Source organism: Pseudomonas rhizozeae (assembly GCF_031583775.1).
Taxonomy (GTDB): domain Bacteria; phylum Pseudomonadota; class Gammaproteobacteria; order Pseudomonadales; family Pseudomonadaceae; genus Aquipseudomonas.
In genome coordinates this window covers 111,760-164,765 of record NZ_JAVLSB010000061.1, presented here as the reverse complement: position 1 = coordinate 164,765, position 53,006 = coordinate 111,760, and the positions used below count along the sequence as shown (strand labels likewise).

Annotated in this window: 49 protein-coding genes, 2 tRNA genes and 2 pseudogenes (1 of these 53 running past the window's edge); 25 read left to right on the top strand and 28 right to left on the bottom strand. The window is 61.0% G+C overall.

What is annotated here, in order from left to right; all coding sequences use genetic code 11:
* Positions 1 to 95 precede the first annotated feature (95 nt).
* The 3 genes from RG836_RS22365 to RG836_RS22355 are packed head-to-tail and all read left to right on the top strand — an operon-like array spanning position 96 to position 3,661.
* Positions 96 to 755, top strand: a complete 660-nt coding sequence (locus RG836_RS22365; protein WP_310849652.1) for a paraquat-inducible protein A — start codon at positions 96 to 98, stop codon at positions 753 to 755.
* The gene (locus RG836_RS22360) at positions 742 to 1,365 is read left to right on the top strand and encodes a paraquat-inducible protein A (RefSeq protein WP_310849631.1); all 624 of its coding nucleotides are present in this window, start codon (positions 742 to 744) and stop codon (positions 1,363 to 1,365) included. Before RG836_RS22365 ends, RG836_RS22360 begins: the two co-directional genes overlap by 14 nt.
* On the top strand, positions 1,358 to 3,661 hold the full coding sequence (locus tag RG836_RS22355) for a PqiB family protein (protein ID WP_310849629.1): 2,304 nt from the start codon (positions 1,358 to 1,360) through the stop codon (positions 3,659 to 3,661). Before RG836_RS22360 ends, RG836_RS22355 begins: the two co-directional genes overlap by 8 nt.
* A 40-nt stretch (positions 3,662 to 3,701) precedes the next feature.
* On the opposite strand, the gene RG836_RS22350 is transcribed toward RG836_RS22355, so the two are convergent.
* Positions 3,702 to 4,310: a LysE family translocator gene (locus RG836_RS22350; protein WP_310849628.1), complete on the bottom strand. Its 609-nt coding sequence runs from the start codon at positions 4,308 to 4,310 to the stop codon at positions 3,702 to 3,704.
* Positions 4,311 to 4,420: 110 nt separating this feature from the next.
* Between RG836_RS22350 and RG836_RS22345 the strand changes: the two genes are divergently transcribed.
* On the top strand, positions 4,421 to 5,284 hold the full coding sequence (locus tag RG836_RS22345; protein ID WP_310849627.1) for a LysR family transcriptional regulator: 864 nt from the start codon (positions 4,421 to 4,423) through the stop codon (positions 5,282 to 5,284).
* An 81-nt stretch (positions 5,285 to 5,365) separates the two neighbouring features.
* On the opposite strand, the gene mksF is transcribed toward RG836_RS22345, so the two are convergent.
* The 3 genes from mksF to mksB are packed head-to-tail and all read right to left on the bottom strand — an operon-like array spanning position 5,366 to position 10,177.
* Positions 5,366 to 8,206 (bottom strand): Mks condensin complex protein MksF, encoded by a 2,841-nt coding sequence (gene mksF, locus RG836_RS22340; RefSeq protein WP_310849625.1) that lies wholly within the window; start codon positions 8,204 to 8,206, stop codon positions 5,366 to 5,368.
* Entirely contained in the window at positions 8,203 to 8,907 is a 705-nt protein-coding gene (mksE, locus tag RG836_RS22335; RefSeq protein ID WP_310849624.1) for an Mks condensin complex protein MksE, read from the bottom strand. The genes mksF and mksE overlap by 4 nt, the downstream gene beginning before the upstream one ends.
* The gene (gene mksB, locus RG836_RS22330) at positions 8,897 to 10,177 is read right to left on the bottom strand and encodes an Mks condensin complex protein MksB (RefSeq protein WP_310849623.1); all 1,281 of its coding nucleotides are present in this window, start codon (positions 10,175 to 10,177) and stop codon (positions 8,897 to 8,899) included. Before mksB ends, mksE begins: the two co-directional genes overlap by 11 nt.
* 228 nt (positions 10,178 to 10,405) lie before the next feature.
* On the opposite strand from mksB, the gene RG836_RS22325 reads away from it, so the two are divergent.
* Positions 10,406 to 11,158 (top strand): energy transducer TonB, encoded by a 753-nt coding sequence (locus tag RG836_RS22325; RefSeq protein ID WP_310849651.1) that lies wholly within the window; start codon positions 10,406 to 10,408, stop codon positions 11,156 to 11,158.
* Positions 11,151 to 11,603 (top strand): ribosomal protein S18-alanine N-acetyltransferase, encoded by a 453-nt coding sequence (rimI, locus tag RG836_RS22320; RefSeq protein WP_310849621.1) that lies wholly within the window; start codon positions 11,151 to 11,153, stop codon positions 11,601 to 11,603. Before RG836_RS22325 ends, rimI begins: the two co-directional genes overlap by 8 nt.
* Positions 11,604 to 11,703: 100 nt before the next feature.
* Here the strand turns inward: rimI and RG836_RS22315 are convergent, their stop codons facing one another.
* Positions 11,704 to 12,108: a serine kinase/phosphatase gene (locus tag RG836_RS22315; RefSeq protein ID WP_310849619.1), complete on the bottom strand. Its 405-nt coding sequence runs from the start codon at positions 12,106 to 12,108 to the stop codon at positions 11,704 to 11,706.
* Between the two features lie 153 nt (positions 12,109 to 12,261).
* Between RG836_RS22315 and can the strand changes: the two genes are divergently transcribed.
* Complete coding sequence (gene can, locus RG836_RS22310; RefSeq protein ID WP_310849616.1) at positions 12,262 to 12,906, top strand: carbonate dehydratase; 645 nt, start codon at positions 12,262 to 12,264, stop codon at positions 12,904 to 12,906.
* Between the two features lie 62 nt (positions 12,907 to 12,968).
* Here can and RG836_RS22305 read toward each other — a convergent pair whose 3' ends face one another.
* The 3 genes from RG836_RS22305 to RG836_RS22295 form a co-directional block, all read right to left on the bottom strand.
* Positions 12,969 to 14,162, bottom strand: a complete 1,194-nt coding sequence (locus RG836_RS22305) for a hypothetical protein (RefSeq protein ID WP_310849615.1) — start codon at positions 14,160 to 14,162, stop codon at positions 12,969 to 12,971.
* Positions 14,163 to 14,224: 62 nt separating this feature from the next.
* Positions 14,225 to 15,874 (bottom strand): J domain-containing protein, encoded by a 1,650-nt coding sequence (locus RG836_RS22300; protein ID WP_310849614.1) that lies wholly within the window; start codon positions 15,872 to 15,874, stop codon positions 14,225 to 14,227.
* A 12-nt stretch (positions 15,875 to 15,886) separates the two neighbouring features.
* Complete coding sequence (locus RG836_RS22295; RefSeq protein WP_310849613.1) at positions 15,887 to 17,584, bottom strand: molecular chaperone HscC; 1,698 nt, start codon at positions 17,582 to 17,584, stop codon at positions 15,887 to 15,889.
* A 30-nt stretch (positions 17,585 to 17,614) separates the two neighbouring features.
* On the opposite strand from RG836_RS22295, the gene RG836_RS22290 reads away from it, so the two are divergent.
* Positions 17,615 to 17,878 carry a hypothetical protein gene (locus tag RG836_RS22290; RefSeq protein ID WP_310849612.1) on the top strand — a complete coding sequence of 88 codons (264 nt, stop codon included), beginning with the start codon at positions 17,615 to 17,617 and terminating at the stop codon, positions 17,876 to 17,878.
* Between the two features lie 34 nt (positions 17,879 to 17,912).
* Positions 17,913 to 18,203 (top strand): nucleotidyltransferase family protein, encoded by a 291-nt coding sequence (locus RG836_RS22285; RefSeq protein ID WP_310849611.1) that lies wholly within the window; start codon positions 17,913 to 17,915, stop codon positions 18,201 to 18,203.
* A 51-nt stretch (positions 18,204 to 18,254) separates the two neighbouring features.
* Here RG836_RS22285 and RG836_RS22280 read toward each other — a convergent pair whose 3' ends face one another.
* Entirely contained in the window at positions 18,255 to 19,673 is a 1,419-nt protein-coding gene (locus tag RG836_RS22280) for a short-chain fatty acid transporter (RefSeq protein WP_310849610.1), read from the bottom strand.
* A 205-nt stretch (positions 19,674 to 19,878) separates the two neighbouring features.
* Between RG836_RS22280 and RG836_RS22275 the strand changes: the two genes are divergently transcribed.
* Positions 19,879 to 21,192 carry an MFS transporter gene (locus RG836_RS22275; protein ID WP_310849609.1) on the top strand — a complete coding sequence of 438 codons (1,314 nt, stop codon included), beginning with the start codon at positions 19,879 to 19,881 and terminating at the stop codon, positions 21,190 to 21,192.
* Between the two features lie 21 nt (positions 21,193 to 21,213).
* On the opposite strand, the pseudogene RG836_RS22270 reads toward RG836_RS22275, so the two are convergent.
* Positions 21,214 to 21,693, bottom strand: a pseudogene (locus tag RG836_RS22270) (RidA family protein).
* A gap of 194 nt (positions 21,694 to 21,887) precedes the next feature.
* Here RG836_RS22270 and RG836_RS27370 point away from each other — a divergent pair.
* The 6 genes and pseudogenes from RG836_RS27370 to ddlA form a co-directional block, all read left to right on the top strand.
* Positions 21,888 to 22,664: pseudogene (locus tag RG836_RS27370) on the top strand (PAS domain-containing protein); the annotation flags it as partial.
* The gene (locus tag RG836_RS27365; protein WP_409078103.1) at positions 22,659 to 23,204 is read left to right on the top strand and encodes a methyl-accepting chemotaxis protein; all 546 of its coding nucleotides are present in this window, start codon (positions 22,659 to 22,661) and stop codon (positions 23,202 to 23,204) included. The pseudogene RG836_RS27370 and the gene RG836_RS27365, both read left to right, overlap by 6 nt.
* Positions 23,205 to 23,304: 100 nt before the next feature.
* Entirely contained in the window at positions 23,305 to 23,904 is a 600-nt protein-coding gene (locus RG836_RS22260; protein WP_310849606.1) for a flavin reductase family protein, read from the top strand.
* A 116-nt stretch (positions 23,905 to 24,020) separates the two neighbouring features.
* Positions 24,021 to 24,581: a DUF2975 domain-containing protein gene (locus RG836_RS22255; protein WP_310849605.1), complete on the top strand. Its 561-nt coding sequence runs from the start codon at positions 24,021 to 24,023 to the stop codon at positions 24,579 to 24,581.
* Positions 24,582 to 24,588: 7 nt separating this feature from the next.
* Positions 24,589 to 24,801 carry a helix-turn-helix domain-containing protein gene (locus RG836_RS22250; protein WP_310849604.1) on the top strand — a complete coding sequence of 71 codons (213 nt, stop codon included), beginning with the start codon at positions 24,589 to 24,591 and terminating at the stop codon, positions 24,799 to 24,801.
* Between the two features lie 139 nt (positions 24,802 to 24,940).
* On the top strand, positions 24,941 to 26,035 hold the full coding sequence (gene ddlA, locus RG836_RS22245; protein ID WP_310849603.1) for a D-alanine--D-alanine ligase: 1,095 nt from the start codon (positions 24,941 to 24,943) through the stop codon (positions 26,033 to 26,035).
* Positions 26,036 to 26,076: 41 nt separating this feature from the next.
* On the opposite strand, the gene ggt is transcribed toward ddlA, so the two are convergent.
* Both ggt and RG836_RS22235 read right to left on the bottom strand, forming a co-directional pair.
* Positions 26,077 to 27,882, bottom strand: coding sequence for a gamma-glutamyltransferase (gene ggt, locus RG836_RS22240; protein ID WP_310849649.1), 1,806 nt, complete (start codon positions 27,880 to 27,882; stop codon positions 26,077 to 26,079).
* Positions 27,883 to 28,126: 244 nt separating this feature from the next.
* Complete coding sequence (locus tag RG836_RS22235) at positions 28,127 to 28,975, bottom strand: LysR family transcriptional regulator (protein ID WP_310849601.1); 849 nt, start codon at positions 28,973 to 28,975, stop codon at positions 28,127 to 28,129.
* A 196-nt stretch (positions 28,976 to 29,171) separates the two neighbouring features.
* Between RG836_RS22235 and RG836_RS22230 the strand changes: the two genes are divergently transcribed.
* Positions 29,172 to 30,632 (top strand): MFS transporter, encoded by a 1,461-nt coding sequence (locus RG836_RS22230; protein WP_310849599.1) that lies wholly within the window; start codon positions 29,172 to 29,174, stop codon positions 30,630 to 30,632.
* The gene (locus RG836_RS22225) at positions 30,622 to 31,380 is read left to right on the top strand and encodes an SDR family NAD(P)-dependent oxidoreductase (protein WP_310849598.1); all 759 of its coding nucleotides are present in this window, start codon (positions 30,622 to 30,624) and stop codon (positions 31,378 to 31,380) included. Before RG836_RS22230 ends, RG836_RS22225 begins: the two co-directional genes overlap by 11 nt.
* Positions 31,381 to 31,553: 173 nt before the next feature.
* Here RG836_RS22225 and RG836_RS22220 read toward each other — a convergent pair.
* Both RG836_RS22220 and RG836_RS22215 read right to left on the bottom strand, forming a co-directional pair.
* Positions 31,554 to 31,630, bottom strand: a tRNA-Met gene (locus RG836_RS22220).
* A gap of 115 nt (positions 31,631 to 31,745) precedes the next feature.
* Positions 31,746 to 33,803: a methyl-accepting chemotaxis protein gene (locus RG836_RS22215; RefSeq protein ID WP_310849596.1), complete on the bottom strand. Its 2,058-nt coding sequence runs from the start codon at positions 33,801 to 33,803 to the stop codon at positions 31,746 to 31,748.
* A gap of 332 nt (positions 33,804 to 34,135) precedes the next feature.
* Here RG836_RS22215 and RG836_RS22210 point away from each other — a divergent pair, with 332 nt between their 5' ends.
* Positions 34,136 to 35,353, top strand: coding sequence for an MFS transporter (locus RG836_RS22210; RefSeq protein ID WP_310849594.1), 1,218 nt, complete (start codon positions 34,136 to 34,138; stop codon positions 35,351 to 35,353).
* Between the two features lie 163 nt (positions 35,354 to 35,516).
* On the opposite strand, the gene ychF is transcribed toward RG836_RS22210, so the two are convergent.
* The 8 genes from ychF to RG836_RS22170 all read right to left on the bottom strand — a co-directional run bounded on the left by ychF (position 35,517) and on the right by RG836_RS22170 (position 42,438).
* On the bottom strand, positions 35,517 to 36,617 hold the full coding sequence (gene ychF, locus RG836_RS22205) for a redox-regulated ATPase YchF (protein WP_310849592.1): 1,101 nt from the start codon (positions 36,615 to 36,617) through the stop codon (positions 35,517 to 35,519).
* Positions 36,618 to 36,639: 22 nt separating this feature from the next.
* Positions 36,640 to 37,224: an aminoacyl-tRNA hydrolase gene (gene pth / locus RG836_RS22200; protein WP_310849647.1), complete on the bottom strand. Its 585-nt coding sequence runs from the start codon at positions 37,222 to 37,224 to the stop codon at positions 36,640 to 36,642.
* A 166-nt stretch (positions 37,225 to 37,390) separates the two neighbouring features.
* Positions 37,391 to 37,996 (bottom strand): 50S ribosomal protein L25/general stress protein Ctc, encoded by a 606-nt coding sequence (locus RG836_RS22195; protein ID WP_310849589.1) that lies wholly within the window; start codon positions 37,994 to 37,996, stop codon positions 37,391 to 37,393.
* Positions 37,997 to 38,137: 141 nt separating this feature from the next.
* On the bottom strand, positions 38,138 to 39,079 hold the full coding sequence (locus tag RG836_RS22190; protein ID WP_003171603.1) for a ribose-phosphate pyrophosphokinase: 942 nt from the start codon (positions 39,077 to 39,079) through the stop codon (positions 38,138 to 38,140).
* A gap of 47 nt (positions 39,080 to 39,126) precedes the next feature.
* Positions 39,127 to 39,201 (bottom strand) — tRNA-Gln (locus RG836_RS22185).
* A gap of 36 nt (positions 39,202 to 39,237) precedes the next feature.
* Complete coding sequence (gene ispE / locus RG836_RS22180; RefSeq protein ID WP_310849644.1) at positions 39,238 to 40,089, bottom strand: 4-(cytidine 5'-diphospho)-2-C-methyl-D-erythritol kinase; 852 nt, start codon at positions 40,087 to 40,089, stop codon at positions 39,238 to 39,240.
* Between the two features lie 2 nt (positions 40,090 to 40,091).
* Positions 40,092 to 40,709: a lipoprotein insertase outer membrane protein LolB gene (lolB, locus tag RG836_RS22175; protein WP_310849587.1), complete on the bottom strand. Its 618-nt coding sequence runs from the start codon at positions 40,707 to 40,709 to the stop codon at positions 40,092 to 40,094.
* 4 nt (positions 40,710 to 40,713) lie between these two features.
* Positions 40,714 to 42,438, bottom strand: a complete 1,725-nt coding sequence (locus RG836_RS22170) for a tetratricopeptide repeat protein (RefSeq protein ID WP_310849586.1) — start codon at positions 42,436 to 42,438, stop codon at positions 40,714 to 40,716.
* 182 nt (positions 42,439 to 42,620) lie between these two features.
* Here RG836_RS22170 and hemA point away from each other — a divergent pair, with 182 nt between their 5' ends.
* The 6 genes from hemA to RG836_RS22140 all read left to right on the top strand — a co-directional run bounded on the left by hemA (position 42,621) and on the right by RG836_RS22140 (position 47,991).
* The gene (hemA, locus tag RG836_RS22165; RefSeq protein ID WP_310849584.1) at positions 42,621 to 43,907 is read left to right on the top strand and encodes a glutamyl-tRNA reductase; all 1,287 of its coding nucleotides are present in this window, start codon (positions 42,621 to 42,623) and stop codon (positions 43,905 to 43,907) included.
* Positions 43,907 to 44,989 (top strand): peptide chain release factor 1, encoded by a 1,083-nt coding sequence (prfA, locus tag RG836_RS22160; RefSeq protein WP_310849583.1) that lies wholly within the window; start codon positions 43,907 to 43,909, stop codon positions 44,987 to 44,989. The genes hemA and prfA overlap by 1 nt, the downstream gene beginning before the upstream one ends.
* A 3-nt stretch (positions 44,990 to 44,992) precedes the next feature.
* On the top strand, positions 44,993 to 45,823 hold the full coding sequence (gene prmC, locus RG836_RS22155; RefSeq protein ID WP_310849581.1) for a peptide chain release factor N(5)-glutamine methyltransferase: 831 nt from the start codon (positions 44,993 to 44,995) through the stop codon (positions 45,821 to 45,823).
* Positions 45,817 to 46,572: a molybdopterin-synthase adenylyltransferase MoeB gene (locus RG836_RS22150; protein ID WP_310849580.1), complete on the top strand. Its 756-nt coding sequence runs from the start codon at positions 45,817 to 45,819 to the stop codon at positions 46,570 to 46,572. The genes prmC and RG836_RS22150 overlap by 7 nt, the downstream gene beginning before the upstream one ends.
* Positions 46,565 to 47,356 (top strand): glutamate racemase, encoded by a 792-nt coding sequence (murI, locus tag RG836_RS22145; protein WP_310849578.1) that lies wholly within the window; start codon positions 46,565 to 46,567, stop codon positions 47,354 to 47,356. Before RG836_RS22150 ends, murI begins: the two co-directional genes overlap by 8 nt.
* 116 nt (positions 47,357 to 47,472) lie before the next feature.
* Positions 47,473 to 47,991, top strand: a complete 519-nt coding sequence (locus RG836_RS22140; RefSeq protein ID WP_310849576.1) for an acyloxyacyl hydrolase — start codon at positions 47,473 to 47,475, stop codon at positions 47,989 to 47,991.
* Between the two features lie 127 nt (positions 47,992 to 48,118).
* On the opposite strand, the gene RG836_RS22135 is transcribed toward RG836_RS22140, so the two are convergent.
* The 6 genes in view from RG836_RS22135 to RG836_RS22110 are tightly spaced (at most 53 nt apart) and all read right to left on the bottom strand, a layout consistent with a single transcriptional unit that may run on beyond the window.
* Positions 48,119 to 48,424 (bottom strand): YkgJ family cysteine cluster protein, encoded by a 306-nt coding sequence (locus RG836_RS22135; protein WP_310849574.1) that lies wholly within the window; start codon positions 48,422 to 48,424, stop codon positions 48,119 to 48,121.
* Positions 48,425 to 48,477: 53 nt separating this feature from the next.
* On the bottom strand, positions 48,478 to 48,981 hold the full coding sequence (locus RG836_RS22130; protein WP_310849572.1) for a DUF2878 domain-containing protein: 504 nt from the start codon (positions 48,979 to 48,981) through the stop codon (positions 48,478 to 48,480).
* Entirely contained in the window at positions 48,974 to 50,245 is a 1,272-nt protein-coding gene (locus RG836_RS22125) for a cyclopropane-fatty-acyl-phospholipid synthase family protein (RefSeq protein ID WP_310849570.1), read from the bottom strand. Before RG836_RS22125 ends, RG836_RS22130 begins: the two co-directional genes overlap by 8 nt.
* Positions 50,232 to 51,044, bottom strand: a complete 813-nt coding sequence (locus RG836_RS22120; protein ID WP_310849568.1) for a DUF1365 domain-containing protein — start codon at positions 51,042 to 51,044, stop codon at positions 50,232 to 50,234. The genes RG836_RS22125 and RG836_RS22120 overlap by 14 nt, the downstream gene beginning before the upstream one ends.
* Complete coding sequence (locus RG836_RS22115) at positions 51,041 to 52,288, bottom strand: NAD(P)/FAD-dependent oxidoreductase (protein ID WP_310849566.1); 1,248 nt, start codon at positions 52,286 to 52,288, stop codon at positions 51,041 to 51,043. Before RG836_RS22115 ends, RG836_RS22120 begins: the two co-directional genes overlap by 4 nt.
* Positions 52,285 to 53,006: the 3' portion of an SDR family NAD(P)-dependent oxidoreductase gene (locus RG836_RS22110; protein ID WP_310849564.1), read on the bottom strand. The gene runs 61 nt beyond the window's last position; the window shows 722 of its 783 coding nt (coding positions 62-783); its start codon lies off the right edge, out of view; it ends in the stop codon at positions 52,285 to 52,287. The genes RG836_RS22115 and RG836_RS22110 overlap by 4 nt, the downstream gene beginning before the upstream one ends.

Sequence of the window (53,006 nt, the reverse complement as noted above, 5' to 3'; positions counted from 1 at the left end):
ATAAAGTCGGCGCCGCGTTACGCACAAATTTGCGCAGTTATTTTCGAGCGACAACACTAGAATACCTCCAACCTTTTTCAGAGCCTGAGCCCTTTATGGCAGATCCGGTTGACGCCCCAGGGCTGTCAGATTTACCGCTGGAAGATGTGGTCGCGTGCCACGAGTGCGATTTGCTGATGCGCAAGCCGCCGCTCGCCCGCGGAGAGAAAGCAATCTGCCCGCGCTGCGGTTACGAGCTGTACGCCCATCGACATAATGTGGTGCGGCGCAGTCTCGCCTTGGTCATCACGGCACTGTTGTTGTACGTGCCGGCGAACTTTTTACCCATCATGCAGCTCAATCTACTCGGGCAGACGTCACACGATACTGTGTGGACGGGCGTGGTCGGTCTGTTCAATAGCGGCATGCAGGGCGTTGCCGTGGTGGTCTTCCTCTGCAGCATGGCCATTCCGCTGCTGAAGTTGCTGTGCCAACTGGCGGTGCTGCTGAGTATCCGTCTGGATATCGGGCGCAACTACGGCCTGTTGCTCTATCGCATTTATCACCATCTGCGGGACTGGGGCATGCTCGAGGTCTACCTCATGGGCGTGCTGGTGGCCATCGTTAAGCTCGTCGATATGGCGTCGGTGAGCTTGGGCCTGGGGTTGGCGTGTTTTATCAGTCTGTTATTGATCCAGGCCTGGCTCGAAGTGGTGATGTCGCCGCACCAGATCTGGCAAGCGCTGTCAGGAGAAGATGCCCATGCGGGCGATTGATGCGGGCATTCTGATTTGCACGGAGTGTCATGAGTTGAACAAGCAGGAGGCTGACACTGACGGGCAGGAATGTACCCGCTGCGGTGCACGGGTGCATGGCCGCCGCCCCAACAGCGTTGCGCGGACTTGGGCTTTGCTGGTGACGGCCGCGATTCTCTACATCCCGGCCAATGTGCTGCCGATCATGACGGTCGTCTCGTTGGGCCAGGGCGATCCCAGCACCATCATGTCGGGCGTAATTCAACTGGCGCAGCACGGCATGATCCCCATCGCCGCCGTGGTGTTCGTCGCCAGCATCCTGGTGCCGACGTTCAAACTCGTGGGCATCGCCTTGTTGCTGTTTTCCGTACAGCGCCGCCAACCGCTTTCAGCGCGTCAGCGGATCTGGATGTACCGCTTCATCAAGTTCATCGGCCGCTGGTCGATGCTGGATATTTTTGTGATTGCCATCCTGGTGGCGGTGGTGAACTTTGGACGGCTGGCCAATGTAGAGGCCAACCTCGGCGCTGTCGCTTTTGCCAGTGTGGTGATTCTGACGATGCTGGCCGCAGTAACTTTCGATCCCCGACTGATTTGGGATAACACGGAGTCGGACGACGACCATGACTGATTTGCCTAAAGCGAAAACCCGACCGGCTTCGAACTGGTCGGCCATTTGGGTGTTGCCCCTGATTGCCTTGATTATCGGCGGCTGGCTCGGCTGGAAAGCCTACAACGAGACCGGGCTCGAAATTCAGGTGCGCTTCGAAAGCGGTGAAGGCATCCAGGCCAACAAAACCGAAGTGGTCTACAAAGGCATGTCGGTCGGCAAGGTGAAGACCCTCAAACTGGATGACGAAGGCAACTCGAAAGGCGTGATCGCCACCGTCGAGATGAACAAGGACGTCGAGCAATACCTCAAGACCAGCACCCGCTTTTGGCTGGTCAAGCCGAGCGTCACCTTGGCCGGGATCACTGGCCTGGAGACCCTGGTGTCGGGCAACTACGTTGCGATCAGCCCCGGCGAAGGCGAGCCGACCCGCAAATTCAAGGCCCTGGCCGAAGAGCCACCGCTGTCCGATTCCAAGCCCGGCCTGCACCTGACGATCAAGGCTGATCGACTCGGTTCGCTCAATCGCGGCAGCCCGGTGTTTTACAAGCAGATCAAAGTCGGCCAGGTCAAAAGCTACTTGCTGTCGGAAGACCAAAGCACCGTCGAGCTCAAAGTTTTCATCGAGCCGACCTACGCCAACCTAGTGCGCAAACACACGCGTTTCTGGAACGCCAGCGGCATCAGCATCGACGCCAACCTCTCCGGCGTGAAAGTACGCAGCGAATCTCTGGCCAGCATCGTCGCCGGCGGTATCGCCTTCGCCACCCCGGAAAACCGCAAAGACAGCCCGCCCACCGACCCGAGTCTGCCATTCCGTCTATACGAAGACTTCGATGCGGCCGCTGCGGGGATTCGGGTCAAGGTCAAGCTGACCGATTTCGAGGGCATGCAGGCCGGGCGCACGCCGGTGATGTACAAAGGCATCCAGGTCGGCGCGCTGAAAGCGCTGAAGATTGATCCGGACCTGTCCAGTGCCACCGCCGAATTGACCCTGGACCCACTGGCCGAGGATTACCTGGTTGATGGCACGCAGTTCTGGGTGGTCAAGCCATCGATCTCACTGGCCGGCATCACCGGTCTGGAGGCGCTGGTCAAAGGTAATTACATCGCCATCCGTCCTGGCGACAAGGGTGGCGCGCCCAAGCGTGAATTCGAAGCACGGCCCAAGGCGCCGCCGCTGGATCTGCGCGCGCCTGGCCTGCACCTGGTGTTGTTCACCGACAACCTGGGTTCGCTGGAGGTCGGCAGCCCGATCCTCTACAAGCAGGTCAAGGTGGGGTCGGTGCAAAGCTACCAATTCTCCAAGACCAAGAAACAATTGGTCATCGGCGTGCACATCGAGAAGGAATACGAAAACCTGGTCAACGCATCGACGCGATTCTGGAATGCCAGCGGGATCACCTTAAGCGGCGGCCTTACCGGCGGCATTCAGGTCAAGAGTGAGTCCCTGCAAAGCCTGATGGCCGGCGGTATTGCGTTCGAAACGCCGGAAGCCAAGGCGCCGCTGCAAAAGCGTGTACCGCGTTTCCGCTTGTTCACCAGCCACGAAGAAGCGAACCAGAAGGGCACCGTGATCACCATTAAGCTCGACCGCGCCGATGGCTTGCGGCCAGGCACGCCGGTACGGTTCAAAGGGCTGGATGTCGGCAAGGTCGAAGACGTCGACCTCAGTGATGACCTGCAATCGGTGATGCTTACCGCGCGCATCAGCGAAGTGCCGGAGCGTATCGCCCGGTCCGGCAGTCAGTTCTGGGTGGTCAAGCCCGAGTTGGGGCTGATCAAGACCGCCAATCTGGAGACCCTGGTCACCGGTCAATACATCGAAGTGCAACCGGCGGCAAAGAACCTCGGTCCGCAGAAGAACTTCGTGGCTTTGGCCAATCCGCCGGAGGTCGTGACTAAAGAGGCGGGGCTGAGCCTGGTCTTGAGTGCTGCCCGGCGCGGGTCGCTGAAAACCGGCGTGCCGGTCACCTACCGTGAAGTCACCGTCGGCAAGGTCACCGGTTACGAACTGGGCCAGACCGCGGACCGGGTACTGATCCACATCCTGATCGAGCCCAAGTACGCGCCTCTGGTGCGCAGCGGTACGCGATTCTGGAACAGCAGCGGTTTCGGCTTTGATTACGGATTGTTCAAAGGCGCGACCATGCGCACCGAGTCGCTGGAAACCCTGATCCAGGGCGGGATCGCCTTCGCTACGCCGGACGGCGATCGAATGGGCAACGCTGCGCGGCCTGAGCAGACCTTCCCGTTGTTCGATAAATTCGAAGATGAATGGCTGACTTGGGCGCCGAAGATTTCACTCGGTAAATAGCGGATGAAGGGGCGTCCAGCGCGCCCCTTTTCACATGCCTTCAGGAATGGATCGGCAACGCCAGTCCGAACAGTACAAAAAACCCGCCACAGACTTTGTTGAAGCGCCGCCCGGTCCTGGCTAACCACGGCCGGACCCGGTGTGCAGCGCTGGCCACCATGTATTCAACGATGAACTCCACCACGGCGTAGGTCAGCGCAATGGTGATCGTCTGCGCGATGATATTGCGGTGCGGATCGAGGAAGGGCGGGATAAACGCCGTAAACAGCAACAATGCCTTGGGATTGGAAATCGCCGAAACCAACCCCTGACGGAACAGCGACCACCGGCGGAAGGTGGTCGTATCAGTCGCTTCAAGACTCACCGGCGCCGACCGCCAAAGTCCGAAACCGAGCCAGATCAAATACAAGCCGCCAACAATCTTCAACGCAGCAAACCAGGTGGCCGACGCCTGGATCAGCGCCCCCAACCCCAGCGCACACAGCGACAGCACCAAGGCAAAGCCGAGGACGCCGCCGGTGATGGTGAACAGCGCTTTGCGGCTGCCATGAAGGGCGCCGTGGGTCAGTGCCAACAAAGCGTTCGGCCCTGGCACCACCGAGATGCCGCAGCAAGTAATCAGATACAGCAACCAAGTCTCGAAAGGCATGATCAGATCCGCAGAAATATTCAGGCCCGAAATCTAGCGGGTGAACCACGATCATGAGAAGCGCATAATTCACGTCTTAATCATTCGATTAACGAATAGAGGTGACGACGATGCCTGCCAGCGATTTGCAGATCGATTGGCTCAAGTGTTTTGTGGCGGTGGTGGATGCCGGCTCGTTGTCAGGTGCTGCCCACGAGGTCAACCGATCGCAGTCCGCCGTCAGCATGCAAATGAAAAAACTCGAGGCCGCGCTGGGTCGGCAGTTGTTGAACCGCGGCCCCCGGCACTTGCAACTCACCGCTGACGGCCAGACGCTGCTGAGCTACGCCCGGCGCATGCTCGCCCTGCACGCTGAGACCCAGGCGGCGTTTCACGGTGAAGAATTGACCGGGCGGATCCGTCTCGGCGTGGCCGAGGATTACGCGGCCCGATACCTCACTCCGCTGCTTAAGCGCTTCTCGCCGCGCTACGCCGGTGTGGAAATTGAACTGGACTGCGAGCAGTCCACCGCGCTGATTCCCCGGGTGCGCAGCGGCGATCTGGATCTGGCGCTGGTGTCGCGAGATTCGCCGCAAACCGGCACCTTTCTGTTCGAGGAACCCATGGTCTGGGTCGGCTCGGCGCAGTTCGAACTGTGGCGGCGCGACCCGGTGCCCATCGCCGTCTACGAAAGCGCCAGTCTGGCACGGCGATATGCGGTGGACTCCCTGACCCATCAGGGCCGCCAATTCAAAGTGGTCTACAACAGCTCCAGCCTCGCCGGCCAGGTTGCTGCGGTCGAGGGCGGTCTGGCGATCGCTGCCATCACTCAGTGCACGGTGCAGCCATCGTTGCAGGTGTTAAGCAGTGAGCACGGCTTGGGGCCCATCGCGCCGATGGAAGTCTCGATCCTGCGTAGCCGTGCTTCTCGCGGGTCGAAAGCGGTGAATAGCCTGCATGCGTTCATCATCAGCGCGCTGAGATCCAAGACCTGACATCGCCACACGAAATCTCGACCATAAAAAAGGCCGCGATCCAACAGATCGCGGCCTTTTCTTTGTGCGCTGAAATCCGAATCAGACTTCGTCCAACTCCGGTTCATCCGCTGCCACATTGACGGTGGCCTTGACCTCGTCATGCCGGCGAATGTATTTCCAGTCAGCCTCGTCGATGTAGATCCCCGCCGGGCCGCTGCCGCCTTCCAGGTCGATGGCGACACTGGCGCAGACTTGCGGCTTGACGCTCGCCAGGATCGGCACGAAGCCCAGTTGCAGGCTGGTTTCCAGCAGCGCGGCCTGGTTCTTCTCGTCGATGTCTGCCGCTTCGTCGAGGTAGTACGGCAGGCGCACGCGACCGGCCTGGTCGCGGTCCATCAAGTGCAGCAACAAATACATGTTGGTCAGTGCCTTGATGGTCATGGTGGTGCCGTTGGAGGCCGCGCCGTCGATGTCGGTGTGGATCACCGGTTGACCGTTGACTTTGGTGATCTCGAACGCCAGTTCGAACAAATCCTTCAAGCCGAGCTGGTTGTGGTTGGCCGCCACCAGCCGCGCCAGGTATTCCTTGGCTTCTTCGTTCTTGTTGTCCTGATCGGCGCTTTGGCTGAGGTCGAACACCGACAGGGTTTCGCCTTCCTCGTACTGACCGGCGCTGTGGATGATCTGGTCGATGTGCTTGAGCGCTTCCTTGTTCGGCGCGAGGACGATGCGGAAGCTCTGCAGGTTCGACACCTGACGCTTGTTGATCTCGCGGTTGAACAGCGCCAGTTGGTGCTCGAGGCTGTCGTAGTCGCTGCGGATGTTGCGCAGGGTCCGCGCAATGTCGGTGACCGCCGCACGCCGCGCCTTGCCCAGGGTCAGGGCTTCGTCGGTGCGGTGCGCGTAAGCGTTGATCAACAGTTGCAGACGCCGCTCCATGTCGTCTTCGCTGTCGAACTTGGCCACGCCTTTCAAGCGCACTTGCGCATACAGCGCTTCGATCTGCCCGTCAGCCCGCAGCAGCCCCTGCCAACTGTCCTGATAGTCGTTGAGCAGCGGCAACAGGTTGTCCATGGAGTCGTCGACCGGGTCCATGAATGGCGTGCCGAACGGCATGTCCGCCGGCAGCAACTGGCGACGGCGCAAAGCGTCATCGAGGGTACGCTGCTTGGCTTCCATGTCGGCGATCTGCCGGCCGACCAGTTGCAGCTTGGCCGACAGTTGCTGTACTCGTTCGGTGAAGGCGTCGCTGGAGCGCTTGAGTTCGTCCTGCGCGGCTTCCATCTGCGCGAGCTGTTCCAGCTTGTCGCCTTCCTCGGCGCTGAGGGTTTGCGCGCGGCGGAAATCTTCCAGGGCTTTTTGCGCGTCCAGCACTTGCTGGTACAGCGCTTCGGTCTGGGTCTTGCTCGCCGCGCGGTCAGAGGCTACGGCTTGCTGGGTTTTCAGTTGCTTGAGTTCTTTGTCCAGGCGTTCCTTTTGATCGCGCAGCGCGGCGCGATCGGCCAGGGCTTGCAGGGCCGGCGGCTCGATGTGCGAGATATCGATGGACAGGCCCGGCACGTCGAAGCGCTCGCCTTTGAAGCCATCGAGGATCAGCTCCAGGGATTTGACCCATTGGCCGTCGTCATCCAGCGAGATGCCGTGCTCGCCCAGCGGTAGGCTGAACAACGCGCTGTTGAACAAACGCATCAGGCGCTCGACGTCCTGTTGCGAAAACTCTTCGCGCAGGCGGGCGTAGCTGTTGTTGTCGGCGTGATCGAGTTGTTGCTTGACCGACTTCAGGCGTTTTTCCAGATCCCGCAGGCGTTCCTCCAGGTCTTCGGCGCTGAATTGCCGCGACTGCGCCAGGGCGCCGGCCAGTTCATCGTGCGCGTCCTTGGCCGCCAGCAGTTGCTGTTCCAGGACCTTGACGTCGTCCACCAGGGCGAAGCGATGCTTGAGCACCGACAACTCGCCGAGCCAACGCTGCACGCCGGTGATTTCCCGCTCCAGGCGCATCAATTCCTGAGTGCCGCCGCGTTGATCGTTTTGCAGCGAATCCTGCTCGTTGCGGTAGTGCTCAGCTTGAATCGTCAGTTCTTCCTTACGCGCGCTGGCGTAATCCGACCAAGTCCCGAGCAGTGAATCGAGCAGCGGCGACAGCCGATGCAATTTGCCGCGCAGGATGTCGCGCTGTTTCACGCCGTTGGCCAAGGCTTCGACCAATGGGCCGGCGGCCACCAGCGAGTGGTAGTCCTGCTCCATGCGCCGCACATCGCGGAACGCTTCTTCGCAGGCAGCGATGTAGTCGACGCTGCCGGAGCGCAGGCTGTGCTCGAAGGCATCGAGGAACAATTGCTTGAGCTTGGCCGCGGTGATTTCACGCATGTGCAGCAAGTTGATGAACAGCGCACGGAAAGTCTTCAGGCTCTGCTCGCTGGTGGAACGCAACGGGATCAGCGTCAGGTCCAGCGGGATCGAGGTGTGGCCGCCCACCAGCAACCGGCGCAGTTCATCGGGCTTGAGTTCGTAGGCTTTCAGGCCTTCGCGCTCAAGGTTGGTGAACAGCTCTTTCTGGCGCAGGCAGGTGTCGTTCTTCTGGTAGTGCGCCAGGTCGAGCTTGCCGGCATAAGCGAAGAACTGGTGACCGAAGCCACCGCCCGGGCCGCGCCCGACCACGCCAATCACGTGCGGGCCGTGGGGCAGCGAGACTTCGACGAGGATGTAACTGGTGTCCGAGGCGAAGTAAAAGCGCCGGGACTGTTCCAGGCTGTACTTGCCGAAACTCATGTCCGACATGCGCGCCAGAATCGGGAACTGCAAGGCGTTGATCGAGGCGGATTTGCCGAGATTGTTCGCGCCGTACACCGACAGCGGTTCTTCCAGCGGAAACAGGCCGAGGCTGTAGCCAGCGGTGTTCAAAAGGGCAAAGCGGCGGATGCCGTAGCGTTCCTGGCTCATGCGTCGGTCTCCTGTTCTTCGGCAATGGCGCGGGCGAGGGCGACTTCTTCACTTTCTTCAGCGTCGAATTCGCTTAGATCGAGCGGATCGTCGGTTTCCAGCAGTTTTTCGTCGCTGTCGTCATCGATCAACACCGGCACCGGCAACGGCAATACGCTGTGCAGACTGGCGGCGAGGTCGCGGTCCTGCTGCACCGACAGACACACATCGAGGAAACGGTGCATCGGCGGCAGGAAGCGGTAGATGCCGGTTTCTTCGCTGGCGAAACCGAGCTGCGTCATGCGTCGCATGATTTTTTCTTCGAGTTCTTCGACGGTCTGCACTTCGGCCTGGATAAACAGGTCGCGGTACTTCTCCAGCAGCGACGGCAGTTCGTCGCGGCCCAGGCTGCCGCCGTCGAGTACGGCGATCGGGTCGCGGCCCTGGTCGGCCAGGTGCTCGACCACGATGAAGGTGAACAGCGCCAGGCGTTGCGCGGTCTTGTTCACCGCTGCGGCGGCGTTGTCCGGCACGAAGTAATAGAAGCCACGGGTGTCGCACACCAGCTCAAAACCCAGGGCCTTGAACAAGGTTCGGTACTGGTCCTGGCAATTGGACAGTTGCGCGTACAGCTCGGGGTCGCGGCGGCTGACGTGGTAACCCTTGAACAACTCGCGAAAGATTGGCGCCAGTTGGGACAGTTCGGAAAGATCAAGATGCATTGGGGATGCTCGCAGAATCCTCGGCGGCGCTGTCGCGGGCCGAGAGCAGGGCGAAGGAGCGCAGGCTGACCTGGTGCTCATGGGTGTGGTAGTCGCGACGTTCCAGACGCTCGCGCTTGAAGCGTTTTTCCCGCGACAGGCGCGAGAACCAATAGAGCAATTCGTCGGTGGCGCCGTCCGGCTCCTGCTCCAGCAGCCAGGTCATCAGGTCCGGCATCGGCAGGGCGTCTTCGCAGCGTTCGAGCATCTCGCGCACCGTGCGTGGCGCGCGCGGAACGTGACCGCCGCTGTGGGTCTTGTGCGCCTTGGGGAAACGCGCCGGTTTCGGTTCAAACCGGGCCAGGGCGTAGACGTAGGCTTCGACCTGACTGGCGCTGCCGAGGAAGGTGCTTTGCGGCCGGGTGAACATGGGCATGGCCGCTTGCGGCACGGCATCGAGGCCTTTGCGCCGGATCGCCGCCAAGGCCAGCGCCGCGCCCCGGGTTACCGCGTTGTGCCGGCGCGCTTCTTCGCGCAGCGGCAGCAGCAGTTCGCGTGCGTGGCGCAGGGTCAACTGGGCGCTGGTCTGCATTTCGAGGATGCGCGCGTGGGTGCGCAGCAGCATGTCGTCGTCGACCAGATGGCCGAGGCGCTGCTGCTCGGTGAGCATCTTCAGCAACACATTCTCGACCTTGCGCACGCCTTGTTCGAAGGCGCCGTCAGCGTTGACCAGCTGGATCATCGGTTCGACGTATTCGTCCCAGGTCGCCAGCACTTCGGCGTAGCGCTGACGCAGCGGGATCTGCCGGTCGCTGGTCTTGGCCCGTTCGGCGACGGCCACCAGGGCTTGTTCGTCGTTGGCGAGCTTCTTCAATACATCGCGTACGCGCATGTCGAGCAAGCGCAATTGGCGCGCCAGATCATTGCCGTCGCGGATGTCGAATGCATCCTGGATGTACCCAGCCAAGCGTTCGAGGTGGCGCAGGTAGGCTTCGATTTCCAGGCACAGGCCCAGGCGATGTTCGCGGCGCAGGTAGGCGAGGAAATCGTGGATCTGTGCATTCAGCTCGAAACGGTTCGGGCTTTTCGCCACGGGAACCAGAATGTCGAGGCGAATCCACACGTCCAGCAGGCTGGTGATGTCCTGCGGGGTGCTGTCCAGTTGCTGGGCGGCCAGTTGCGTGCGCAGTTCGTTGAGGCTCAGGGTGCCTTGGTCGAAGTGCTCGCACAGAGGCTCCAGAAGTGCCCAGTGTTCGGCGAGGGCGCGCAAGACGCGCTTGGGTTCGATCATTGGAATGGCCGGCTGGTTGGCGATTAAAAGCCGCGATTGTACTGCATCAGGGGCAATGCGATTCACTCTCGGGACGGGCTGTCGGCTTTTCTTTGGGCAAACGCCGTCGGCGAATCAATCAAGCGCGGGCGATCTTCAGCGAAGGGCGGTAGAATCGCTCCACTTCAGTTATCCACAAGTGGCCGACCCTTGCTAATCGAGTCCCGTCGCCGCGCCTATCTGACCGCCATGCAGGTGGTCAACTGGCTGCCGCGCACCGAGTTGCCCTTCGCCGCGCCGTCACGGCCCGAGTTGCTGGAGATCCAGGAGCCGCCGGTGGTTGGCGCGCCATTGCCGGTGGCAACGCCCGCGCCGGCGGCCAACGCCGCGCCAGTGGTGACGGCGCCACCGGTCGAACGGACGAAAATCGACGTGCCGCGTCCGTCCCTGGCCAGTACTCGCACCAACGCTCAGCCTGAGGAAGAGGCCGCACCGGTGGTGGTCAAGGCGCCCATCGTGCCGCCTCCGCGTTTCTCCCTGCAATTATTGCGCGCAGGCCGTTGCTTGCTGCTGGTGGAGTTACCCACAGGCGAAACCTTCCAGACCCGCGACCCCGCTTACCTGTTGCTCAAGGACATGCTGCGCGCCGCCGGTCTGCCGGACAGCCCGCAAATCGTCGGCGAGCCGGTGCGCTGGCCATTGCTGGCACGCGGCACTATGGACCAGGGGCCGGACGCGGCGCGCGACTTCGTGCAGGGCTTCGTCTCGGCCCGGCTCGAAGACGCTCCCTGCGTGTGTCTGTGGCTGATCGGCCTGCCAGCCGTGCGCTTTGCCGGCGAAGCCAATGCCGAGTCGTTCAACCGTGAGTTGCAAGTCGAAGGCCTGGGCTCGGTCTGGGCCTTGCCCGGCCTGGAATTATTAATGGAAGAGCCACAGCGTAAGGCTGATGTCTGGCAAAGCATGCGTCGGCTGATGGCGCGCTGGAAAGAACCGAATGAGTGACGCTGTATCGTTCCGCCCGATGACCGAGGCGGACTTGGACGCTGTACTGAAGATTGAATACGCGGCGTACAGCCATCCTTGGACCCGCGGGATTTTCACCGACGGCCTGGGCAAGTATCAGATCTGGTTGATGTTCGAAGGCCAGCAACAGGTCGGGCATGGCGTGGTGCAGATCATCCTCGACGAGGCGCATCTGCTGAACATCACGGTCAAACCGGAGAATCAGGGCCGTGGCCTGGGGCTGATCCTGCTGGAGCACCTGATGTCCCGCGCCTACGCCGCTGAGGCCCGAGAATGCTTCCTGGAAGTGCGCGACAGCAATCGCTCGGCGTTTCGCCTGTACGAGCGCTATGGCTTCAATGAAGTCGGCCGGCGCCGGGATTACTACCCGGCGGTCGGTGGGCGTGAAGATGCGGTGGTCATGGCCTGTACCTTGGTGGACTGATTTTCAAAGCTTCGCGAGCAGGCTCGCTCCTACAGGCGCGACGCCAAGCCACTGTGGGAGCGAGCCTGCTCGCGAAGGCGTCCTTGCGGACGCCACAGAGTTAACGCTTGCCATCCAGCGGATCGCGCCGCGCCAGTTCTTCTTCATCTAATCCGTTCCCGCCGCCGATCTCATCCTCATCGACTACGCTCAATTCCCAGTCGGCCGGTTCGTCTTCGCCAGCCTCTCTGGCATCCCGCGCGCCGTCTTCGCGGATCAGGGTTTCCGGGCTCATGTCGTCATCCGTAGACTCGTGGTCATCGGTCGAAGCGCCGGTCAGTCCGGCTTCGCGAACGCGCTCGTCGGGAATCAATTGCTCGCGTTCACCTTCAGGCAATTCATCACCGATTTTCGCGGTCGGTTCGTCTTCGTCGAAATCGAGCTCACGCATCGAACCCATACGGTCTTCGTTATCGTCGATGGGTTCCGGTTGCGCTGCATCGTACGGGCGTCGTGAATCATTCATGGCAATTCCTCATACTGTGGGCCTTACTGGGGTGGACTCACAGGGCTGGCGAGAATTCCGCTGGCCTTCATCACAGGATTTTCTGCGGCGCATTGGTGACCCCGGCGGACGGGCGGCTGTCAAACCAGCGCATCATTCTTGAGGCATCACAGCATGAACGAACTACAAGATCTGATTGATAACAACGAACGCTGGGCCGAAGCGATCAAGCAGGAAGATCCGGACTTCTTCTCCAAGCTGGCCCGCCAACAAACGCCGGAGTACCTGTGGATCGGTTGTTCCGACGCCCGGGTGCCGGCCAACGAGATCGTCGGCATGCTGCCCGGCGACTTGTTTGTGCACCGCAACGTGGCGAACGTGGTGCTGCACACCGACCTCAACTGTCTGTCGGTGATTCAGTACGCAGTGGACGTGCTTAAGGTCAAGCACATCCTGGTCACTGGCCACTACGGCTGTGGCGGTGTGCGCGCGGCGATGCAGGATCGCCAATTGGGCCTGATCGATGGTTGGCTGCGCTCGATTCGTGATCTGTATTACGAACGTCGCGACGAGTTGGCACAGTTGCCGACCGAAGAGGAACGTGTCGATCGCCTGTGCGAGTTGAATGTGATCCAGCAAGTGGCCAACGTCGGCCACACCAGCATCGTGCAGAACGCCTGGCATCGCGGCCAGCCGCTGTCGATCCACGGTTGCATCTACGGCATCAAGGACGGTCGCTGGAAGAGCTTGAACGCCACCATCAGTGGTTTCGAGCAATTGCCGCCGCAGTATCGGTTACGTCCAGTCGGCGCGAGCTAAGCAGCGATCTCAACGCAGCCACAAAAAACGCCGCCCCTGTGCGAACGGGGGCGGCGTTTTTGTTATCGGGAGATGGCGGGCTCGGCCGGCAGCGCTGGCGCGGTGACCGAGCGTTGCGCGGTGACCGCTGTCGGCGAGCATTTGGCCTGCGCCTGAGCGGGCGTCAGGTTGCGGACCGAGGTGAAGAATAGCTCGCAGGTTTTGTCTTTCTGCGTCACTTGCCAGGTCTGCATGCAGTGGCTGAGCAGAGTTTTTGGATCGCTGCCCGGTTGGCTGCCCATGCCCGCCTGCCAGCACGCCGCGCTTAAATCCTGTCCCATGACGCTCAGGCCGGCGGCATCGGCCTTGGCCTGGTCACCGCCATAGCTGGCCGGGTCCGCCGCGTACCAGATGTAACTCGGGTGGTTGGCGCCCAGCACCGGCACCGTCACGCCGTCCGACCAGCGAATCAGCGCCAGGCCCAGCACGTTGACCGTCACCCCGTACTGCGTCTTCAACCAGTTACGCACTGGCGCGCCGAACGCGACCATTGGCAATCCCGTGCCGCTGGCGCTGCGGCTGACCTCCCGGACCATGGTGGTCTGGTAGTCCTTGAAATAGTCGTAGACGCCTTCCAGATCCTTGCCGGCCGAGGAGGGCGCGGCGATGGGTGCGATGTCGATAATGGTCTGGTAGGCCGGCGTCTGTGCGGCGGGAATGCCGTTGTCCTCCAGCAGTTGGGCCCAGCGATCGGTGGTGGCGGACTCCAGATAATCCTGCGCCTGGGTCAGCGAGTAATCCGGCGGAAAGTGCAGCAACTCGACGCTCTTGCGGTTTTCCAGGGCCATGCCCAGCGGCAGGAACAGGTACCAGTTGAACGCCCATTTCTGATCCGCGTTCAGCTTGCTGGCGCCGCTGTAGGCCAGGTCACCCGCGTCGAGCAGCGCGGCCAGCGGTTTTTCGTAACCGGCCGGCACGCCGCTGATGGCCGCGTAAAGCTGCCCATTATCGGTTTTCACTTCGACCTTAGCGGTGCTGTAGCCATCGCGCTGCACACTCTGGGTCAGGTAATGCTCGACCGTTTGCTCCAGGGTCCAGTTGCGAAAACAGATGACGTTGCAGTTGTTGGGATAAGCGAACAGCCGCGTGACCCGTTCCGTGCTGCCCAGCTTGAGGTCGGCGTCGGCATAGGCGTCGGCGCTGCCCAGGGTGGCGGCGGCGAGTGCGGTCAAGGCGAGGGTGGTGCGCAGAAGGGTACGGCGTGCGGGTTTGAACATGCTCAGATCCTTTTCAGCGTGAGCCCGCGGACGGCGGGCGGGGAACTCGCAAAAGCCGGGCGTCAGCCCGGCCGCATGTGGGTCAGCGGGAATCCCGGCCAGTAGCTCTGGCAGAGCACCGTCACGACCACCATCATCAGCAAAAAACCTAACTGCAACGGACTCCAATGTGCCCAATGCAGCGCCGTCAGCCAGGGATGGCGAGCGGCCAGGGCGGGGTCGATGCGGCCCATGCGTCGCTTGTGCAGCAGGCCGATGCTGATGAATCCAAAGTAGCTGACGAACCCCAGCACCCCCAATAACCCGGTGAACAGCGCTAACATGGCCAGTTGCGGCACGCCGTGGCGCAGCAGCAGCCAGCGGCTGTCAGGGTTCACGCGAGGGGGAATCAGGCGCTCGGTCAGGCGCAAATCCTGAGTGATGAACGTGGCCGTGATCGGCTCCCACCAACTCATACCGAGCCGGGCGAACCAGATCGGAATCCACGCGATAAATAATCCGCAGAGGAAACTCAGCCCCGGCGAATACTGGTTGTGTTCGCGATAGAACAACGCCAACGCTACGGCTACCCCGGCCCACACTCTGATCCAGGTTTCTGCCAGCACCGGGCGTGGCAAAAAGCGCCGCCAGAAGTACACATCGCGATACGGCAAGCGTTCGATCAGTTGCGGATACCGCCACTTGAGGTTGTCGGCCAGGTCCTGGCAGGCCTGCCATTCATTCAGGCCAAACCCGTCGATCATTTTCTTTTGCTGCTTGGGCGACATGGGTGTCATCAGCAGATGCGCGGCTTGCACGTCGGCGGCCCAGATGCGGTTGCCGTCGACTTTGTCCTGCAGGTTTTGATAGAAACTTTCCTGCTGGCAGCGCTCCACCAGTGCTTGCCAGATCCACGCCGGCTGCGGGTGCACGCTCTTGGCATCGTCCCAGTCGAACAACCGGCAGACCCGCTCGAACAGCGGCACGCTCCACTGGCTGTCGTGCAGTTGCTGCATAACCATGCTTTGCCACTGCTGACGCCGGTCGAACACCTGCAACCACGGCTGGGCGCTGTAGGCCTTGAGCTGGTTGATGTATTCGCGTTCCTGGCCGTCCTCCAGCCAGTACTGCAATGTCTGCTGGTAATCCTGCAACAAACCGCTGGCCAGCGCGGTTTGTTGCGCCTCGCTCATGGCCACCCGTTGCCACGGCGTCAGCCATTCCAAATGTTGCGCGGCCCAACGGGCGACCGAACTGCGCAACGCCGGATGATCAAAACACAGCTGCAACAAGTGCCGTTCGAACGCCTCAGTGCAGGCCTGCGCTTGCGCCTGTTGCCAGCGCTGGCCGAGGTTCTCGGACGACAAGCCGTCGAGCAACGCACGGGCCGCGACTTCGCTGGCCGGGACGGTCGGTGCCTCGAACAGCGCGGGCTCGACGGGTTTGATGCGCTCGGCGGCATCGCTCGCGGGCTGCAGCGGATCGCGGCGAGTCTCAGCGCCTAGCGGGTCGACCCGGGTGAGTCGCTCGACCACCGTGTCATCAGACGATTCCAGCTCCCGCTCCGCCCGCCAGCGAGCCACGCTGAGCGCGTGCTCGTAGGCTTCGCGCAAACGCTGGAAGCCCTCGGGGTCCTCGTCGGGGCGATGCACCTTGAGCAGCCGCGCATAGCTGCGCTTGATGCTGCGTTCGTCGGCATCCTCGTCCAGTTGCAGCACAGCCCAACACGTCATGGCGCGCGTTCCTTAATGCCAGAAACCGGCGTCCAGGGTTTCCAGTTGCGCATTGAGCTCACCACGCACCTCGCGGATGCGCCGTTCATCCTGGCTTTCCAGCGCATGCTGGAAATACCCGGCCCATTGCGCCACTTGCTGGCGCAGATCACCGAGGCTTTCCTGATACAGCCGCTCGAGCCGCGCCACCAGCAGCGTGTTGACTTGCTGCTCGCGCGGATGAATTTTCAGCAACGCCAGGGCTTGCAGGCGTTTCTGGATGTCTTCCGGGCTCAGCACACCGGGGTTGTTCTCGATCACCAGCGAATGCTGTTCGCCGGTTAGCGGGATGTCGACCTGAGCTTCGAGCAAGCCGTTGTTGTCGTAGGTGAACCGCACGTCCAGCGACACTTCGCCGGCCTTGCGCTTGGGCACCGGGATGTCCAGTTGGCCTAGGGCGACGTTGTCTTTGACCAGGCGGCTCTCGCCTTGAAAGATGTTCACCAGCACGCTTTTCTGATCGTCGTGCATCGTTACCACGGTCTTGACCTTGCTCACCGGCACGATGCTGTTGCGCTCGATGATCGGCATGTAATGGCCGCGTTCGATGTTCTGCCCGATCTGGTTAGCGATCTCGATGCCCAAGGTGTAGGAGCAGACGTCGGTCAGCACCACTTCTTCCAGCGCCGCACTACGCGCCTTCAGCGCTGCCTGCACCGCCGCGCCGTGGGCCACCACTTCATCGGGGTTGAGGGTGATCGACGGAAAACGCCCGAACAGCCCGGCCGCCAGTTTGCGCACCAGCGGCATGCGCGTGGTGCCGCCCACCAGGAGGATTTCATCGAGGTCGCTGACGCGAATCCGTGCATCCCGCAGCGCCCGCTCGATCGGTGCGCGCAAGCGTTCCAGCAACGGTGCGTAGAGTTCGGCGAGTTTTTGCTGGGTGAGCGACAGGCTCCATTGTTCACCACCGACCCGCAGCACGAACTCGGCGCTCGTCTCCTGGCCCAGCGCTTTGCGCACGCGCTCAGCCTCTCGCCGCAACGGCTGGATCACCGCATCGGTCGAGGGGAAATTCGTTACGTTGCGCATTTTGTCGACAAAATGCTGCAGCAGCACTTCGTCGAAATCTTCGCCACCGAGGAAGTTATCCCCAGCGCTGGCGCGGACTTCCATCACCCCTTCGAACAGCTCAAGGATCGACACGTCAAAGGTGCCACCGCCGAGGTCGAACACCAGAAACGAGGTTTCCTTGCCGCGCTGATGCAAACCGTACGCGAGCGCCGCCGCTGTCGGTTCGTTGATCAGTTTGTCCACCTTCAGCCCCGCCAGCTCACCGGCAATCCGCGTGGCTTTGCGTTGGGCATCGCTGAAATAAGCCGGCACGCTGATCACAGCTTCCAGCACCGGCTCGCCGTAGGCGCGTTCGATGTCTTCCTTCAGGCTTTTGAGCACCAGCGCCGAGAGTTCTTCCGGACGAAAGGCGCGGTCACCCAGATACACTTCATGTGCGCTGCCCATGTGTCGTTTGAACAGCGAGGTGGTCTGCTTCGGGTGGGTGTGCAAGCGCTCTTTCGCCGCCTGGCCGACCAGAATCCGGCCCTCGTCATCGAGCCCGACCACACTGGGCGTCAGAAACTGCCCCAAGGCATTGGCCACCAACTCGCTGGATTCCCCACGCCACACGGCTGCGAGGCTGTTGGTGGTCCCCAGGTCAATCCCTACGATCATGACAACGAACTCCCTGCGCTCAGAAAAGGCTTGAAACAGTTAATCGGCGCACAAGGATATTACTGGAGCGGGGAAGTGGTAAAGAAAAGTAGTGGCGCGATGCCATTATTTGCGACGAGCTGGCGTCGTCAGCCTTCATTTGGCAAGCGTGCTTTTTTTCGTGATCTGACATTAGGTGAACGCTGGACTCTTTCACCAGCATTCCACTCAGCCACCATGGTTGTACATGTATGGTTTCAACAAGACGGCTGGCTGCTGAAGGGGGCGGTGTTTCCGATCTGCCAGCACTGCTAAACTCGCGCGAAACTCCATTTGGAACTGGTGACCTATGAAACCGTCCACCGCTCTGGAACTGAAACGTGCGGCTGTCCGAGAGCTTGTAGCTCGCTTTCCAACCAGCAATCCCAGAGTATTTGGTTCGGCCCTGTTGGGGACTGATGTCGAGGGTAGCGATCTCGATTTACTCGTTGACGCACTCCCCGGTACCACCCTTTTTGATTTGGGAGGGCTGCAAGTCGAATTGGAGGATCTGTTGGGCGTGCATGTCGATTTGTTAACCCCTGGCGATCTTCCGCTGAAATTCCGACATCTGGTGCTGGCTCAGGCCTGTCCTGTATGACGCGCAATCAATCGCCCCCGATCAAACGACCCAGGGGCGATTTTTTATGCGTTACGGCATCACCGGCGCGACATACGCCAAGGTTGTCCCCAACGCCCAGAGCAGGAACAGCACGATCGGGGTGTGCACCAGCAGTTGCACGAACGAGAAGCCGATCAAGTCGCGGGCCTTCAGGCCGAGTACGCCGAGCAGCGGCAGCATGTAGAACGGGTTGATCAGGTTCGGCAGGGCTTCGGCGGCGTTGTAGATCTGCACGGCCCAGCCGAGGTGGTACTTGAGGTCGTTGGCCACTTGCATCACGTATGGCGCTTCGATGATCCATTTGCCGCCGCCCGACGGGATGAAGAAACCGAGGATCGCCGAGTACACGCCCATCAGCAGCGCGTAGGTGTCGTGCGAGGCAATCTGGACGAAAAAGGTCGAGATGTGGTGAGCCAGCGTCTGGGCGTCAGTGCCTTTGACGGTGGTCATCAACGCCGCGATCGAGCCGTACAGCGGGAACTGGATCAGCACGCCGGTGGTGGTCGGCACCGCGCGGGAGACCGCATCGAGGAAGCTACGCGGCCGCCAGTGCAGCAGCGCGCCGACCATGATGAACAGGAAGTTGTAGGTGTTCAGCCCGGAAATCGCGCTGATCGCCGGCTTGGTCGAGAACTCATGGAACAGCCAGCCCGCCGCCAGCAGCGCCAGCAGAATGGTCAGCAAGGGGCTGTGTTCCAGCCATTCGCCGGGACGGGTGCGCGGTTGCAGTGGCGGCAGGTTGAAGGCGGGATCGACCCCGCAGGCCTCGGCGTCGCGGGCGGAATTCGGGCCGGGCGCGGTGGCATAGGCGACGATCAGCGAGACGATGATCAGCGCCAGCAGCATCACGCCGGACTGCCACAGGAAAATGGTTTGCGTGAACGGGATCACCCCGGTAATCGACAGAATCGACGGCGGCAGGCTGGCCGGGTTGGCCTGCAATTGCGCGGCCGACGACGACAGGCCCAAGGCCCACACCGCGCCCAGGCCCAGGTAAGCGGCAGCACCGGCGGCGCGGTAGTCCATTTTCAGATCGGTACGGCGGGCGAGGGCGCGAACCAGCAAACCGCCGAACACCAGCGACAAGCCCCAGTTGAGCAGCGATGCGACCATGGAGATCAACGCCACCCAAGCCACCGCCGAGCGGCCGTTTTTCGGGATCTTCGCCAAACGGTCGATCAGCTTGACCGCGGGCGGTGAGCTGGCGACCACGTAACCGCCGATCACCACGAAGGCCATCTGCATGGTGAACGGGATCAGGCTCCAGAACCCGTCACCGAACGCCATCGCGGCGTCGGTGGGTTTGGCGCCCATGGCCAGGGTGGCCACGGCGACGATAATCACTGCCAGCGCGGCAAACACCCAGGAATCGGGGAACCAGCGTTCGGCAAAATTGGAGCAGCGCAGGGCAAAGCGCGCATAGCGGCTATCTTCGATATCGGCGGCCACGTCGTGAACCTCGGTTATTTTTATGATTGTTGGCGTATTCAGGGCCGCGCAGGCCCTGCGGATCAGGTGCCAACAGTAAATCAAACCGGGCTTTTTTGCGGCGCTGATTTACCGCTTTATGACTATGGTCTAACGGGTTGTCCGCCGGGGCATTTGCGTAGACCATGGGCGCCTTGGTTTTTGCCTCTGCCAGAGTTTGCCTGCCATGACTGCCCACACCGCTTCGCGCCCGGCGCCATTCAATCGTTCGGACTACAAGACCCTCGGTCTCGCGGCCTTGGGCGGCGCGCTGGAAATCTACGATTTCATCATTTTCGTGTTTTTCGCCCTGACCTTGAGCCAGTTGTTCTTCCCGCCGGAAATGCCCGAATGGCTGCGGCTTCTCCAAAGCTTCGGGATTTTTGTCACCGGCTACCTGGCACGGCCGCTGGGCGGAATTCTGATGGCGCATTTCGCCGATCGACTGGGGCGCAAAAAGGTCTTCAGCCTGAGCATCCTGATGATGGCGCTGCCGTGTCTGCTGATCGGCATCATGCCGACCTACGCGCAAATCGGCTATTTCGCCCCATTGCTGTTGCTGGCGCTGCGCATTCTGCAAGGCGCGGCGGTGGGCGGCGAAGTGCCCAGCGCCTGGGTGTTCGTCGCCGAGCACGCGCCGCTGGGCCATCGCGGTTACGCCTTGGGCTTTCTGCAGGCCGGGCTGACCTTCGGTTACCTGATCGGCGCATTGACTGCGACCTTCCTTGCCCAAACCTTCACCCCGGAGCAAATCCTCGATTACGCCTGGCGGTATCCGTTCCTGCTCGGCGGCGTGTTCGGCGTGGTGGGCGTGTGGTTGCGCCGCTGGCTCAGCGAAACCCCGGTGTTCATGGCCTTGCAAGCGCAACGGGAGGCGCGGGTCGAATTGCCGCTGCGCACCGTGTTGCGCGAGCATCGCCTGGCGATGTTGCCGGCCGTGCTGCTGACCTGCGTGCTGACCTCGGCGGTGGTGGTGTTCGTGGTGATCACCCCGACCATGATGCAGAAAACCTTCGGCATGAGCGCCAGCCACACCTTCGGCCTGAGCGCCTTGGGCATTGTGTTCCTGAACATCGGTTGCGTGATCGCCGGGCTGATCGTCGACCGCATCGGCGCCTGGCGCACGGTGATGCTCTACAGCCTGCTGCTGCCGCTGGGCGTCGGCGTTCTGTACGCCAGTCTGATCAGCGGCAGCGAATGGATTGGCCTGGCCTACGCCGTTGCCGGTCTGGGCTGCGGCGTGGTCGGCGCGGTGCCGTCGGTAATGGTCGGACTGTTCCCGGCGCGGATCCGCGTCTCGGGGATTTCCTTCACCTACAACATTGCCTACGCCGCTTGGGCCAGCGTCACGCCGCTGCTGTTGATCGGCCTGATGCCCTGGAGCCCTTGGATCTGCGTCATCTTCTGCGCCGTAATGGGCGCCGTCGGCATCGGCAGCGCCGCGTACTTCGGCGCGCGCATGCCCACGGTGGGCAGCCATCGCGTGGCGCCTTGTGTCTGACGGCAGGGGAATCAGCCAGGCTCAGGGCTCGAGCGCCACCAACATATCCACCTCCACCGACGCACCTTTGGGCAATTGATAGACGCCGACCGACGTGCGGGTGTGTGCTCCGGCATCACCCAGCACGGCGTATAACACTTCAGATGCACCGTCCGCCACTTCACTCTGCTGAGTGAAGTCCGCCGCGCTGTTCACAAAAACATTGATGCGCAGCACTTTCTTCACGTGATCCAGGCTGCCCGTTTGCTGGATCAGCACCGCGAGGGCGCGCATCGTGCAGAGTTTTGCCGCGTATTACGCCTGTTCCAGGGTCACTGCCTCGCCGACGCGGCCGGTCACCATCACCGTGTCATTGACCCGCGGGATCTGGCCGCTGATGTACAGGTCATTGCCGTTGCGCACCGCCGATACATAGTTGCCACCGATGCGTATCTCGCCGTTGAAGGTGTGGCCGATCTGTCGAGCGACGGCATGGAAGCGCGATTGCCGTGAGAGTTCCATGGGACGACTCCGCTGAGGTTGGAGCCTTGACTATAAACCCGCGCGAAAATGCTGAAACGATACAGATCCGGCGGATTTTTCCACGCGAGGATTATTTTTGCCGAGCGGTCGAGAGCGGCTCTTCAGAAAAAATCGGCCAAGCCGATCCAGAGCCTGCAGCCGCGCTTCTCTCTTTCGCTCATCGGTACTTTTCCATGTTCAACAAACGCTTGAAGCAGGAGCTGTCGGCTCTTCGCGAGGAACTCTCCAGCCTTCTGCAAGTGAAGGAAAGCCTGGAAAGCGAAATGATCGTGCTCAATCTGGATGCACAAGGGCACGTGCAGTCGGTGAACCAGAATTTCCTCGACGAGATGCACTACAAAAGCGGCGAACTGATCGGCCGAGCGATCGACGAGATCGTGCCGGCGCACGTGAAGGCGGGCGAGTTTCATCAACGTTTCCGCACCGCGTTGACCCGCGGCGAGCACTTTGCCGGCACCGTGCGCTTGCTGCGCGGCAATGGCCAAGAGGCGTGGCTGCGTTCGATCGTGCAACCGGTGCGCGGCGCGGACGGACGGATCAAGCATTTTTCGATTTACTCCAGCGACCTGACCCGCACCATCGAAGCCTCCCGTGAACACGAAAACCTGATCGGTGCGCTGGTGCGCTCGACGGCGGTAATCGAATTCGACCTCACCGGCCATGTGCTGACGGCTAATGAGCGGTTTCTCAACGGCATGGGTTACAGCCTGGCGCAGATCAAAGGCAAGCATCACCGCACGTTTTGCCTGCCGGAGGAGTACAACAGCGCCGAGTACCAACATTTCTGGAAACGCTTGAACGCCGGCGAATTTGTCGCCGAACGCTTCAAACGCGTTGATAGCCACGGTCGGGTAGTCTGGCTGGAAGCGTCGTACAACCCGGTACTCGATGCCAACGAAAAGCTCTACAAAGTGGTGAAGTTCGCTACGGTCATTACCGAACAAGTGCAACAGGAACAGGCGGTCGCCGAAGCCGCGACCATCGCCTATGGCACTTCCCAGCAGACTGACAACAGCGCCCAGCGCGGCACGGCGGTCGTCACCCAAGCGGTGGACGTGATGCGTGATTTATCGCAGCACATGCAAACCGCCGGCGACGGCATCGAAGCGTTGAACGAGCAGTCGCTGGTGATCGGCACCATCGTCAAAACCATCAGCGGTATCGCCGAGCAGACCAATTTGCTGGCGCTCAACGCCGCCATCGAAGCGGCCCGGGCTGGCGAGCAGGGGCGCGGGTTTGCGGTGGTGGCCGATGAAGTGCGGCAACTGGCGTCGCGCACCAGCCAGGCCACCGCCGAGATTGTCGGCGTGGTGCAGCAGAACCAGGACATGGCGCGCAACGCCGTGGCGCTGATCACCGATGGCAAACGCCAGGCTGAACAAGGCCTGGCCCTCGCGGCCGAGGCGGGCACGGTGATTGTCGAAATCCAGGACGGTGCGAAGAAAGTCGTGGACGCGGTGGGGCGCTTCGCTCATCAGTTGTCGAATTGATCACCTTGGCTGTCAGGCAACACTAGTCAGAGAACGGCGTGTCGCGGCGCGATGGGAGGGCGGATAGCGTTACACTCGCTGTTTTTTACAGGAGCCCGCCATGAGCGCTTCCCATCGTCGCCCGGTGCCGTTGGCCAAGGCCTATCGTCTACTCAATCACGGCCCGACCGTGCTGGTCAGCGCTGCGCATGATGGCCAGCGCAACATCATGGCGGCGGCCTGGGCCATGCCGCTGGACTTCGAACCGCCGAAAGTTGCGGTGGTGCTCGACAAAGCCACCTGGACCCGCCAGTTACTCGAAGCCTCCGGTACGTTTGTGCTCAACGTGCCCTGTGTCGCCCAGGCTGATATCACCCAGAGCGTCGGTACTCGTTCCGGTCTTGAACTGCAGCAGCAACGCGGCATCGACAAATTCCAGGCGTATGGCTTGCAGACTTTCAGTGCCGATTCGATCGACGCGCCGATGCTTGAAGGTTGCGTGGCCTGGCTCGAATGCCGCGTCCTGCCGGAACCGCACAACCACCAGCAGTACGATTTGTTTCTCGCCGAGGTAATTGCCGCGCAGGCTGATGAGCGGGTGTTCAGCGAGGGCCACTGGCATTTCGAGGGTCACGATCAGATGCGTACCCTGCACCATGTGGCGGGCGGGAATTTTCTGGCGATTGGCGCCGCAGTGGTTGGCCACGCCTTGGCGGAATGAAGCCAGGTCAGGCAATAATATCGAGCCATTTATGAATGTTTTGTAATAACTAATTATTGTTTTGCGATAATTTATTGGCTATGGTTTCACGACATTCATTGTTCGTGAGATCCCCCATGACAACTCATTCCCTTGCCCGATTCAGTCAGCACATGGCCGCCGTGACGCTGCTGTTGATGGTGACCATGCTTTCGCTCAACGTACTTGTATGGCTGGTGCCCAGCCTGGCCGCCGCAGACGGTTGGGGCTTGGGTTTCGGCCTCACTGAACGTCAGCTCAGTGCGCTGGGCGGCCAAGTGGCCGGGCTCTCGGGCTGGCAAGTTTTCGGCGGGATCGTCCTGTCGAGCGTGCCATTGCTGGCGCTGGCGTCAGGGCTCGGGCACTTGCGTCGGCTGTTTAACAGCTACGCGCTGGGTCAGTATTTTTCCAGCCAGACGGCCCTGCACATGGGTAAAGTCGGGCATGCCGTGGCGATCTGGGTGCTGCTCGATTTTGTCTGCGAGCCCTTGCTCAGCGTCTGGCTGACGATGAACGCGCCCGTGGGCGAGCGCCTGATTACCCTGAGCATCACCGCGCCAACTTTCGTCGCGTTGTTCCTGGCCGCGAGTATTTCGGTGATTGCGCGTATTCTGCGGCAAGCCTGCGAAGTGGATTCAGAAAACCGCACTTTTGTTTGAGATATTTATGCCCATTGTCATCCGGCTCGACGTGATGCTCGCACTCCGTAAAGTCAAATCCAAAGACCTTGCCACGGCGATCGGTATCACCGAGGCCAATCTGTCGCTGTTGAAACAGGGCAAGGTCAAGGGCATCCGGTTGGGAACGCTGGAAGCTATTTGCCAACATCTGGACTGTCAGCCGGGTGATTTGCTGGTCTACGAACCAGATCCTGAGTGACGTCTCGCGCAGAGACACTCAATGGCATGTCCAGAGCGTCTGCGAAACAACAGGAGGCCGGCGGCAGACGATCGGCCAAGTCTTTAATTCACCCCCCGCGACGTGTTATCAAGCAGCACTTTTGCAATGAGGCTGGATGATGAGCAAGCTGCGGGTGGGGATTGTTTTTGGTGGCCGTTCGGCCGAGCACGAAGTGTCGCTGCAGTCGGCGAAGAACATCGTTGACGCACTGGACCGCTCGCGTTTCGAGCCGGTGCTGATTGGCATCGACAAGCAAGGCCACTGGCACTTGAACGATCCGTCGAATTACCTGCTGAATCAGGAAAATCCGGCGCTGATTGCCCTCAACCAGTCCAACCGCGAACTGGCGGTGGTGCCGGGCAAAAGCTCCGGGCAATTGGTCGAAACCTCCAGCCAGGAATTGCTCGGCCATGTCGATGTGATCTTCCCGATTGTGCACGGCACCCTGGGTGAAGACGGATGCCTGCAGGGTTTGCTGCGCATGGCCGACTTGCCATTCGTCGGCTCTGACGTGCTGGGTTCGGCGGTGTGCATGGACAAGGACATCAGCAAACGCCTGCTGCGCGATGCCGGGCTGGCCGTCACGCCCTTCATCACCTTGAACCGTGGCAACGCCCACCGCGTTTCGTTCGAGGATGCCCAAGGCAAGCTTGGTGTGCCGCTGTTCGTCAAACCGGCGAATCAGGGTTCGTCCGTCGGCGTGAGCAAAGTCACTACGGCGGCGGAGTACGCGGCGGCAGTCGAACTGGCCCTGAGCTTCGATGAAAAAGTGCTGGTGGAATCCGCCGTCAGCGGCCGTGAAATCGAATGCGCCATCCTCGGCAACGACCAGCCGATCGCCAGCGGCTGCGGCGAAATTGTTGTCAGCAACGGTTTCTATTCCTACGACAGCAAATACATCGACGCCCAGGCCGCGCAAGTGGTGGTGCCGGCAAACATCAGCACCGAAGCCAGCGAAACCATTCGCCGGGTCGCGATTGAGGCGTTCCAGGTGCTGGGCTGCTCCGGCCTGGCCAGGGTCGACGTGTTCCTCACCGACGACGGTGAAGTGCTGATCAACGAAATCAACTCGCTGCCCGGTTTCACCCGCATCAGCATGTACCCCAAGCTGTGGCAAGCGGCAGGCATGAGTTACGGCGAACTGGTCACGCGCTTGATCGAGCTGGCGCTGGAGCGGCACACGGCGCGCCAGGGTTTGAAGATCAGTCGTTGAATCCAGCCCAACGTCTCTACGGTAGAACGCTGAGCACCGATTTAATCCCCCAACGCCTCCCCCTCCCGCCGCGGATCCGCGCCACCGAGCAATGACGCTTTTCCCTGGGCATCCTTGACCCGCACGATTGCCTGGGTGCCGCTGGTCATGTCGATTTCATTGACCTGATGCCCCTTGGCTCGCAAGGCCTCGATCAAGTCGGGGCTGAATTGCCCGGCTTCCAGTTCGGTAGCGCCGTTGCGGCTGCCGAAGTTGGGTAGGCTGATGGCCGCTTGCGGATCGAGGTTCCAGTCGAGCAGGCCGAGGGTGGTTTTGGCCACGTATTCGATGATCTGCGAGCCACCAGGGGAGCCGACGGTCGCGACGAATTCGCCGCTCTGCCGATCAAAGATCAAGGTGGGCGCCATGGATGAGCGCGGGCGTTTGCCGGGCTCGACGCGGTTGGCGACTTTCTGGCCGTTTTCTTCGGGGGTGAAGGAAAAGTCGGTCAATTGATTATTGAGCAAAAAGCCCTGGACCATCAGGTGCGAGCCGAACGCAGCCTCCACCGTGGTGGTCATCGACACGGCGCCGCCAGCATCGTCGACGGCAACCACTTGCGAAGTGGACAGGCGCAGCGGCGAGCGGTCCGGCGCGTAAGCCACTTGAATGCCGGGCGGCGTGCCGGGCTGGGCTTTGCCCATGCTGCGTTCGCCAATCAACGCGGCGCGGCCGGCCAGATAATCGGCGTTAACCAAGCCGTTGACCGGCACGGGGACGAAGTCCGGGTCGGCGACGTACAAGGCGCGGTCGGCGTAGGCCAGGCGTTCGGCTTCGGCGATCAGGTGCACGGCTTGCGGATCGGGTTCGTGGCCGGCGAGCCGATCAGTCTCGCGCGGCTTCAGCGGCGCCAAGGCGTAACGTGGCTCGCGCCGCTCCAGGGCCTCGAGCGTGCCGAGTACCTGCGCCACGGCGATGCCGCCGGAGGAGGGCGCCGACATGCCGCAGACCTCCCAGCGCTTGTAGTCGGTGCAAAGCGGCTTACGCTCCTTGGCTTGATAGTCGCGCAAATCGCTTAACGACAAACTGCCCGGATTAGCATGGCCCTGCACCTTGGCGACGATTTCCTCGGCGACAGCGCCGGTGTACAACACGTCCGGCCCTTCCTTGGCAATGCGTTTGAACACCGCCGCCAGGGCTGGATTTTTCAACAACGTACCCACGGCTTTTGCCTGGCCATTGGTATCGAGGAAATAGGCGGCCATCTCGGGTGAGCGGGCGATGAAACGGTCACCAGCGATGAGCTGATGCAGGCGTGGCGAGACCGCGAAGCCGTTTTGCGCCAGGGCAATCGCCGGTTCGAACAGTTGCGACCACGGCAGCCGACCGTGTTGCCGATGGGCCAAATGCAAGGCGCGCAATACCCCCGGCGCGCCCACCGAGCGACCGCCGATTTGCGCCTGGGAAAAGCCCATCGGCTGGCCGTCGGCGTTCAGGAACAACCGCTCGGTCGCCCCGGCCGGTGCGGTTTCGCGACCATCGTAAGTGCGCACGTTTTTGCCGTCCCACAGCACGATAAACGCGCCGCCGCCGATGCCGGACGATTGCGGTTCCACCAGGGTCAGCACCGCCTGCATGGCGATGGCCGCGTCGATTGCCGAACCGCCCTGGCGCAACATCTGCCGCCCGGCTTCAGCGGCCAACGGGTTGGCGGCGGCCGCCATGTGCCGCTCGGCGCGCACGGTCTGCAGGGCGCTGCGATAACCCGATGCGGCCTCAGGGGCGGCGGGCAGGGTGGTTGGCGCATCGGGAACATCGGGGGCGTGGCAGGCGACCAGGCTGAGGGCGCTGGCGATCAGCACCAGCATCAGTCGGGAAGCCGCGACGCGACGGTGATGGTTCAAGGTCCCGGAAAAGAACACGCGGCAGACTCCGTCCGTGGGCAAGAAATACCCGGACTGTATCGGCGGGACGAGTGCCGCGCAACGCTGCATATGTTTAAGCGCATGCCCGGAGTCGGCGTTTTGCCCTTCGTCAAACGGCGTATTTTCTGTGGGGGCGTGGGCCAAAGCGCTGGCGGCGCTGCCGACGATTTGAGCGGGGTCGCCGCTATCAGCCGAGCATTTCGCTGGTGAGATCGGCCAGGGCGCGCAGTCGGTCCATGCGGCGCATGTCCTGGTGGTAGCCCATCCAGATATCCCGACTCGGTGGCGGCTCAGACAGCTCAATGCGCTTGAGCGTCGGTAGCTGGTCGCCCAGGGATCGGGGCAGCACGGCTACCCCCAGGCCCAGTGCGCACATCTGCGCCTGAACCGTGCGACTGCTGCTGGTAAACGCTCTCGTTGCCTTGGGCAACATCTGAGTGAGCCAAACCACATCCGGGTAATACGACTGCGCGGTGCTCATCAGAATCACCTTGGCATGCGCGCCGTCTGCTCCAGGGTCGAACGGTTTCGACACGCTCGTGTAAAGCCCGTAGGGCATGGTCATCACGCGCCTCTGAACGATGTCGGGCTCGTCGAACGGAATGATCCGGAACGCGATATCAGCTTCCCGGCGCGTGAGATCCGACAACCGTTGGCCGGCAATCAGTTCCGGCACCACCCGTGGATGGCGTCGCGTCAATTCCATGAGCACCGGCGACAATACGTAACACGCAAACCAGTCGGCGGAGGAGATGCGCAGGATGCCCTCCGGCTGGTCATCGTTGCCGTCAATCCGCCGTTCGATGGCCAGCGCGCTGGCTTCCATCTCCTCGGCAAGACTGAGAATTTTGTCGCCCATATCAGTCGGCACCAGGCCTTCGCTGGTGCGCCGGAAAAATCGCTGCCCACTGGCTTGCTCAAGGGCCTGCAAACGCCTGCCCACGGTCGGATGACTCACGCCCAACTGCTTGGCCGCCGCGCCTAGCGAACCCTTGCGCGCAATGGCCAGGAAAAACCGCAGATCGTTCCAGTCCATTGTCCTGCCCGTACAAATATGAACGGGAAATATGCAGCAATGGCAGTTCCGCCGCAACGGCCTGAACGCGAGTATGGGCCCACATCCCTATGGCGCAATCGCCACAACCTAAAGCGCCTGCCGTCGTCATTGTTAGCGAGACAACCACAACGTTCTTGTCCCGGCAAAGTACGGCGTTTATCTATGAGTCCTGAATATGACTTTGAAACATGACCCGAAAACCGAACCTGATCCCCGCCGATGGCTGGCATTTGCCGTGCTGCTGGTCGGGGCTTTTCTCTCGCCGCTGGATTTCTTTATCGTCAATGTCGCCTTGCCTTCGATAAAAAGTGGCCTGGTGATTAGTTCTGCCGAAGTTGAATTGGTTATTTCAGGCTATGCCGCTGCTTATGCGGTGTTCTTGATTACGGGAGGACGTCTGGGGGACTTGTACGGTCGCCGCAATGTGTTCTTGTCTGGAATGGCCGGCTTCGGTGCCTCTTCAGTGATATGCGGCCTCGCACTCTCACCTTCGATGCTGATTATCGGGCGAGTACTTCAGGGTTTAAGTGCCGCAGCGATGGCGCCGCAATGCCTGGCGTCTATTCATGCGCTGTTTCCCATGCATGAACGTTCGCGTGCGTTGGGTTTATACGGCGCAACCATCGGTCTGGCGGCAATCATTGCTCAAGCGTTGGGCGGCTTATTGATTGCGGCTGATATTTTTCATTTGGCGTGGCGGGTGATTTTTTTGATCAACCTGCCAATTGTCGCGGCGGTGTTTATCGGCGGGATACCGCTGTTGCCCGATGCTCGCAGCCCGAATCCAGCCCCACTTGATGTCATCGGTGTGCTGTTGTGCGCGACTGCGCTTGGCTTTCTGGTAGTGCCCCTGGTTGAGGGGCGGGAGATGAATTGGCCGTGGTGGATGTGCCTGATGTTAGTTGCATCGCCCGTCATCGCTTTCGGCTTCTGGCAATACGAAAAGCAGTTGGCCCGTCGCGGCGGTACACCATTGGTGAGCCCGTCCTTAAGCCAGTCGCCAGAACTGGTGATTGGTCTAACCGGTGTCTTGTTCTTTTATGTGGTGTCCGCGTTCTTTTTAACCTTCTCGGTCTACCTGCAAGAGGCATTGGGGGCGAGTGCATTAATGGCCGGCTTGATGTTCGTGCCCTGCGGCATCGGTTTTTTCATCGGGCCGCTCACCACCCCCTTTGCCATTCAACGCTTTGGCCGGTTCGTGCCGGCGCTGGGGATGCTGTTGGAAGTCTTCGGCTGCTTGCTGCTCAGCGCCGCAGTGGCCGTGGCACCGCCGGCACAAAGCCCGCCACTGGCGCTGGTGATGCTCGCGTTGGGGTTGATCGGATTTGGCCAGGGTTGGGCATTGCCCACCCTCGTTCGGACGCTGATCGATCGCGCGCCTTCCGGCGGTACGGGGATGCTTTCCGGGGTTGTTAACTCAGCGCTGCAAATCAGTTGCGCACTGGGTGTCGCGGTGCTTGGCGGGGTTTTCTTCAGTGTGGCGACGCCTTTGCCGACGCCGACTTCGTTAGGCACCGCCTTCAGCATCACGATGCTCTGCATCGCCGGTTGTTTAACCCTTTCCGCACTTTTGTCGGTGTACGCATCGGCACCTGCTATTAATCACACGCGTCAGGAGTACAGCAATGAACGATAAATTCGCGAATAAAGTTGCAGTTGTCACCGGTGGGTCAACAGGGATCGGCTTTTCGATTGCCGAGGCACTGATCACCCAAGGAGCCAAGCGCGTTTACATCACCGGTCGCTCTGAAACTTCCCTCACTCGTGCAGTCACGGCATTGGGCAGCGCGGCGATTGCCGTCGTCTCGGATGTTGTGAACTTGCGCGATATTCAGCAGCTAAGGGAGTTGATCGAGAACAACGATGATCAATTGGATGTGGTGTTTGCCAATGCCGGCATTTGCGAGAAAAGAGTGTTCGGCGAAACGACCGAGCAAGACTTTGATCGAACCTTCGATATCAACGTCAAAGGCGTGTTCTTTACGGTTCAGACACTCTTGCCACTGATCAAGGATGGCGCTTCGGTCATTTTGACTTCATCTATCTGCAGCAGTAACGGGATGTTGGAGTTGGGCGCGTACAACGCGTCGAAGGCGGCTGTCCGTTCGTTCGCCCGGACTTGGGCCAATGAACTGAGAGGCAGAAAGATCCGGGTGAATGCCCTAAGCCCTGGCTTCACTCGCACACCGTTGATGGAAAACAGTTTGAAACTGAATCAGCAACAAATAGACGAACTGGCGGACTGGGCGGCGCAAACCGTGCCCCTGGGCTACATGGCCCAACCAGAGGAGATTGCCTCTGCGGCGTTGTTCCTGGCTTCGGACGATGCCAAATACGTCAACGGTATCGAGCTGACAGTCGACGGGGGTATTTCCCAGATTTAAATCGGCGTAAGAGCTGGAGATTGACGATGTAGGCCTCTCTGGCTCAAGTCTCCGCTTGAGCCGGTTTCATCAGTCAGGATGCAAAACCCGATAGCCAGACACAAGAAAGCCCGCACTAGGCGGGCTTCTTGTTTTGACTCAAAGACATCGTGGGATATCTCTGAATCGGTACTTGGTGGCTACACAGGGACTTGAACCCCGGACCCCAGCATTATGAATGCTATGCTCTAACCAACTGAGCTATGTAGCCAAGTGGCGCGCATTATTCACCTGGAATGCAGATGCGTCAAGCGCAAATCTAAAATATTTCTCCACACTTTCAACCGGTTATCCGTCTGCCCCGAAAATCCGGGGCGGGCGGGGCATCAACCGAGTTGAAATCTTCCGGTATTCGCACTCAGAGCCTTGCTGCCCTGGCTCAGGGTATCCGCCGCCAGGTTCACCGCCCGGGCGCCTTCGAGCAAACGCACTGCCGCCTGATCGACCTGCTGGATGTTGCCGCTGACTTCGTCGGCGGTCGTCGCTTGCTCGTCAACCGCCGTGGCGATCTGCGCCAGGGTGTCGGTGACGCCTTGCACGGCGCTGGCAATTTCTCCCAGTCGCTCCCCGAGCCCGGTGACCGCTTGCGCGTCGGATTGCGCTTGGCCGCAGGCTGCTTCCATCAGGCTCACCGCTTCATTCACCGTGCTGCGCAAGCTGTCGACGGTGCCGGCGATTTGCGCGGTCGACGACTGAGTACGCTGCGACAGACTGCGCACTTCATCGGCCACCACGGCAAATCCGCGGCCCTGTTCACCGGCGCGGGCCGCTTCGATGGCGGCGTTGAGGGCCAGCAGGTTGGTCTGCTCGGCGACGCCGCGAATAGTGTCGACCACCAACTGAATCTGCTGCCCTTGTTCGCTGACCCGACCTAGCGCCGCGGCGGTGTCATTGAGGCGTTGATTGAGTTGCTGGATGCTCGCGGTGGTGCGCTGGCTGTCGCGGCTGCTGTCGGCGGCGATGCGTTGCGTGTGTTGCGCGCTGCCCGAGGCCTGTTCGCAACTTTGCGCGACGCCTTGCGAGGTGGCCGCCAATTGCGTGGCCGCTGCGGCGATCTGGCTGATCTGCAATTGCTGCGCTTCCACTTCACCCAGGGCACCGCTGGAATGTTCATTGAGGGTGCGCACGGCGTTGCTCAGTTGCAAAGTCTCGTGGTCGACGCCGAGCATGCTGTTGCGCAATTGCACCACCGCCACATTGAGCGCGGTGCTGATCGCCGCCAGTTCGTCGCGACCCTGCACCGGCACTTGCAGGCTCAGGTTGCCGTCACGCAGCGCTTCGGCGAGCAGCGTGATGCCGCTGGCACTGCGGCGGATCGAGGCCTGCAAGCACACGAACAAGTACAGCGCCGCCAGCAGCAGCGCGCCGAAGATACTCGCCACCACGATGAACTGGCGCAGCGCCGAGCCCTGGTAATGGTCCAGGCGCTGGTCAAGGGAGATCAGCGATTGCTGGCGCAAGGACGCCAGGTTGCCGAGGAGGGCGTCGAGGCTGCGTTCGAAGTCTTCCGGCTTGAGGTTGATGCTGCCGCCGAACACGCCGTCGTCCAGCACTTTGAGGCCGGCATCGAGTTGCGTGAGGCTGTCGTGGTATTGCCCGGCCCAGCCTTGCAGTTCGCTGGGCAGGCGTGCTTCCAGCAGGCTGGCGGTTTTCACCAGTTGCTCGCGGGCGTCGCCGATCCGCCCGCGCAGGTCGCGCAGTTGCAAACGGCTTTGCAGGGTGAACTGCCCGGACACCACCGAGGCCTGGCCGACACTGGCGAGGCGCCCGACGCGCTCGATCAGGTCAGGCGCATGCTGGGTGGAAATCTGCGTCAGCAAATAGGTTTCCAGCCATGGCGCCAGGGTCAGGCGATTGTCCATGGCGATCTGTTCGCGCAAGGCCTGCAAGGCACTGAGGGCAGAGGTGAAACGGTCATAACCGTCTGGCCACCAGCCGACGCTGCCCAGGCTTTTCGAGTCGAGGCCGTTGAGCGCGCTTTGCAGGGCCTGATAACGGGCGAGGGTTTGCTCTCCGGCGCCTTCGTTATTCAGGGCATTACCGAGGTCGAGGGTGGCTTGGGTCAGCGCCGGTTGCACGGCATCGAACGCGGCCATGGCGGCGAGGGTGGCCGGGGTCGGTTGGCGATTGGTTTCCGTGGCGCGCCAGCGTGCGGCGCGGTCTCGCTGGGCGGCGAGCAGGTTGTCGAGGGAGTCCAGGGCCAACAGTTGACGCACCCCGGCCCGTTCGCCGGCCATGAGGTTGAGCTTGTCGCGGTAATCCTGGCCGATCATCCACAGGCTACCGCCCAGCGGAAGGATGAACAGCAGAAACAGCAATTGGAATTTACGCGCGAAGCCAAAACGCCCCAGCAGTCCGATCCCCGGTGATAAAAAAGCCTGCATGCCCCATGACTCCCGTGAACGCCTCGCACCATCTGTGTGCGTCGCGATGGTCAAATCGCAAGCGGCGCCCTGTAAAAAGGCCTCGAAAATTCCCCCCGGTCCGCTCTGTAGGCCGACGCTGTAGAGAAACTTCCCATTCTCGACGCCCTTTGTAAGGGCGCCGCGTTGAAGGCGATTAGCAAGGCAAGATTTGGACCATGGCGTTGCGCTATCACCTGTGTGGCGACGATTAACCAACTCGTTAGCAGGCTAAGGGGATGGCGTTCACGCACTGAAAAATGGCACATTGGCGCACCTGCAATCGTGCACTCATTCGCTGTACGGAATTTCCCATGGCTATCAGCAACGCCCAGGCCGGCGCGACGCCCGCGCCCGCTACTTCACAAAGCAGCCCACTGGTCATGCGCATCATCGGCGCCGTGGCGTTGGCGCACTTGATCAACGACCTGATTCAGTCGGTGCTGCCGTCGATATATCCGATGCTCAAGGCCAATTACGGCCTGACCTTCACCCAGGTCGGGCTGATTACCCTGACCTTCCAGTTGACGGCCTCGTTGCTGCAACCCTGGGTCGGTTACCACACCGATCGCTATCCCAAGCCATGGCTGCTGCCGGCGGGCACGGTGTGCACGCTGATCGGCATTTTGATGATGTCGCAGGTCGGCAGCTTCCCGCTGATTCTGCTGGCCTCGGCATTGATCGGCGTGGGCTCGTCGACCTTCCACCCGGAAGCCTCGCGCGTGGCGCGGCTGGCCTCGGGCGGGCGCTTCGGCCTGGCGCAATCGACCTTCCAGGTCGGCGGCAATGCCGGTTCGGCGTTCGGTCCATTGCTGGCGGCGGCGATCATCATTCCCTATGGCCAGGGCAACGTCGCCTGGTTCGGGCTGTTCGCGGTGTTCGCGCTCTACGTGCTGTACCGGATCAGTCGCTGGTACGCCAACCACTTGAACCTGTTCAAGCTCAAGCAAGGCCAGGCGGCGACCCATGGCTTGTCCAAGGGCCGGGTGATCAGCGCGTTGGTGGTGCTAGGGTTGCTGGTGTTTTCCAAGTATTTCTACATGGCCAGTTTCACCAGCTACTTCACCTTTTACCTGATCGAGAAGTTCGACCTGTCGGTTGCCAGTTCGCAATTGCACCTGTTCCTGTTCCTTGGCGCGGTGGCGGCGGGGACCTTCTTCGGCGGGCCGATCGGCGACAAGATCGGGCGTAAGGCGGTGATCTGGTTCTCGATCCTCGGCGTCGCGCCATTCACCTTGATTCTGCCGCATGTCGACCTGTTCTGGACCAGCATTCTCAGCGTGGTGATCGGCTTTATCCTGGCCTCGGCGTTTTCGGCGATCGTGGTTTACGCGCAGGAATTGGTACCGGGCAATGTCGGGATGATTGCCGGGGTGTTCTTCGGGCTGATGTTCGGCTTTGGTGGGATTGGCGCCGCGTTGCTGGGGCATCTGGCGGACATTCACGGCATCGAATACGTGTACTTCCTGTGTTCGTTCCTGCCGCTGCTGGGGGTGTTGGCGATCTTGTTGCCACGGACCAAAAAGGCCTGAGCCTACATCTAGGCCCTAGTGGGGGAGAGCTTTCTCGCGATGAAGAGTCAACAGTCGATTTGATGTCGAGGCTGCTGGCCTCTTCGCGAGCAGGCTCGCTCCCACCGGAACTCAAGCACAAAAAAACCGCGTATCGAACGCGGTTTTTTTTGCGGTGGCAGTCTTATACGTTGAAGCGGAAGTGCATCACGTCGCCGTCCTTGACGATGTATTCCTTGCCTTCCAGACGCCATTTGCCGGCTTCTTTGGTGCCGGCTTCGCCCTTGTACTGGATGAAGTCGTTGTAGGCGATGACCTCGGCGCGGATGAAGCCTTTTTCGAAGTCGGTGTGGATCACGCCCGCAGCTTGCGGCGCAGTGGCACCGACGCGGACGGTCCAGGCGCGGACTTCTTCGACACCGGCGGTGAAGTAGGTCTGCAGGTGCAGCATCTCGTAGCCGGCGCGGATCACGCGGTTCAGGCCCGGTTCTTCAAGACCCAGCGCTTCGAGGAACATGTCTTTCTCTTCGCCGTCATCGAGCTCGGCGATTTCCGCTTCGATCTTGTTGCAGACCGGCACGACAATCGCGCCTTCTTCGTCGGCAATGGCCTTGACCACGTCCAGCAGCGGGTTGTTCTCGAAACCGTCTTCAGCAACGTTGGCGATGTACATGACCGGTTTGGTGGTCAGCAGGTGGAAGCCCTTGATGACGGCTTTCTCGTCGGCGCTCATGTTCTTCATCAGGCTGCGTGCCGGCTTGCCCAAGGTGAAGTGGGCGATCAGTTGCTCGAGCAGGCCTTTCTGAACCACGGCATCCTTGTCACCGCCCTTGGCATTGCGCGCGACTTTCTGCAATTGCTTCTCGCAGCTGTCGAGGTCAGCGAAGATCAGTTCCAGGTCGATGATCTCGATGTCGCGTTTCGGGTCGACGCTGTTGGAGACGTGAATCACGTTCTCGTCTTCGAAGCAGCGGACCACGTGGGCGATGGCGTCTGTCTCACGGATGTTGGCCAGGAACTTGTTGCCCAGGCCTTCGCCTTTCGACGCGCCGGCGACCAGGCCAGCGATGTCGACGAATTCCATGGTGGTCGGCAGGATCCGCTTGGGATTGACGATCGCCGCCAGGGCTTCCAGGCGCGGGTCTGGCATCGCCACGATGCCGCTGTTCGGTTCGATGGTGCAGAAGGGGAAGTTCTCGGCCGCGATCCCGGATTTGGTCAGGGCGTTGAACAGGGTGGACTTGCCGACGTTAGGCAGGCCGACGATGCCGCAATTGAATCCCATGGTGTTTCCCCTCGGAGTAGAGTCAGGCCTTCTGGCTGTGCAGGTTTTTCATCGCACGGTTCCATTCACCGGCGAAGATATCCGGCAGCACGCCGAGGGCAAAGTCGATGCTGGCATCGAGTTTTTCCTGTTCGGCGCGTGGCGCACGACCCAGGACGAAATTTGAAACCATACTGGCAACGCCTGGGTGGCCAATGCCGAGCCGCAAGCGGTAAAAGGTATTCTGATTGCCCAGTTGCGCAATGATGTCGCGCAACCCGTTGTGACCGCCGTGGCCGCCGCCCAGCTTGAGCTTGGCAACGCCCGGAGGCAGATCGAGTTCGTCGTGGGCCACCAGGATTTCTTCGGGCTTGATCCGGAAGAAATTGGCAAGTGCCGCCACGGCCTGGCCGCTACGGTTCATGTAGGTGGTGGGAATCAACAGACGAACATCCTGACCCTGATGCGAGAAGCGCCCGGTCAGGCCGAAATATTTGCGGTCGGCGACAAGGTTCACACCTTGTGCTTGCGCGATGCGCTCAACAAAAAGGGCCCCTGCGTTATGCCGAGTCTGTTCGTATTCGGTGCCTGGATTTCCCAGGCCAACGATCAGTTTGATGGCAGTCACGTCAGGGGCCCTTCCTTGGAGTGTGGATAACATCGCCGCGCTGTGGAGCGGCGAAAGTGGACGAAAAAAGCTCATTTACCATGATGTAAACTCCGCGTTCTCGCCCGCTTTCTCGCTACGTTCCAGTCCGCGATGTTACTCGGTCACTCCGGCGAACAGAGTGAAATTACTCTGCAGCGCCTTCTTCCGATGCTTCTTCTGGAGCAACACGTGGAGCGTGGACGTTGGCAACAGCCTTGTCATCGCCGTGCGCCAGAGCAACAAACTCAACGCCTTTAGGAGCTTTGAGGTCGGACAGGTGAATGATCGAACCGATCTCGGCCTTAGCCAGGTCGACTTCGATGAATTCAGGCAGATCTTTCGGCAGGCAGGTCACTTCGATTTCCGAAACAACGTGCGAAACTTCGCCGCCTTTCTTGATCGGAGCTTCTTCGCCAACAAAGTGTACAGGCACGATAGCGGTCAGTTTCTGGCCGGCTACAACGCGTACGAAGTCAGCGTGCATCACGTGGCCTTTGGCCGGGTGACGCTGCAGAGCCTTGATGATGACGTTTTGCTTCTTGCCGCCAACGTTCAGCTCGATGATGTGACTGTAAGCCGCTTCGTTTTCGAGCAGTTTGGCAACTTCTTTGGCCAGCATGCTGATGGATTCAGGGGCTTTTTCGCCACCGTAAACTACAGCTGGAACCAGGCTTGCGAGACGACGCAGGCGGCGGCTCGCACCTTTCCCCAGGTCGGAACGCACTTCAGCATTCAGAGTAAAATCGTTCATGTTGTATCTCCAAAATAACCACATTCGCCCCAGCGTTTGCGACCAGCGCTAAAGGCGATATGGGCAAAAAAGCCCCGCCCCAACAGGAATGCTGGGGCGGGGCGCTTTTCGTCAACGAGATGTTTGCGAAGGGCAGGGCCCTTAACGGAACATCGCGCTGATCGATTCTTCATTGCTGATGCGGCGGACCGCCTCGGCAACGACCGGAGCGATATCCAGTTGGCGGATACGCGCACAGGCTTGTGCTGCAGCGGACAGCGGGATGGTGTTAGTCACCACCAACTCGTCCAGCACGGAATTTTCAATGTTTTCGATCGCTCGGCCCGACAGCACAGGGTGTGTGCAGTAGGCAAAGACTTTGGCAGCGCCGTGTTCTTTCAGGGCCTTGGCCGCGTGGCACAGAGTGCCGGCGGTATCGACCATGTCGTCGACCAGAATGCAGGTACGCCCTTCGACATCACCGATGATATGCATCACTTCGGAGTGATTGGCTTTTTCGCGGCGCTTGTCGATGATACCGAGATCCACGCCCAGGGATTTGGCCACTGCCCGTGCACGCACGACGCCGCCAATGTCCGGGGACACGATCATCAGGTTTTCGAAGCGTTGATCTTCAATGTCATCCACCAGAACCGGGGAGCCGTAGATGTTATCTACTGGAATATCGAAGAAACCCTGGATTTGGTCAGCATGCAGATCAACCGTGAGCACACGGTCGATACCGACGACGGTCAGCATGTCAGCGACAACTTTGGCGCTGATGGCCACACGTGCGGAACGCGGACGGCGATCCTGACGGGCATAACCAAAGTAAGGAATAACAGCAGTGATACGAGTAGCCGAGGAGCGGCGGAAGGCATCAGCCATCACGACCAGTTCCATCAGGTTATCGTTGGTCGGAGCGCAAGTCGGCTGAATAATGAAGACGTCTTTACCGCGAACGTTTTCATTGATCTCGGCTGTAATTTCGCCGTCGGAGAACTTGCCGACAGAGATGTCACCGAGAGGGATATGCAGCTGACGTACAACACGCCGAGCCAGATCGGGGTTAGCGTTCCCCGTAAAGACCATCATCTTGGACACGCGCAGTACCTGAAGGCTGAGGGTATACCTGGATGAGTATAGGAAAATGGCAGGGGCGGCTGGATTCGAACCAACGCATGGCAGGATCAAAACCTGCTGCCTTACCGCTTGGCGACGCCCCTGTATCTGTTGCAACGAATACCCAGTATTCGGTTCCTTTAGAGCAGATTTTGCAGCTTACGATGCAACATCGAAACGTTGCTTCCTTTTGCTACAAACCCTGTAAGGGTCTCTGTAAGAAGGGCCGAGACTTTATCAGCTTCAGCTTTGCTTGGGAAGCCCCCAAACACACAACTTCCAGTTCCGGTGAGTTTTGCTTCGGTAAATTTACCTAACAAATTCAATGCGTTACGTACCTCTGGGTAACGCCTTGCTACCACCGGTAAGCAGTCATTTCGACTGTTTCCCTTGGGAACGGGGCGCACTTTAATGGGAGGAGAGTTACGTGTCAACAGCGGATCTGAAAAAATTTCTGCTGTACTTACAGATACTTGCGGCACCAGCACGAGATACCACGGTTCTTCGGGCTCCACGGGCGTGAGTTTCTCCCCGACGCCCTCGGCAAAAGCAGCGTGGCCACGCACGAAAACCGGGACGTCAGCCCCGAGCGAGAGCCCTAGCGTGGCCAGGCGATCCTCGTCCCAACCCAGTTGCCAGAGGTGATTGAGACCGAGCAGCGTGGTCGCTGCATTCGAGCTGCCACCGCCAATACCGCCACCCATGGGCAGGATTTTTTCAATCAAGATGTCGATCCCCAGCGCACAACCGGATTGCGCCTGGAGTTGTCGGGCGGCGCGTACGATCAGATTGCTGTCGTGGGGCACGCCGGGAAATTCGGTGTGCAGGCGAATCACTCCATCGTCGCGCACGGCGAAGGTGATCTCATCGCCGTAGTCGAGGAACTGAAAGATCGTCTGCAGCTCGTGATAGCCGTCTTCGCGACGGCCAAGAATGTGCAGCATCAAATTAAGCTTGGCCGGCGAGGGCAGCGTCAGGCGCGCAGCGGTCATGGTCACTGCCCCAGTTTGCGCGGTTGCCATTCCTTGATCACCAGCGTGACGTCAAGGTCGGTGCCGTGCAGCTTGATGCGCTCGGGCAGCCAGTAGCCGTTCTGTTCGATGTAGCTGCTGTACTCGATCTGCCAGCCATCCTGTTCAAGGCTGGCCAGGCGACTGTCGGCTGACAAAGTCAGGCGGCTCTTGCTGTCCGGCGCCGGCAAGCCGCGCACCCACCAGGCCAAATTGGAGACCGGCAGCTTCCAGCCGAGCTGTTCTTCGAGCAGTGCTTCTGGCGTTGGTGCGTCGAAGCGGCCCTGGTTGGCGACCTCCAGCGAGACTTTGCCCGGGCGACCGGTCAAGCGCGCGGCGCCGCGACCCAGCGGGCCCGAGAGGCGGATGTCGTAGTAGTCCTGGCGTTGCAGCCAAAACAAGGTGCCGCTGCCGGAATCCTTCGGTGCACGAATGCCGATCTTGCCGTTGATCTGCCAGCCGTCGAGGCCGGTCAGTTGTTCTTTGTGCGCGCGCCATTGGGTCGGGTCGCCGTGACCCTCGACCGATTCCCGGGCGCCGAAGCCCGCGCAACCGGCGAGCAGGGCAATGAAGCTGAACACGATAAGGTGGCGCAAAAACATAATCTTAAAGAGTCTCTGATCCGGTCAGGCGCTTGATGGTGCTGCGCAGAATAGTGCTGTCGGGCTGGTCCTTGAGGAATTTGCCCCAGATTTGCCTGGCTTCACGCTGTTTGCCGTTGGCCCACAGCACTTCGCCCAGGTGTGCGGCGACTTCGTGATCGGGAAAGCGTTCCAGCGCCTGGCGCAGGTAGCGCTCGGCTTCATCCAGGTTGCCGAGGCGGAAGTTGACCCAGCCAAGACTATCGAGCACAGCCGGGTCTTCCGGGCTGATCCGATGCGCTTGTTCAATCAGTGTCTTGGCTTCGGCATAGCGTGTCGTGCGATCCGAAAGGGTATAGCCCAGCGCGTTAAGCGCCATGGCGTTGTCCGGGTCGCGCTTGATGATCAGCCGCAGGTCTTTTTCCATCTGCGCCAGGTCATTGCGTTTCTCGGCCTGCATGGCGCGGGTGTAGAGCAAGTTCAAGTCGTCGGGATATTGCTGCAGCGCGGCTTGCAGGGTTTTCCAGGCCTTGTCTTCCTGCTTGTTGGCCGACAGGGTTTCCGCCTCGATCAGATACAGCTGAATCGCGTAATCCGGCTGCTCATCGCGCTCGGCGGCCAGGCGGGCCTGAGCTTCAGCGGTCTTGCCGTTGTTCATCAGGATATCGGCCTGACGCAGTTGTGCCGGCAGGTAATCGTTGCCGGGGCCGACCTGGGCATACTCGATCAACGCGCCTTGCGGGTCGTTGCGCTCTTCAGCGATGCGGCCGAGGTTCAGGTGCGCCGAGTCGACGTGACTTTCCCGGGCAATCAGGTCTTCCAGATAACCCTTGGCCTCTTCCCAGGCCTTGGCTTCCAGGCACACCAGCGCCAGGGAGTAACGCAACTCGTCATCTTCCGGGTATTGCTGCACCAGGCTCGAAAACTCGACCTTGGCGTCGTCCATGCGGTTCTGTTCTACCAGCATGCGCGCGTAGGTCAGGCGCAGGCGCTTGTCTTCGGGGTATTTCTTGATGCTTTTTTGCAGCAGCGGCAAGGCTTCGCTACCTCGGTTGAGCCCTTGCAGCAGGCGCGCGCGCAGCAGCAGCGGGGCCACTTCACCTTCGTCCGGCGGATTGTCTTCCAGCAGCGCCAGCGCACCCTTGAGGTCGCCATCCTGTTGCAACAGCAACGCTTTGCCGAAGATCAACTGGCTGTTGTTTGGGTGGCGTTGCAATAAACGGTCGAAACTTTTCATCAAACCGTTGCGGGTGTCCTGGTCGGTGTCCGCGGCCGACAAGGCGAGAAAATCGAAATGCGTGTCGCCCTTACCCTGCAGCACCTTCTCCATGTACACCATGGAGTCGTCGTAGCGCCCGGCGCGTGCCAGTTGCACGGCGGCGGCGCGTTGCGCTTCGAGGTCGTCCGGGGCGTTTTTCGCCCAGATCATCGCGGTGTCCAGGGCGGCCTGATCGGCGCCCAGGTATTCGGCGATGCGAAAGGCACGCTCGGAGATCCCCGGGTCCTGCGTGTTGATCGCCTGGGTCACGTAGTTGTCCAGGGCAATGTCATAGCGATTGCGCTGGCCAGCCAGTTCGGCGCTCAACAGACTGAAGACGGTCTCTTCGCTGAACGAGCCGTAGACCTTGGGCTTTTCAGGGGCGGGAGTGCTGTCTTCGACCGGCGACGTAGCGTCCGGCGATACGGGTGCCATGGCCTGGCAGCCGCTGAGGAAGACAAATGCGAGGAGCAACGCGGAGGATCTATTCATATAGGAAGAGGACGACTTACCTGCGGTCGGATCATCATGACACAAGCCTTCGGCCAAACATAACCGAGTCTCGATAAGGGCCTTTATAGGGGCAGACAATTGTGACAATAGTCAGCGGTGGTTGTTCTCACTCTGGCGAAGTAGGACAATTGTCGGCTTCACGTCACCACCAGCGACTTTGAATGGCCTTCCTTGCCCTCGGTATTAACCACAAGACTGCTTCCGTAGACGTCCGCGAGCGCGTGGCCTTTACGCCTGAGCAGCTGGTTGAGGCCTTGCAGCAGCTCTGCCGCCTCACCGACAGCCGCGAAGCTGCGATCCTCTCCACCTGCAATCGCAGTGAACTCTATATAGAACAGGATCACCTTTCGGCGGATATCGTACTGCGCTGGCTGGCCGATTATCACCATTTGAGCCTCGACGAGCTGCGCGCAAGCGCCTATGTGCACGAAGAGGATGCGGCAGTTCGTCACATGATGCGCGTCGCCTCCGGGCTCGATTCGCTGGTGTTGGGTGAGCCGCAGATTCTCGGCCAGATGAAATCCGCCTACGCCGTGGCGCGCGAGGCCGGCACCATCGGTCCGCTGCTGGGACGGTTGTTCCAGGCCACCTTCAACGCCGCCAAGCAGGTGCGCACCGACACCGCGATCGGCGAAAACCCGGTGTCCGTGGCATTCGCCGCGGTCAGCCTGGCCAAGCAGATCTTCAGTGACCTGCAACGCAGCCAGGCTTTGCTGATCGGCGCCGGTGAAACCATCACCCTGGTCGCCCGGCACCTGCACGAGTTGGGCGTCAAGCGCATCGTGGTCGCCAACCGTACCCTGGAGCGCGCGAGCATCCTGGCCGAACAATTCGGCGCCCACGCGGTGCTGCTGTCGGACATCCCCGCCGAACTGGTGCGCAGCGATATCGTTATCAGTTCCACCGCCAGCCAGTTGCCGATCCTCGGCAAGGGCGCGGTGGAAAGCGCCCTGAAACTGCGCAAGCACAAACCGATTTTCATGGTCGACATCGCCGTGCCCCGGGACATCGAGCCCGAAGTCGGTGAGTTGGACGACGTGTACCTGTACAGCGTCGACGATTTGCATGAAGTGGTCGCGGAAAACCTCAAGAGCCGGCAGGGTGCGGCCCAGGCTGCTGAAGAGATGGTGTCGGTCGGCGCCGACGATTTCATGGTGCGCCTGCGCGAGTTGGCAGCGGTCGACGTGCTGAAGGCGTATCGTCAGCAGAGCGAACGCACTCGCGACGAAGAATTGCAGAAAGCCCTGCGCCTGCTCGCCAACGGCAGCAGTGCCGAAGACGTCCTGGTGCAGTTGGCCCGTGGCCTGACCAACAAGTTGCTGCACGCACCCAGCGTGCAACTGAAAAAACTCACCGCCGAAGGCCGCCTCGATGCGCTGGCCATGGCGCAGGAACTTTTTGCCCTCGGTGAGGGCTCCCCGGATAGCTCGTCGGATAAAAAACTGTAATGAAAGCGTCACTGCTCAATAAGCTGGACATCCTCCAGGACCGTTTCGAGGAACTGACTGCGCTGCTGGGCGATGGCGAAGTCATTTCCGATCAGACCAAATTCCGCACCTATTCCAAGGAATACGCCGAAGTCGAGCCGATTGTCGGCGCCTATAAACAGTTGCTCAAAGTGCAAGGCGACCTCGAAGGCGCCCAGGCGCTGCTCAAGGACAGCGACCCGGACATGCGCGAAATGGCCGTGGAAGAAGTCCGCGAAGCCAAAGAGCAACTCATCGAACTGGAAGCCAGCCTGCAACGCATGCTATTGCCCAAGGACCCGAACGATGGCCGCAACGTGTTCCTCGAAATCCGCGCCGGCACCGGCGGCGACGAGGCGGCGATCTTCTCCGGCGACCTGTTCCGCATGTATTCCCGTTACGCCGAACGGCGTGGCTGGCGGGTAGAAATCCTCTCGGAGAACGAGGGCGAACATGGCGGCTATAAAGAAGTGATCGCAAGGGTCGAGGGCGACAACGTCTACGGCAAGCTCAAATTCGAATCTGGCGCGCACCGTGTACAGCGTGTGCCGGCGACCGAATCCCAGGGCCGCATCCACACCTCGGCCTGCACCGTGGCGGTGTTGCCGGAGCCAGACGAGCAGGAAGCGATCGAGATCAACCCGGCGGATTTGCGGGTCGACACCTACCGGTCCTCCGGCGCCGGCGGCCAGCACGTCAACAAAACCGACTCGGCGATCCGCATCACCCACTTGCCGTCGGGGATTGTGGTCGAGTGCCAGGAAGAGCGTTCGCAGCACAAGAACCGTGCGCGAGCGATGTCGTGGTTGTCGGCCAAGCTCAACGACCAGCAAACCAGCGCCGCGGCCAATGCCATCGCCAGCGAGCGCAAGTTGCTGGTGGGCTCGGGCGACCGCTCGGAACGGATTCGCACTTACAACTTCGCCCAGGGTCGGGTCACCGACCATCGGGTCAACCTGACGCTGTATTCCCTCGACGAAATCCTCGCGGGCGGTGTCGATGCGGTGATCGAGCCGTTGCTGGCCGAATACCAGGCCGACCAACTTGCAGCGATAGGTGATTAAACAATGACCATCATTGCCAGCCTTCTGCGTGCCGCCGATTTGCCCGATTCACCCACGGCCCGCCTCGATGCCGAGTTGTTGCTGGCGGCGGCCTTGGGCAAGTCGCGCAGTTTCCTGCACACCTGGCCCGAGCGCATCGTGCCGTCCGACGCTGCGTTGACCTTCGCCAACTACCTGCAACGGCGCCGAACCGGCGAGCCGGTGGCGTACATCCTCGGCCAGCAGGGGTTCTGGAAACTTGATCTGGAAGTGGCGCCGCACACGCTGATTCCGCGTCCCGACACCGAGCTGTTGGTGGAAGCCGCGCTGGAACTGTTGCCCGCCACACCGGCCAAGGTGCTAGACCTTGGCACGGGCAGCGGCGCAATTGCCTTGGCCCTGGCCAGTGAGCGCCCAGCCTGGAGTGTGATGGCGGTCGACCGCGTGCTCGAAGCGGTGGCCCTGGCCGAGCGCAATCGTCAGCGCCTGCACCTGAAAAATGCCACGGTACTGAGCAGTCACTGGTTCAGCGCCCTCGAAGGCCAGCGTTTCCAGTTGATTATCAGCAACCCTCCTTATATAGCCTCGGCCGATCCGCATCTGGTGGAAGGCGATGTGCGTTTCGAACCGGCCAGTGCCCTGGTGGCCGGCGTCGACGGGCTGGACGATCTGCGGCTGATCGTCGCCCAGGCACCGGATTATCTGGAAACGGGTGGCTGGTTGATGCTTGAACACGGCTACGACCAGGCCGACGCAGTGCGTGATTTGCTGCTGACCCGTGGCTTCGAAGAGGTGCACAGTCGCACCGACCTCGGCGGCCATCAGCGGATCAGCCTCGGGCGCCTGCCATGCTGAATGATCAGGAGCTGTTGCGGTACAGCCGGCAGATCCTGTTGCAGCACGTCGACATCGACGGCCAGTTGAAGCTCAAACACAGCCGCGTGCTGATTGTCGGGCTCGGTGGCCTCGGCGCGCCGGTGGCGCTGTACCTGGCGGCGGCAGGGGTTGGTGAGTTGCACCTGGCGGACTTCGACACGGTCGACCTGACCAACCTGCAACGGCAGATCATCCACGACACCGACAGCGTCGGCCTGAGCAAGGTTGATTCGGCGCTCAACCGCCTGAGCGCGATCAACCCCGAGATTCAACTGATCGCCCACCGTTCGGCGCTGGACGAGGATTCATTGACGGCCGCCGTGACGGCGGTGGACCTCGTACTGGACTGTTCCGACAATTTCACCACCCGCGAAGCGGTCAACGCCGCGTGTGTCGCGTCGAAAACGCCGCTGGTGAGCGGTGCGGCGATTCGCCTGGAAGGGCAGTTGTCGGTATTCGACCCGCGCCGTCCCGAGAGTCCGTGCTACCACTGTTTATATGGGCACGGCAGCGAAGCCGAACTGACCTGCAGCGAGGCCGGCGTGATTGGCCCATTGGTAGGTCTGGTCGGCAGCCTGCAAGCGCTGGAAGCCCTGAAATTGCTGGTGGGCTTCGGTGAACCACTGGTCGGGCGCTTGTTGTTGATCGATGCCCTGGGCACGCGGTTCCGCGAATTGCGGGTCAAGCGTGATCCCGGTTGCAGCGTCTGCGGTGCCGCCCATGCGTGACGCGCCCATTGGCGTGTTCGACTCTGGCGTCGGTGGGCTGTCCGTGCTCGCCGAGATCCAGCGCTTGTTGCCCAACGAGTCGCTGCTGTACGTCGCCGATTGCGGCAACATTCCCTACGGCGAGAAATCCGCCGAGTTTATCCGCCAGCGTTGCCAGGTGATGGCCGGGTTTTTCCAGCGCCAGGGCGCAAAGGCCTTGGTGCTCGCATGTAATACCGCCACCGTGGCCGGCGTCGCCGATCTGCGTCGCGATTATCCCGACTGGCCGCTGGTGGGCATGGAACCCGCGGTGAAGCCTGCGGCGGCCGCTACCCGCAGCGGTGTGGTGGGGGTGCTGGCCACCACCGGCACCTTGCAAAGCGCCAAGTTCGCCGCGTTGCTCGATCGTTTTGCCACGGATGTTCGAGTCATCACCCAACCTTGCCCAGGCTTGGTGGAACTGATCGAGGCCGGCGATTTACACAGCCCGGTGCTGCGCGAGCTGCTGCGCGGTTATGTCGAGCCGCTGCTGGCGGCGGGCTGCGACACGATTATCCTCGGCTGCACGCATTATCCCTTCCTGAAACCGTTGCTCAAGCAGATGATCCCGGACGCTATCAGCCTGATCGACACGGGTGCCGCCGTGGCCCGGCAACTTCAGCGTTTGCTCGCCGAGCGAGAGTTGCTCGCTGAAGGACCGGCCCGCGCTACCCGGTTCTGGTCCAGCGCTGATCCGCAACACCTGAGCGCTATTCTGCCGCTCTTGTGGAACGGTCCTGGTGAAGTCGGTACTTTCGACTTGTAAAAAAAACGTGAAAAAGGTGAAACTTGGTCTGAACTTCTGATTAGAGCCAGAATTCTATAGCTCTGTCTGTTGGGCAATAAAAACCATTCGAAACTGTTCGGGAAAGGATGTTTCTAGTGAAGCGACTATTCTGTTTGGCCGCGATTGCGACCGCATTGTTGGGGAACACTTACACCGCACAGGCGGCAGGCGTGGAGTTCGGAGTGGGTGCGACGAGCGACTCGACCATGACCTACCGGTTGGGCATGACCTTTGATTGGGACCAGAGCTGGTGGCAGACCGACGTTGGTCGGGTCACGGGTTACTGGAGCGGGGCTTACACCTATTGGGAAGGTGACAAGACGTCGAGCAACAACAGCTTGTCGTTCTCTCCAGTGTTTGTTTACGAATTTGCCGGTCAGTCGGTTCGACCTTATGTTGAAGCGGGCATCGGCGTGGCGTTGTTTTCCAACAACGAACTCGAAGACAACAAGATTGGCGGCGCTTTCCAGTTCGAAGACCGCATCGGTCTTGGCCTGCGCTTTAACGGCGGCCACGAAGTCGGGATTCGTGCGACGCACTATTCCAACGCCGGTCTAAGCAGCGACAACGATGGTGTAGAAAGTTACGCGCTGCATTACACGATGCCGCTCTAAGCTTCACATGATCAAAATGTGGGAGCGAGCCTGCTCGCGAAGAAGGAGTGTCAGTGACCGTTCAGGGGACTGACACACCGCGTTCGCAGCAGGCTCGCTCCCACAGTCGTTTTCAGTCGCCGCAACCTCAGCGATACGCCGTCGCAATCCCTTCACGCTCGGTCACGCATTCCGGCGCGCCCATCTCGAATTCCCGGCAAATCAGCGGACGTTTTTCATAGATCGTGCACAGCATGCTGTTGCGATCCAGCGCCGCGCACCAGCCATCGTCCAGGCGTAGCATGACTTCTCCGCCCCAGTCGTCGGTATCGATATAGCGTTCGGGCACACCGGTGTCGGTGATCAGCATCACTTCGAGCTGGCAGCAGCAGGCGGCGCAAGTCGAACAGGTGATCGCCGGTTCGGCGATTTGCTGGTGGGGGATGGTTTTCATGGCGCGCAGTGTAAGCCAGCGGACCTGGCCTGTGTGAAAGGCCTGACGGACGCTCAACCGTTGGCCGTGCCGCTCAAGCGTCTGGCCATCACGTGCAGCAGTGGAAACAGCAGCGCCCAGAGCAGGCCGATACCCAGCAGCGTGGGTACTTGGCCGTAGGGGAAATGCACCCCGGCCAGTTGCCCGCCAGCGTAGTACGACAGGCTGCCACCCACGGCGCCGAGCAGGCTCGCCAGCCACCAGGGCGACGCGCTCCAGTGCAGACAATGGCGCAAGGTCGTCGCGAGCAACGCCCACAGCAGCATCAGCCACAACGGAATCAGCGGCGCCAGGTCCTCGAAACGGAATACACCCGACCAGCGCAATGTGCCGTCTATCGCCGTGCCGAGCAACACCACGCTTAGCACCAATCGACCTTCCTGGGCCCAACTGCTGATCCAGGACAGGTGGATCACCAGCACCGCCAACGCCAGCAGCAGCCACAAACTGTTGCCGCCGAGCACGCAGGCAAACCAGCCGAGCTGGAACAGCGCGGCGTTGGCCAGGCGTTCAAGCATCGAAGCGCCCCAGCAGCGGCTCGGTGATTGCCGAAGGTTTGGCCAGCAGCAATTGCGCGGTGCCGATCGTGCGCTCGAGAAACCCGCCTTCGCAGTAACACAGGTAAAACTCCCACAACCGCAGGAAATACTCGTCGTAACCCAATTCGCCGAGACGACCGTGGGCACGACGAAAATTCTCATGCCACAGGCGCAGGGTCCGGGCGTAGTGCAGGCCGAAATCCTCCATGTGCAGCAGGTTCATATCGGTCTCGCGGCTGACGATCTCAAGCATTTTTTGCACCGAGGGCAGGGCGCCGCCGGGGAAAATGTAGCGCTGGATGAAATCGACGCCGCGTTTGGCCTGTTCGTAGCGTTGCTCGCGGATGGTGATGGCTTGCAGCAGCATCAAGCCGTCGCTCTTGAGCAAGTGCGCACATTGCTTGAAATACGTCGGCAGGAAGCGATGGCCGACCGCTTCGATCATCTCGATCGACACCAGTTTGTCGTACTGCCCGGTCAGGTCGCGGTAGTCCTGCAACAGCAACGTCACCTGATCCTGCAAACCCAGAGTTTCGATGCGCCGCGCGGTGAAGGCGAATTGCTCCTTGGACAGGGTGGTGGTGGTGACCCGGCAGCCATAATGCTGCGCCGCGTAGAGCGCCATGCTGCCCCAGCCGGTGCCGATTTCCAGCAAGTGGTCCTCGGGCTTGAGCGCCAGTTTCTGGCAGATGCGTTCAAGCTTGTTCAGTTGAGCTTGTTCCAGGCTGTCGTCGGCACGCAGGAATTGCGCGGCGGAATACATCATGGTCGGGTCGAGAAACTGTTCGAACAACTCATTGCCAAGGTCGTAATGCGCCGCGATATTTCTCTGCGAGCCTTGCCGCGTATTGCGATTAAGCCAGTGCAGGCCGCGAACGAATGGCCGGCCAAGCTTGGCCAAACCCCCTTCGAGGGCGTCGAGGACGTCGAGGTTGCTGACGAACACCCGGACCACGGCAGTCAAATCCGGTGAGCTCCAGTAACCGTGAATAAAGGCTTCGCCTGCACCGATCGAACCGTTGCTCGCCACCAGGCCCCAGGCCGCCGCGTCGAGGATATGAATTTCACCGAGCAAGTGGCTGCCAGCGCGACCAAAGATTTGCCGTTCGCCGTCTTCGATGACCACCAGTTGTCCGTGCTGCAGCTGCCCGAGCAGGCGCAGCACGCCGCGACGCAACAGCGCACCGGTCAAGCCATTGGCGCTCAGTCGGGTGGTTTTGGCCGAAAGGCTAGGGGATTTCATGGTGGCGTTCCTTGGACTCTGCGACGGCTGTACTGCAGGCGCCAACGGCGGCCTGATGGGAGAAAATCGGTGCGCGTTTGATCAACAGCCGCAGGGCTTGCCAGTAAATCGCCAGGCAGGTTTTCGCGGTCATCCACGGAAATTGCCGCAAGTAGCGATGCAGGCTGCGGCGGTCGAGGGCCTGGCGTTGCAGGTTGAGCGTCGCGTCGAACAGCTTGTGCTCGCCCTGCCAGTCCGCCATGTGCACCCCGAGCCGCTGCGCGGCGGGGCTGAAACTCATGCGGTATTCCAGCTCGCGGGGCAGGAAGGGCGAGACATGAAACGCTTTGGCCACCGCGAAATGCTGGTGCTCGGACGGCGCGTGCAGGGCATTGGCCGGTAGCACGTAGTGATAGCGCTCGCGCCACGGCGTATTGGTGACTTCACACAAAATGGCGGCCAGTCGGCCATCGGCTTCATGGCAATAAAAGAAGCTCACCGGATTGAACGACAGCCCCCAACTGCGCGCCTGGGTCAGCAGGCACACCGAGCCTTGCGGCGCGTGGCCAATGGCCTGTTTCACTTGCTGGCGCACTGCGTCGATCAAGCGCATGCCGGCGCCGGTGAAGGCCTTGAGGTAGTCGCCCTCGCGAAACGAAAAAGGCGCAAAGCGACTGTGCCCGGCCAGGGCAGACAAGCCGAGCACGTCGTTCTGTTCGTCGAGGTCCAGGTACAGCAAACCAATCCGGTAGCGGAACTCATGGCGCTTGGGCGCAAACCGCCGATGGGCGATCCAGCCACTGTACAGGGCGCTGTTCACAGGGTTTCCCCAAAGGCCTGGGCCACGCGCAATGCGCTGACCACGCCGTCTTCATGAAAACCGTTGGCCCAGTAGGCGCCACAGAAATAGCTGTGCTGCGCGCCGTTCAATTCGCCCCAGCGTGCCTGCGCCGCCACTGCGCTCAAACTGAATTGCGGATGGGCGTAGGTGAAATGGCCGAGAACTTTGCGCGGATCGATGCCGGCGCTCTGGTTGAGACTGACGCAGAACGTGGTGTCGCTCTGGATGCCTTGCAGAATATTCATGTCGTAGGTCACGGCCGCCAGGCCAGGCCCGGCGACCCCGAGGCGATAATTCCAGCTGGCCCAGGCCAGTTTGCGGTCAGGCAACAGGCGCGTGTCGGTGTGCAATACGACTTGGTTGTCGGCGTAGGGCAGGGCGCCGAGGATCGACTGCTCGGCCTCGCTCGGCCGCGCCAGCAATTGCAGCACCTGATCGCTGTGGCAGGCGAACACCACTTTGTCGAAGCGTTCGCTGCCGCGGGCGCTGTGAATGGTCACGCCGTCGACATCGCGCTCGACTTGCGTCACCGGGCAGTTGAGGCGGATGCGCTCGGCAAACCCGGCGCTCAGTGGCGCGATATAGGCACGGGAGCCACCCTCGATCACCTGCCACTGCGGCCGGTCACTGACCGACAACAAGCCATGATTCTTGAAAAACCGCACAAAGAACTGCAGCGGGAAACCGAGCATGTCGGCCATCGACATCGACCAGATCGCCGCGCCCATCGGCACGATGTAATGCAGGATGAAACGTTCGCCGTAGCCGTTGGCTTGCAGGTATTGGTTCAGCGTGGTGTCGGCGGCGATCCGCTGTTCGGCAAGGTCGCGAGTGGCTTCGCGGTTAAAGCGCAGAATGTCGCGCAACATGCCCCAGAAACCCGGCGACAACAGGTTGCTGCGCTGGGCAAACAGGCTGTTGAGGGTGTTGCCGTTGTACTCCAGGCCGCTGTCGGGATCGTGCACCGAAAAACTCATCTCGGTGGGTTTGAACGCCACGCCGAGTTGCCCGAGCAAGCGGATGAAATTCGGGTAGGTCCAGTCGTTGAACACGATGAAGCCGGTATCGATCGCGAACGTCTGCCCGTCCACGGTGACGTCGACCGTGTGCGTGTGGCCGCCGACCCAGTCGCTGGCTTCGAACAGGGTGATCTCATGTTGCCGGTTCAGCAGATAAGCGCTGGTCAGCCCCGAGATCCCGCTGCCGATGATCGCGATGTTCACGGTTGATCCTTCATCGGCGGATTGCTGCGCACCATGCGTTTGCCGATCGCCAGTTGCACGCGGGCGGGCAATTTCGACAGCGGCCACAGCGCCGCCATGAACAATCCCGGGAAGGCGATTTCCAATGGTCGGTCCTGAAGTTTGCGGATGATGTGCCGGGCGGCTTTGTCCGCCGGCCAGCTCAGTGGCATGGGAAAATCATTCTTGGCAGTCAGTGGCGTCTCGACGAAGCCGGGGCTGACCACGGTGACTTCAATGCCTTCGTCGGCCAGGTCGATGCGCAGCGATTCAAACAGATAACGCAGCCCGGCCTTCGATGCGCCGTACGCTTCGGCGCGGGGCAGCGGCAGGTATGTCACCGAACTGGCGACGCCGACCAGATGCGGCGCGGTGCCAGCGCGCAACAGCGGCAGGGCCGCTTCGATGCAGTAACTGCTGGCCAGCAGGTTGGTGCGCACCACGTGCTCGACGATCGAGGCATCGAACTGTTTGGCGTCGACGTATTCGCACGTGCCGGCGTTGAGGATCACGCTGTCCAGCGAACCCCAGTCCTCGGCGATCCGTTCGCCGATTTCGCGCACGGTCTGGCTGTTGGTCAGGTCACCCGGCAGCACCATCACTTGTCCCGGATAACGTTGCGCCAGTTCCTTGAGCGGGCCGTCGTTGCGCGAGCTGACCGCCAGATGCGCGCCAGTCTTGAGGATCTCTTCCGCCAGCG

What these genes read in the sequence shown, in the direction of transcription:
- mksB (WP_310849623.1), bottom strand. Translation starts at nt 10,177, where the DNA reads ATGATCGAACCCAAGCGCGTCTTGCGCGCCCTCGCCGAACACTGGGCA.
- RG836_RS22260 (WP_310849606.1), top strand. Translation starts at nt 23,305, where the DNA reads ATGAGCGCTTCCCATCGTCGCCCGGTGCCGTTGGCCAAGGCCTATCGT.
- RG836_RS22325 (WP_310849651.1), top strand. Translation starts at nt 10,406, where the DNA reads ATGCAGGTGGTCAACTGGCTGCCGCGCACCGAGTTGCCCTTCGCCGCG.
- RG836_RS22125 (WP_310849570.1), bottom strand. Translation starts at nt 50,245, where the DNA reads ATGAAATCCCCTAGCCTTTCGGCCAAAACCACCCGACTGAGCGCCAAT.
- RG836_RS22230 (WP_310849599.1), top strand. Translation starts at nt 29,172, where the DNA reads ATGACTTTGAAACATGACCCGAAAACCGAACCTGATCCCCGCCGATGG.
- ychF (WP_310849592.1), bottom strand. Translation starts at nt 36,617, where the DNA reads ATGGGATTCAATTGCGGCATCGTCGGCCTGCCTAACGTCGGCAAGTCC.
- mksE (WP_310849624.1), bottom strand. Translation starts at nt 8,907, where the DNA reads ATGCATCTTGATCTTTCCGAACTGTCCCAACTGGCGCCAATCTTTCGC.
- can (WP_310849616.1), top strand. Translation starts at nt 12,262, where the DNA reads ATGAACGAACTACAAGATCTGATTGATAACAACGAACGCTGGGCCGAA.
- RG836_RS22275 (WP_310849609.1), top strand. Translation starts at nt 19,879, where the DNA reads ATGACTGCCCACACCGCTTCGCGCCCGGCGCCATTCAATCGTTCGGAC.
- ddlA (WP_310849603.1), top strand. Translation starts at nt 24,941, where the DNA reads ATGAGCAAGCTGCGGGTGGGGATTGTTTTTGGTGGCCGTTCGGCCGAG.
- RG836_RS22235 (WP_310849601.1), bottom strand. Translation starts at nt 28,975, where the DNA reads ATGGACTGGAACGATCTGCGGTTTTTCCTGGCCATTGCGCGCAAGGGT.
- RG836_RS22195 (WP_310849589.1), bottom strand. Translation starts at nt 37,996, where the DNA reads ATGAACGATTTTACTCTGAATGCTGAAGTGCGTTCCGACCTGGGGAAA.
- RG836_RS22130 (WP_310849572.1), bottom strand. Translation starts at nt 48,981, where the DNA reads ATGCTTGAACGCCTGGCCAACGCCGCGCTGTTCCAGCTCGGCTGGTTT.
- prfA (WP_310849583.1), top strand. Translation starts at nt 43,907, where the DNA reads ATGAAAGCGTCACTGCTCAATAAGCTGGACATCCTCCAGGACCGTTTC.
- RG836_RS22135 (WP_310849574.1), bottom strand. Translation starts at nt 48,424, where the DNA reads ATGAAAACCATCCCCCACCAGCAAATCGCCGAACCGGCGATCACCTGT.
- rimI (WP_310849621.1), top strand. Translation starts at nt 11,151, where the DNA reads ATGAGTGACGCTGTATCGTTCCGCCCGATGACCGAGGCGGACTTGGAC.
- prmC (WP_310849581.1), top strand. Translation starts at nt 44,993, where the DNA reads ATGACCATCATTGCCAGCCTTCTGCGTGCCGCCGATTTGCCCGATTCA.
- RG836_RS22225 (WP_310849598.1), top strand. Translation starts at nt 30,622, where the DNA reads ATGAACGATAAATTCGCGAATAAAGTTGCAGTTGTCACCGGTGGGTCA.
- RG836_RS22150 (WP_310849580.1), top strand. Translation starts at nt 45,817, where the DNA reads ATGCTGAATGATCAGGAGCTGTTGCGGTACAGCCGGCAGATCCTGTTG.
- RG836_RS22350 (WP_310849628.1), bottom strand. Translation starts at nt 4,310, where the DNA reads ATGCCTTTCGAGACTTGGTTGCTGTATCTGATTACTTGCTGCGGCATC.
- RG836_RS22170 (WP_310849586.1), bottom strand. Translation starts at nt 42,438, where the DNA reads ATGAATAGATCCTCCGCGTTGCTCCTCGCATTTGTCTTCCTCAGCGGC.
- ispE (WP_310849644.1), bottom strand. Translation starts at nt 40,089, where the DNA reads ATGACCGCTGCGCGCCTGACGCTGCCCTCGCCGGCCAAGCTTAATTTG.
- murI (WP_310849578.1), top strand. Translation starts at nt 46,565, where the DNA reads ATGCGTGACGCGCCCATTGGCGTGTTCGACTCTGGCGTCGGTGGGCTG.
- RG836_RS22360 (WP_310849631.1), top strand. Translation starts at nt 742, where the DNA reads ATGCGGGCGATTGATGCGGGCATTCTGATTTGCACGGAGTGTCATGAG.
- RG836_RS22285 (WP_310849611.1), top strand. Translation starts at nt 17,913, where the DNA reads ATGAAACCGTCCACCGCTCTGGAACTGAAACGTGCGGCTGTCCGAGAG.
- ggt (WP_310849649.1), bottom strand. Translation starts at nt 27,882, where the DNA reads ATGCTGGTGCTGATCGCCAGCGCCCTCAGCCTGGTCGCCTGCCACGCC.
- mksF (WP_310849625.1), bottom strand. Translation starts at nt 8,206, where the DNA reads ATGAGCCAGGAACGCTACGGCATCCGCCGCTTTGCCCTTTTGAACACC.
- RG836_RS22355 (WP_310849629.1), top strand. Translation starts at nt 1,358, where the DNA reads ATGACTGATTTGCCTAAAGCGAAAACCCGACCGGCTTCGAACTGGTCG.
- RG836_RS22250 (WP_310849604.1), top strand. Translation starts at nt 24,589, where the DNA reads ATGCCCATTGTCATCCGGCTCGACGTGATGCTCGCACTCCGTAAAGTC.
- RG836_RS22345 (WP_310849627.1), top strand. Translation starts at nt 4,421, where the DNA reads ATGCCTGCCAGCGATTTGCAGATCGATTGGCTCAAGTGTTTTGTGGCG.
- RG836_RS22215 (WP_310849596.1), bottom strand. Translation starts at nt 33,803, where the DNA reads ATGCAGGCTTTTTTATCACCGGGGATCGGACTGCTGGGGCGTTTTGGC.
- RG836_RS22305 (WP_310849615.1), bottom strand. Translation starts at nt 14,162, where the DNA reads ATGTTCAAACCCGCACGCCGTACCCTTCTGCGCACCACCCTCGCCTTG.
- lolB (WP_310849587.1), bottom strand. Translation starts at nt 40,709, where the DNA reads ATGTTTTTGCGCCACCTTATCGTGTTCAGCTTCATTGCCCTGCTCGCC.
- RG836_RS22300 (WP_310849614.1), bottom strand. Translation starts at nt 15,874, where the DNA reads ATGACGTGTTGGGCTGTGCTGCAACTGGACGAGGATGCCGACGAACGC.
- RG836_RS22255 (WP_310849605.1), top strand. Translation starts at nt 24,021, where the DNA reads ATGACAACTCATTCCCTTGCCCGATTCAGTCAGCACATGGCCGCCGTG.
- RG836_RS22365 (WP_310849652.1), top strand. Translation starts at nt 96, where the DNA reads ATGGCAGATCCGGTTGACGCCCCAGGGCTGTCAGATTTACCGCTGGAA.
- RG836_RS22315 (WP_310849619.1), bottom strand. Translation starts at nt 12,108, where the DNA reads ATGAATGATTCACGACGCCCGTACGATGCAGCGCAACCGGAACCCATC.
- RG836_RS22295 (WP_310849613.1), bottom strand. Translation starts at nt 17,584, where the DNA reads ATGATCGTAGGGATTGACCTGGGGACCACCAACAGCCTCGCAGCCGTG.
- hemA (WP_310849584.1), top strand. Translation starts at nt 42,621, where the DNA reads ATGGCCTTCCTTGCCCTCGGTATTAACCACAAGACTGCTTCCGTAGAC.
- RG836_RS22210 (WP_310849594.1), top strand. Translation starts at nt 34,136, where the DNA reads ATGGCTATCAGCAACGCCCAGGCCGGCGCGACGCCCGCGCCCGCTACT.